26 protein-coding genes and 1 pseudogene (1 of these 27 cut by a window edge) are annotated in these 41386 nt (G+C 42.0%); 13 read left to right on the top strand and 14 right to left on the bottom strand.

Going from position 1 to position 41386, the window contains the following annotated elements:
* From L4C54_RS13305 to L4C54_RS13295, 3 genes are all read left to right on the top strand, one after another.
* On the top strand, positions 1-236 hold a 236-nt coding region (locus L4C54_RS13305; RefSeq protein ID WP_428808573.1), incomplete at its 5' end, for a hypothetical protein.
* A gap of 265 nt (positions 237-501) precedes the next feature.
* On the top strand, positions 502-1392 hold the full coding sequence (locus tag L4C54_RS13300) for an aspartyl/asparaginyl beta-hydroxylase domain-containing protein (protein ID WP_428800183.1): 891 nt from the start codon (positions 502-504) through the stop codon (positions 1390-1392).
* A gap of 23 nt (positions 1393-1415) precedes the next feature.
* Positions 1416-2303 carry a DMT family transporter gene (locus L4C54_RS13295; RefSeq protein ID WP_428800184.1) on the top strand — a complete coding sequence of 296 codons (888 nt, stop codon included), beginning with the start codon at positions 1416-1418 and terminating at the stop codon, positions 2301-2303.
* Positions 2304-2750: 447 nt separating this feature from the next.
* Here the strand turns inward: L4C54_RS13295 and L4C54_RS13290 are convergent, their stop codons facing one another.
* On the bottom strand, positions 2751-3605 hold the full coding sequence (locus L4C54_RS13290) for an HD domain-containing protein (protein WP_428808572.1): 855 nt from the start codon (positions 3603-3605) through the stop codon (positions 2751-2753).
* Positions 3606-3996: 391 nt separating this feature from the next.
* On the opposite strand from L4C54_RS13290, the pseudogene tdh reads away from it, so the two are divergent.
* A pseudogene (gene tdh / locus L4C54_RS13285) lies at positions 3997-4158 on the top strand (L-threonine 3-dehydrogenase); the annotation flags it as partial.
* Between the two features lie 95 nt (positions 4159-4253).
* Complete coding sequence (locus L4C54_RS13280) at positions 4254-4427, top strand: L-threonine 3-dehydrogenase (protein WP_428808571.1); 174 nt, start codon at positions 4254-4256, stop codon at positions 4425-4427.
* A gap of 271 nt (positions 4428-4698) precedes the next feature.
* Here the strand turns inward: L4C54_RS13280 and L4C54_RS13275 are convergent, their stop codons facing one another.
* From L4C54_RS13275 to L4C54_RS13265, 3 genes are all read right to left on the bottom strand, one after another.
* On the bottom strand, positions 4699-5682 hold the full coding sequence (locus L4C54_RS13275; RefSeq protein WP_428808570.1) for a DUF2860 domain-containing protein: 984 nt from the start codon (positions 5680-5682) through the stop codon (positions 4699-4701).
* A gap of 185 nt (positions 5683-5867) precedes the next feature.
* Positions 5868-7133 carry a histidine kinase dimerization/phospho-acceptor domain-containing protein gene (locus L4C54_RS13270; RefSeq protein ID WP_428808569.1) on the bottom strand — a complete coding sequence of 422 codons (1266 nt, stop codon included), beginning with the start codon at positions 7131-7133 and terminating at the stop codon, positions 5868-5870.
* Complete coding sequence (locus L4C54_RS13265) at positions 7133-7813, bottom strand: response regulator transcription factor (RefSeq protein ID WP_428808568.1); 681 nt, start codon at positions 7811-7813, stop codon at positions 7133-7135. Before L4C54_RS13265 ends, L4C54_RS13270 begins: the two co-directional genes overlap by 1 nt.
* A gap of 174 nt (positions 7814-7987) precedes the next feature.
* Here L4C54_RS13265 and L4C54_RS13260 point away from each other — a divergent pair, with 174 nt between their 5' ends.
* Complete coding sequence (locus L4C54_RS13260; RefSeq protein ID WP_428808567.1) at positions 7988-8752, top strand: efflux RND transporter periplasmic adaptor subunit; 765 nt, start codon at positions 7988-7990, stop codon at positions 8750-8752.
* A 10-nt stretch (positions 8753-8762) separates the two neighbouring features.
* Positions 8763-11771: an efflux RND transporter permease subunit gene (locus tag L4C54_RS13255; RefSeq protein WP_428808566.1), complete on the top strand. Its 3009-nt coding sequence runs from the start codon at positions 8763-8765 to the stop codon at positions 11769-11771.
* A 234-nt stretch (positions 11772-12005) separates the two neighbouring features.
* Here L4C54_RS13255 and L4C54_RS13250 read toward each other — a convergent pair whose 3' ends face one another.
* The 7 genes from L4C54_RS13250 to L4C54_RS13220 form a co-directional block, all read right to left on the bottom strand.
* Positions 12006-13109 (bottom strand): ABC transporter ATP-binding protein, encoded by a 1104-nt coding sequence (locus tag L4C54_RS13250; RefSeq protein WP_428808565.1) that lies wholly within the window; start codon positions 13107-13109, stop codon positions 12006-12008.
* Positions 13110-13113: 4 nt separating this feature from the next.
* Positions 13114-13962, bottom strand: coding sequence for a carbohydrate ABC transporter permease (locus L4C54_RS13245; protein ID WP_428800577.1), 849 nt, complete (start codon positions 13960-13962; stop codon positions 13114-13116).
* Positions 13959-14882: a carbohydrate ABC transporter permease gene (locus tag L4C54_RS13240; RefSeq protein WP_428800576.1), complete on the bottom strand. Its 924-nt coding sequence runs from the start codon at positions 14880-14882 to the stop codon at positions 13959-13961. The genes L4C54_RS13245 and L4C54_RS13240 overlap by 4 nt, the downstream gene beginning before the upstream one ends.
* A 66-nt stretch (positions 14883-14948) precedes the next feature.
* Positions 14949-16205 carry an ABC transporter substrate-binding protein gene (locus tag L4C54_RS13235; RefSeq protein ID WP_428808564.1) on the bottom strand — a complete coding sequence of 419 codons (1257 nt, stop codon included), beginning with the start codon at positions 16203-16205 and terminating at the stop codon, positions 14949-14951.
* Positions 16206-16363: 158 nt separating this feature from the next.
* Positions 16364-17770: an ATP-binding protein gene (locus L4C54_RS13230; RefSeq protein WP_428808563.1), complete on the bottom strand. Its 1407-nt coding sequence runs from the start codon at positions 17768-17770 to the stop codon at positions 16364-16366.
* Between the two features lie 90 nt (positions 17771-17860).
* Positions 17861-18634 carry a response regulator gene (locus L4C54_RS13225; RefSeq protein WP_428808562.1) on the bottom strand — a complete coding sequence of 258 codons (774 nt, stop codon included), beginning with the start codon at positions 18632-18634 and terminating at the stop codon, positions 17861-17863.
* A gap of 589 nt (positions 18635-19223) precedes the next feature.
* Positions 19224-20126 carry a hypothetical protein gene (locus L4C54_RS13220; RefSeq protein WP_428808587.1) on the bottom strand — a complete coding sequence of 301 codons (903 nt, stop codon included), beginning with the start codon at positions 20124-20126 and terminating at the stop codon, positions 19224-19226.
* A 937-nt stretch (positions 20127-21063) separates the two neighbouring features.
* On the opposite strand from L4C54_RS13220, the gene L4C54_RS13215 reads away from it, so the two are divergent.
* From L4C54_RS13215 to L4C54_RS13195, 5 genes are all read left to right on the top strand, one after another.
* Positions 21064-31848, top strand: coding sequence for a DUF11 domain-containing protein (locus tag L4C54_RS13215; RefSeq protein WP_428808586.1), 10785 nt, complete (start codon positions 21064-21066; stop codon positions 31846-31848).
* Between the two features lie 68 nt (positions 31849-31916).
* Positions 31917-35396 carry a hypothetical protein gene (locus L4C54_RS13210; RefSeq protein ID WP_428808585.1) on the top strand — a complete coding sequence of 1160 codons (3480 nt, stop codon included), beginning with the start codon at positions 31917-31919 and terminating at the stop codon, positions 35394-35396.
* Positions 35397-35408: 12 nt separating this feature from the next.
* On the top strand, positions 35409-36311 hold the full coding sequence (locus L4C54_RS13205) for an OmpA family protein (protein WP_428808561.1): 903 nt from the start codon (positions 35409-35411) through the stop codon (positions 36309-36311).
* A 90-nt stretch (positions 36312-36401) separates the two neighbouring features.
* Positions 36402-37280, top strand: a complete 879-nt coding sequence (locus L4C54_RS13200) for a mechanosensitive ion channel family protein (RefSeq protein ID WP_428808560.1) — start codon at positions 36402-36404, stop codon at positions 37278-37280.
* Positions 37281-38019: 739 nt separating this feature from the next.
* A complete protein-coding gene (locus L4C54_RS13195; RefSeq protein ID WP_428808559.1) occupies positions 38020-38292 on the top strand; it encodes a hypothetical protein in 273 nt (90 codons plus the stop codon).
* A gap of 36 nt (positions 38293-38328) precedes the next feature.
* On the opposite strand, the gene L4C54_RS13190 is transcribed toward L4C54_RS13195, so the two are convergent.
* Both L4C54_RS13190 and L4C54_RS13185 read right to left on the bottom strand, forming a co-directional pair.
* Entirely contained in the window at positions 38329-38964 is a 636-nt protein-coding gene (locus L4C54_RS13190; RefSeq protein WP_428808558.1) for an esterase/lipase family protein, read from the bottom strand.
* A 227-nt stretch (positions 38965-39191) separates the two neighbouring features.
* Positions 39192-39962 (bottom strand): YMGG-like glycine zipper-containing protein, encoded by a 771-nt coding sequence (locus L4C54_RS13185; RefSeq protein ID WP_428808557.1) that lies wholly within the window; start codon positions 39960-39962, stop codon positions 39192-39194.
* 319 nt (positions 39963-40281) lie between these two features.
* On the opposite strand from L4C54_RS13185, the gene L4C54_RS13180 reads away from it, so the two are divergent.
* The gene (locus L4C54_RS13180) at positions 40282-40440 is read left to right on the top strand and encodes a hypothetical protein (protein ID WP_428808556.1); all 159 of its coding nucleotides are present in this window, start codon (positions 40282-40284) and stop codon (positions 40438-40440) included.
* 100 nt (positions 40441-40540) lie between these two features.
* Here L4C54_RS13180 and L4C54_RS13175 read toward each other — a convergent pair whose 3' ends face one another.
* Positions 40541-41386 carry the 3' portion of a sugar-binding transcriptional regulator gene (locus tag L4C54_RS13175; RefSeq protein WP_428800566.1) on the bottom strand. 129 nt of this gene lie beyond the right edge of the window, so the window shows 846 of its 975 coding nt (coding positions 130-975); the start codon falls outside the window, past its right edge — the gene reads right to left on this strand; the stop codon is at positions 40541-40543.

Here is a 41386-nt window from a genome sequence, read left to right as displayed (position 1 = left end):
ATGAGACCGTATTTATATTTTACAGGGGCATTTTCACTCCAACAATGCAGGCTATAAATGACAAGGTCATAGAGCGTGTTTATCGTACTAGCGCCTCAATGATTGCCAAGAAAAACCATTTATGGCCACTCAGAGTAAAATATAAATTTAGTGATTATCTAGTCGCAACGGTCGAGCTTTCCACTTTAATAGGAAGCCCCTTATCAAGTGAGACAAGAAAGCGAACTACGCTGTAACAGGTGCGTATTCTGAGGAGTTTGCGCAAATAATTTTGCAGCATCACTTTACCTTTACGAAAGCATCCCCTAGTCGGAAAACAACCTTTGTATATGAGTTCGCCCTAATGTTTTTGTTATTTAAATTCGTGTCGAATAAGAAATAAATAACGATTAATAATGTTACGAGTGTAATTCACTGATGTACGTTACTTCACAGTTTTTACGCAGCATCTAATACTTCTGATTTTGGATACTGCAACTACTCTGTGTTAAAGGTAATTATATGAAAAAAGTGATATCGAAAACAAAATTGTTAGGAAAAATAAACTTTAACAATGAAGCGTTAAGGCGTGACTTAGACGTTATTGAGCGCTTTCCAGTGTTTGAAGAAGAGTACAGCGAATTTAGTCAAGGTACATGGATTAATAACTCTTTATGGAATGATAATGGTGATTATCGTAATACTCAGTATAAAGAAAACCCTAATAAAGCTAAGTTGACTGAGTTAGGGCTTCAAACGCATTATATTAATGAAGTTATCCATCAATTTTTTGATGCGGACAATTTAAAGATGGTCAGAACCCGAAACCTTATTAATGGTCAGGTCATCCCACATAAAGACTTCGTAGAGTTCGGCAAACAGAAAGAAAAATATCTTCGAGTACTTATTCCATTAGAAGCACCTATGACGTCATACCATAGCGATGAAGACTTTGGCGTGTTTCGGATGAGAAAGGGGGAAATCTGGATGCTTGACGCGAGTGTGGTGCACGCAGCTTACAACTTTGGTCAAGATAGCCGAGTGATTTTGTGTCTTGATTTCCAATTTGAGGGAGTCGATAAACTCTACCCTGAAATGATTTTCACCGATCGCTCTATCTGCGAGAACTCCCTGCATCCTATGGTGTTTAACCGACAAGCTCTTACCAAGCACGACAAGCAAGACTTCGTAAACGAGCTTGCCCGTTCAATCCACAATTTGGAAGATATTAAAAATGCTGTGTTTAAGCTGTCTTTTGCACACATTCACCACGAGATCCCGATACAAGAAATCTATGACATTCTGATTGAACTGACTCAAAATAAGGGGCTAGACATCCAGAATTATTGTCGAGAAATGAAGCAATATTATATAGGTGAGCGCGGTCTAGGTGAGCGTTTTACGTTAGTTTGAGCACCTTAGCGAAGAGAGCAATAATGAAATACATTGGCTTTGTATTTATCTTACTCTGGTCTTCTGGTTATATTTCTTCGTCAATTGGGTTGATGTACACCAACCCATTGTCGTTTATAACACTGCGAGTGGTCATTGCGTTGTTCGTATTCATTTTGCTCAACTTCTTATTCGCAGAGTCTGGGTCTGTTATGTCGCGGAAAGACATCATAATGTCGTTATGGGTCGGACTGTTTATCCAATTTCTTTACCCTGTTTTATTCTCTTATTCACTGTCTGAGGGTATCAGTCCTGCAATGCTCACTGTGGTGCTAGGGCTACAGCCAGTACTCACACTGATCATCTCACGCGGTTGGACTTCTAAAGTACAAATAGGGGCAATTATAGGTTGTATGCTCGGCACGGTACTATTGTCTGTTGAGAGCTTGAGCTTAGGTGCAAGCAATGAGGTCAACATGCTATATGCTGTGTTGTCTCTATTAGGGATTACGCTCGGCACGGCCATACAGAAACTCTATTGCTCGCATATCCCAATTCAAAAAACGATGGGGCTCCAATGCTTCTCTGCTTTGATAGCGTTAGTGCCGACGACACTGTTATGGAGTGAGTTCACCGTACAAATGACCACGCCGTTTCTTGTGGCATTACTGTGGCAATCGCTAGTGATATCATCGCTAGCGTCTGTCTTGTTGATCCACGCACTCAAATCCGGAACCGTGACGAATGTCTCGACGTATTTCTCCTGTGTCCCTGCATGTACCTCAGTATTATCCTACCTGATTTTGGACTCCGAATTGACCATCACTATGGGAATGGGTATCGGCTTCATTATTGTGTGTACGTATCTAGTTCACAATCCACAGTCCACCCGAATATGGCAAGTTAAACTGAAAAAAATGGGAAAGGATTAAAAGACTGGTGTTAATTGGTTCTAACCAGTGGTGAGTCAGGGCGATCTGCTCTGACTCACCTTTGTCCAAAACCTTCACAGCTAGCACTTCGTAATATTTGTGATAAACATGCACATTGCTCATTGAACAACTATCGAGAAACCCTCAGCAGCTGTAATATAACTAAACTGTGATTAGTTGTATGTTCTCGTAAGACTGAGAAAGTACAGAAAACCAACCTGGAGTAAAGCAATGACAGGCTATGATGAGGTGATGCCGAATACTCGGTTTAAGCGAGAAACAAATCGAGTGTTAAGGATTTGCAGGAAGCAGCCTTATACGGTGCTTGTGACCATTGTAGGGAAGCCATCTCACGTATTTATAGATGCTTCGTCGTATGAGAGCGCGATGAAAGTTCTGGAAAGAGCTTCTAAAGGTTAACTTCAGATAGCGCTGATTTTCAGCCCTTCAAACTGGCGTGCGAAGGAAGCGTCTATTGTTGCATTGGCGAAAGTACCAATGAGCAGGGCAATTTCTGAATTCTTTTTCCGCTACGTTTTTAGCTGCCGACATTTGGTCTGCATTTTTAACGGCCTTGGCAATAACACACTCTGTACTCATGCCCTTAGATGCAGGCTCCCAACATGCCAGCAATGTGTCATACCAGAACTTATTTTGACGATACAACAGTGCCATGGGCTCACTCAATAGGCTGAAGGTAGATAGTTCGTGATTGGTGGGGACATACGTGCATTCATTTGTATACACCGCATGTGCTGTTTTTCCAATGTCGTGAAATAGGGCTGCAATGATAATTAGCTGCTCTATCTCATCAGAAAAATGACAGCTTTTTAGGGTGTCTAACGAAAGGTGTGCGACTTCAATCGAGTGTTGCAACAATCCGTGTCGATAAGCGTGATGATTACTACCGCTCGCTTGAATTGAAACAAACGCATTGAACAAGTTGTTTTTTTGGCAAAGAGTATCTATAAACGATCTTAGGCAGGGAACGGATATTCTTGATGTTATTAAACAAAGCTCTTTGTAATTTTCAGCAAAGATATCGTCTTGCCCAGAGAAAATAATAGTATTTCCAATGGGGAGTAGGGCAGGCAAGGGAATTGCTGTGTGACAGTTTACAAACGGATGTGGGGTGACTGAATATTCGCAATATACGATTTGTCCCTGATGTAACTCAAGAGTGTCACATTGGCGTGAGCTTACGCATAGATGGCGCCCATTAGCTAAAATGGTCGCACTAATTTGTGATTTTTGAGTAGGGACCAATACTACGTTGGATACTATACCAATTGCCTTATACATATAAATCTCCAATTAAGTAAATTTTCGGCCCACTGAGGAAAAGAAGGTATTCGCCTACAGAGCATTGACGTATGACCTTTATGATCAAGAAGCATTTGTGTATTTAAGGCTAGTTTACGATAGGTGTGTTTCGACATTGATCGGAACTCATGAAAACTTGGTTACATTTCTTCCAATGCTAATTTTGTCACATCGTGAGTGCTATACTCCGCTTATAGAGGCTTACGCCTTACCAGCGAAGTTACACATTAAAGCTTTAAAGATGAGTGATAATGAATAGACGGCTATTTTTTACGAAAAATAAAGTTTGATACTTTTAGCCCCAAAATAGCCCCAAGTTTACTAACTGTGTAAATAACCCATTGATATTAAGTATATTTAATGGAGTGTGCGCAAGATGTTTGAAACGTGGTACAAGATGGCTTCACTGATTCAATCTGGTTTGGACCTTACACCGATTATTACTCACCACTACAAAGTGGACGATTTCCAGAAAGGCTTCGACATGATGCGATCTGGCATGTCAGGTAAGGTAATCCTAGACTGGGAATAGATTACTTCCGGTTTTGATTATTAGAAGGCAACAGGTAAAACTGTTGCCTTTTTTGTCGCCAATTTGCCGCCATTTTCGCTATTGGTTTGTCTTAAGTGTCTGAAAGTAATTTGATTTTCTGGTCGATGAATACAATGGCAAGCTTGATTCAATCTGGCCTAGATCTAACGCCAATTATTACTCACCACTTCAAGGTTGATGTCTTCCAAACAGGCTTCGACGCTATGCGTAGCGGGCTTTCTGGCAAGGTTATCCTTGATTGGGAATAGGTAAAAAGGGGAAAGCTAGAGGACTTTTTGTGGTGTTTTTCCCTACTATAACTCATCTGAATTCAGCCCATTTAGGAACTATGCTGCGTAGAGCATTCTAACCTGTCACTGTGATGAGTAACCAGGGTGGTGCTCAGGCTATCTCAGTATGATTGTGAGAATAACGTCATTAGAAGTAACATTGAAAAGTCCAACCTATTTATTAATACATAAAATATTCATAGGCTGTTGCAGATCTTGGCCTGATACGAAATCAGGCCAAGTGATCAAATTAAAATTTGTAATTCACACCAGCAGAAAGCAGGTATTCTGACTCATTGTAGAAATCAATATTTGATGAACTGATTCCATAACCTGCGAACGAGATAAACGAGACATCTTCCCAGCCCATCAATTGGTCATATTCATATGCTGCGAATAGGCTCATTTCATTATCGCTGCGAGTCTCGTTAAACATAGGGTTTGTTCCATCGTAGCTGCGAGTTTCGTAGCCAGCCGTTAGAGCAAACTGATGACGGTCTAAAACTTTGAAGTAGGTAATGTCCGTTGCATAGGCTTTGTATGCCATCGCTTTGCCATCAGCAGAACGTACTTTATAGCTTAAAGATGGAATAAGGCCTGACGTTTGATTGAGCATGTATTTATACTCACCTTTAACGAAGATAACACTGCCATCACGTTGTAATGTTTCTTGTTCAGTCGAGCTCAATTCGGAGCCTGATGCCTCACTTTTGACATCGATGTTCGCGTAAGCCATATCAAGTGTGAAATCACTACCAGCTATAGATTCAAGCTTTAATCGGTATGCGTTACCTGTTTCGTCAGTGACTTCTCTTGTGGAGGTAATGGCGTATGGGTCGCTCCATGTTTCTCCTGATACCACGGTTGGAAGAAATGACGCGTCAATCACCATTCCCGACTCTAGCTCTTGTTTATAGCCAATCTCAAAAGCGAAATCACCAACGGCGATATCTTCACGGGAAGTACCGATGTATACCTGCTTGTCTAACTGTTGTCCGAACGTATAGTTGATTTGTCCTAGTGGCGCGACAAGCATTTCCCCATTGGAGTCGCCTTCAGAATTGAGGTCCGATATTGGATCTTTAACATCTGTATTGAAGTTAGACGATTGAGACATATAGCCAGTATTGAGAGAGATTTCACCACCAAATCCGGCTTCTGGCGCTAGCTCAGCAACTGAAGAATAGCTCACAAAACAGGTTAGAATGGAAAGTGAAAGAATGGTTTTATTCATGATAAACATCTCTGATTAATTAGGACTCAGACTTTACGGGGTTCGATGTCGAAGAAATGTCTATTTAGAATAAGATCGTGAATTATTCTTGTGAGAAGAGTAGTCGAGCCTTGTTTATTGCGTATGCGAGTCCTGAATTGCATTAGAACATTTCAGGACTGAGCATTGTCACTATGAGGTTTTAGCTATCTGCTTTTCTTAACTAAGCTCGCAATGCAGCCCTTTGTATTTATGCTGTCTTTCAACTCGAAGTACCAACCATATACATTGCATAAGCGTCTTACGATTAAAAGCCCCAAGCCATGCTCGGTTTCGTTTTTATCGGATAACCCTGTCCCCGTGTCTTGAACGGAAATATGGTCAGTGGCAACGTGAATGGTAATTGAGCCTTTTTCTGTAAATCGAATTGAATTGTTGACGATGTTTTTCAGAATCATTTTAAGTACAGGCAATGGGAAATTCAGCGTTGTATCCGGTGCAATAACTAGCTCGATTTCAACACCGAGTTTTGCCTTTTTACTGAGCTCCGAAATAGGAATATCTTTTTCACTGACTGTCCATAATTCATCGCTGGACGCTGTATTTTCTTGTTTCACAATATTGAGTAAAATCTCTACTGTTGATTGCATATTATCAACAGCATCAATAATTCTATGGCGCTGCTTAGCCTGAAATTCTACGTCTTCTTCTTTCATGGCTTGTAAGTTTGCCGCTCCTGAAATAATCGCTATTGGCGTTTTCAATTCATGGCTCGCGTATTTTGCGAACATCATTTCTTGTTTCACCACTCTTTCTTTCATTTGTGTATAGCTATTGAGATGATTGGTCAGCTGCTTAATTTCATCAATCGTATTTTCCGATACGGTAAACTTCGATCTCTCCTCGTCTTTTAGCTGTTGGCTCAACTCGACAACCGGTGACATGAGTTCATCAAACATTCGCTTGGTCGACACGCTTAATATCCCAACAAGAAATAGCATCAATAAAGTGGATATACTCAATAATATATCCCAATTATCATCGCCAAAATCGAGCGATCTAGTGTCTATCGTGAGATACAGAGGTATCTCGTTTCCATTCGACAAAAAGGTAGAGTGGTAAACCATGAAGCCATCCTCGGAGTAAGAACGAACTCTTGTTACTTCATCCTTAGCGTATGGCATTTCTAATTTGATATTGTCGGGTAAAAACGCGGAGTCGTAATACGCAGTAATATTCGGACTAACAGCGATACTACTGTTGGGGGCACGTAGATAATATTGTTGAGCAAACCCCTGAAAGGAGTTTAAATAGCGTGCGATTTGGTTGTCTTCTTCCTTCACTAGTTTTAATGAAAACGTTAAGAAAACAACAAAAGACGTTGAAATAGCGATGATTGCAAACCGACGGATCAGGCGCTTTTTTACGTTTTCAATATTGTTTTCAGCGGTTTTCGACTTTGTAAAAAACATCACTTCTCCAAACGAAAGCCAAATTTAGGCACGGTTTTTAGCATCGCCTTTTTAAACGGTTTATCAAGTGTGTTACGCAGCAAATAAATATGGCTGCGAAGTACATCTTTATCTGGAACATCATCGCCCCAAAGCTGATGGATTAGAGCCTCTCGAGTTACAAGATCACCTTGTGCTTTAACGAGTTCAACCAGTATTTGGTACATAACAGGTGTGGTCGCCAGATTGTGTCCTTCACGTTTGATAATCTTCGTTTTCTCATCAATCTCTAATGAACCGAACGATAGAGTCGCAGGAGCAACTTGACCTCGAAACCGTTTAATCAATGCAGACAAACGAACTTCTAGTTCGGGAAACTGGAAGGGTTTACTAACAAAATCATCGACACCATTATCGAAGCCATTAATTAAATCTTCCTGACCATTTAATGCTGTCAGCATAAGGATGGGCGTTGTACATCCATTTTCTCTTAGTTCCTTCGCGACCTGCATACCATCTTTTTTGGGCATCATGACATCGAGAATGATGGCATCAAATTCATTTTCTAAGGCCAGCTTTAATCCAAGCTCTCCGTTGTCAGCGAAATCGGTCTCTGCGCCTTTTACTTCTAAGAAGTCGGCTAAGATCCCTTGTAGCTCTTCATTGTCTTCGACGATTAGAATTCGACTGTTCTCAAGCATGGCGTGTTCTCTAAGTGTCCAAATATAAGGTTTCCATCATATCAATTTTATGTCGAAATTATGTGAAAACGCACTCGTTTGTCTGGTTAAGTAAAATCCACTTTCACAAAAACTCGACATTCATGACTTTAGGGTACCCCTATTACATTTTGGGAACTACATATTGAGAAAGCCATGATGAACAAACAATTATTACCCTGCTTGATTAGCGCAATGGTATTTGCACCTTATAGCAATGCCGCTGACCTTATTGGTAAAACAACCAGTAAAGCCCCTTTAAACGTTGTATCTGAAGTCAGTGGCGTTATCGAACACGTTAATTGGCAAACCGGAGATATAGTCACGCAAGGCCAAAAGCTAGCCACTATTAAAGATCAAGATTTCAAACTTGAGGTGCGTAAGCAAAAAGCCAACCTTGCTTTAGTCAAAGCTGATTTGGATATTAAACAGTCGGTTTACGTTCGCTATCAAGAACTACGCTCGAAAAAAAGTCTATCTCAGAACGAGCTTGATATAGCAAAAGCAGACTTTTCTGCCGCAAAAGCGAACTTATCATTGGCCCAAATAGAGTTGGAAAAAGCGCAGTTAGATCTTGCTAATACTCAGGTGGACGTGGCGATAAATGGTTATGTAGTAGAGCGTTCGGTTGATGATGGCGCTTGGGTCAATCAAGGGGACTTACTGTACAAACTCACTAATATTGATCAACTGAACGTTCGCTTACTCGCAAGCGAGTTTGATCTACAAGACCTATCCGTGGGTCAACCGATTCAAGTTTGGTCAGAGGCTCAGCCAGCACAGCGTATTCACGCAAAAATTCATCGTATTGCTGTCGAATTAGACCCTACAACTTTTGCCTATTTTGTTGATGTTGAAATCAGCAATGAGCAACACCTTTTCAAACCGGGTATGTCCATTCACGCAACGACAGATAAATAGGGCATAAACCATGAATAACTTTCTTGCTTACTTCGCAGAACGTAGCTTTTTGGCTCGCATTATCACCATCATGGTACTGCTGATTGGCGTTGGTTCGATGAGTATTCTAAAGCTTCAAGAATTGCCTGATATTGCATTTGCTGAAGTCGAAATTACAACCCAATATCCTGGTGCATCGGCGCAGGATATTGAGTTGAACATTACCAATCGAATTGAAAAAGAACTGAAGTCGGTACAAGGGCTGACAAAGTACAACTCTCAATCATTCGATGGCCAATCTTACATCAACATTGAATTGGACGAAGGGTACGATATTCAGCAAACCGTTCGTGATATACAACAGGCCGTTGATAGGGTGCAAGGGTTACCTAAAGACATATCAAACCCACCGCTTGTGGCGCAGAAAAGTACCTCTTCGTTTGAAGTGATGACGTTTGGTGTAATAACAGCGCTTGATAATTCTGAGCTGCAAAATTACGTTCGTGACTTAGAGAAGAAAGTACGCAGTGTTGCAGGCGTTGGCACGGTTTCAATGTCTGGTTTTACCGAGCGTGAATTTTGGATTGAAGTTGATCCGTCCAAAATATCCCGCTACCAACTGGCTTTGGCTGATGTTACATCAGCGATCAATACACGTAATCTTTCACTCTCTGGCGGTGTGGTCGAGTCTTGGAACAGCGAACAACGCATTGTAACGCTCACTCAAATTCATTCTGTTGAAGAGTTATCAAACACCATCATTAAGGTGCTTCCTACTGGGGAAACCGTTCGTTTAGGGGATGTGGCGTACGTTTCTGACTCGTTTGAAAAAGCGATGGAGTTAGGCATGGTGAATGGCGAAAGGGCTATTGTGTTTACCGTGGCGAAGAGCGCTAACGCCGATATCATCTCGACCATCGACAGAGTAAAAGCGTTGCTTGAAAAAGAAGATCAGCGCCTTAACGGCCAATTCTCTTTTCCTATCTCTTTGAACCTTGCGGATGATATGAGTGATAAGTTCTCTATCGTCACGACCAACGGCGGTGTTGGCCTTGTTCTGGTTCTTATCGTATTAAGCATGATTTTAAAACGCGCGGTCGCTTTTTGGGTGGCTGTTTCTATCCCATTTTGTGTACTTGGCGTAATGGCGGTACTGCCTGCGCTTGGTATGAATTTAGACAGTATTACACTTGCGGCAATGCTATTGGTGATCGGTATTATTGTCGATGATTCGGTCATCGTCGCCGAGAGTATTTACCAAGAGCGTGAAAATGGAAAAGCGCCGTTAGACGCTGCAAAATCGGGTGTGCAGAACGTTATTCGTCCTATTATTGCGAGCTTAACTACCACGGCACTCGTGTTCATCCCAATGTTCTTTATTCCAGGAACAATGGGGAAGGCAATCATGGTGATTCCAATTACGGTTATCGCGGCTCTTCTGTTCTCGTTGATTGAATGTACTTTTACGTTACCTGCACACCTTGCAAATTCGTTAAAGAAAGGTGAGAAGAAAAAGCAAAAAGAAGATCGTTTCAACGGTGCGATCAAACAATACCAGTCTCTATTAGCTCGTTGTTTGGCATGGAAAAAATCTGTACTGCTGGTCGCTGTGTTCGCGCTTGCGGGGAGTGGAGCACTATTAACGACACTTAAGCTGGATATCTTCCCAAGCGAAACGGCTAAATACATTGAAATTTACACAGAAGTTGCGCCGGGGGCATCGCTAAAACAGGTTCGCAAAGCCCATTCCGTGTTTGAAGAGACAATTGCACAGCTTGGTGAGAGTGAACTGGTTTCCTACAGTATGACTTATGGCAGCCCAGCAAGTAATGGCTTACTGACGCTTACCAACTTTGAGCAGCGTGATAGAACGGCCAATCAGATAGCCGACAGTTTAAACGAGAAATTGAAAGACGTTCCTGCGATTAATTTTGTGAAATTCACGGTCGACGCAGGTGGTCCCCCTCCGGGCGAGCCTATTGAGATTCGTGTTATCAGTAACAACGAAGCAGAGCGTAATCATGCGGTTGGTCTCGTCATGGCTTGGATGAAAGAGCAAACAAGCTTGGATAAAGTGACGAATAACGAACAACTGACTGATCCACAACTGCAAATCTTGCCACAATATGAATGGCTAGCTCGTTACAACCTGACGGTTCAAGACCTTGCGACAACGCTGCGTATCGCTTTCGATGGTGAGAGTGTCTCCTCAACTTGGATTGGCGACCAAGAAGTGAACTTGCGAGTTTTATCAGATGAGGAATATCGCAATATTGAACGTCTGAAAACGACGAAGATCACGACTCCAAGTGGAGTTAAAGTGCCTCTGAACCGTCTTGCAAAAGTACAAGAGGTACAGGCTCCACGTGAACTCTTACATTACAACGGCGACCGTCAGGTGTTGGTGAGTGCACAAATAGTTGACGAAGCTTTAGGATCAAGTGAGCTAAGCCAGCAACTTTCAGATGCATTAGCACAGCAAGTTGGTAAAAGTGTGCAACTAGATATTGGTGGTGAAGCCGAGAATACCAGTGACACTATGTCTGGCTTTCTTGTCGCTTTCCCCGCAGCTATGGTCGGTATCTATTTTGTGCTCGCGATTATGTTTAGCTCTTTATTGCAGCCACTGCTGATTATGGCGGTAATCCCATTTTCGGTTGTAGCAGCGCTGATGTCACTATTCGTTCACATGCAGCCATTGTCATTGTTCGCACTGATTGGCGTACTAGGTATGACAGGGGTGGTAGTCAATAATTCCTTGGTATTGATAAATCGAATTAACGAGCTTAGAGCTGGAGGTTTAGAGGTGATGGACGCTGTTATTAAAGCCGCCGCCAGTCGACTTAGACCAATACTATTAACGTCAATCACCACGGTTGTTGGGTTGTTACCGCTTGCCTATGGAGTTGGGGGTACTGACGTGTACATGGGACCAATGTCTCTAACATTAGGTTACGGACTATTGTTCTCACTGCCTGTTGTGCTAATTGTTATTCCTTGCCTGTATACCCTTTGCTTTGGTCATAAAAATACAAAGTGAGGTTTGTGATCTTAGTGGTTGATTTTAGTTAGGAGAACTTATCCAAAACCCTCGATTAGCTGAGGGTTTTGTGACTCAAACCAGTCCAGTAACGTGTTAAGAAAGGGTGCTAAACCATGTAACAATCATGGTGAACACCCCGAACCTCATCGTAACCAGTAGCATATAGGTACACCACACGGTATATCACTTATGTACCAAACAGAGCAGGTTCCATTCATCAAAAGATAGCGCCTAAATGATCCTTTCTTCCGTCTCAGGGTCAAACAGAATCGCTTTACTCAGGTCAACACTTAATGTAACGACATCGCCATGAGAAAGTGTGTTACTTGGGTGAACTCTTGCCGTCACTTCCTTTTCGTTCCAATTGGTTAAAATCAATGTATCAGCTCCTGTTGGTTCAACCACCTCTATTCTAGATTTCAAAATGAGTGAGCTGTCATTGGAGTCAGCCAGAGTGATTTGCTCTGGACGTAAACCCAGAACAACTGTTTTGTTGAGATATTTGCTTAGATTACTTTCGTCTTTCATTGGTAATACGTACGTCTGTCCAGCATTGGTTTGGACTTCTAGTCCATACTCCAATGTGTCTTTACGGATTAAAGTACAACGTAGAAAATTCATGGCTGGCGAGCCCATAAACCCGGCGACAAAAAGATTCACAGGATTATTGTAAATTTCATCGGGAGAACCTAATTGTAGGAGTTTTCCATCTTTGATCACTGCAATTCGATCTGCCAATGTCATTGCTTCAATTTGATCATGAGTGACATAAACAATCGTACTATTGACTCGTTGATGGAGCTTTTTAATTTCAGTTCTCATTTGAACTCGTAATTTGGCATCAAGATTACTCAATGGTTCGTCGAACAAAAATATTTTTGGTTCGCGAGCTAAAGCACGCCCCATCGCAACACGTTGACGTTGACCGCCTGAGAGCGCGGCGGGCTTTCTGTCTAACAGGTGCTCTATTTTTAACATGTTTGATACACGGTGGACTTCTTTGTTTATTTGTTGTTTTGGCACCTTTCGAATTTCCAAGGCAAACGCAATGTTTTGATAGACCGTCATGCTTGGATATAGAGCGTAAGATTGGAAAACCATGGCTATATCGCGATCTTTTGGCGGTAGGTTAGTGACATCCCGACCTCCTATTTCAATATGCCCTTGAGAAATGTCGTCAAGCCCAGCGATACTGTTCATCAAAGTCGATTTGCCACAACCCGATGGACCAATTAGAACGAGAAACTCACCGCTGTTTATTTTAATGTTGATATCTTGCAAGGCCTGAAAGCTGCCGTAATTTTTTGAAACGCCATTGATGTGTAATTCAGACATGTGTTTATCCCTTAACTGCGCCCGCGACTAAGCCGCGTAAAAAGTATTTTCCTGAGACGATATAGACAATGATTGTGGGTAACGCGGCGATCATGGCGGCTGCCATGTCTACATTGTATTCCTTCACTCCTGTACTCGTGTTTACCAAGTTGTTCAATGCAACCGTGATGGGTTGAGAAGTGGGTCCGGAATAAATAACGCCGAACAAAAAGTCATTCCAAATATTCGTGAACTCCCAAATGACCGTGACAATAATTATTGGAGCCGAAATAGGCAGAACAATTCTATAAAAAGTTTGAAAAAAACCTGCGCCATCCAGCTTAGCTGCTGAGATCAGCTCTGTTGGAATACCGACGTAGTAGTTTCTATAGAACAGGGTGGTGAAAGGTACGCCATAAACAGTGTGTACTAGTATTAATCCCGGTAAAGAGTTAGCCAGCCCTAAAAATCCCAATGTTTGCGCCATCGGTAATAGTACGGCCTGAAAGGGGATAAAACAGCCCAGTAGCATGAAAGCAAAGAAAACCTCACTGCCTCTAAATCGCCATTTCGCTAAAATATAACCGTTGATTGCACCAATTGCCGACGCCAAAAACACGGCGGGAACGGTGATTAAGAACGAGTTGATGAAATAACTTTTTACTCCTTCACAGTTTAATCCGGTACACGCTTCCCCCCATGCTTTTATCCAAGGTTCAATCGTTGGTGACTCGGGTGGCATGATTAAGTTACCTGAGCGTATCTCACCAAGATCCTTGAAAGATGAAAACAGCATGACGATCAGTGGAAGTAAGAAATAGACGGCAAACAAAACAAGCACTGAATATATAACGACTCGATGAAACTGTTTCATTTTTTACTCCTTAGCTCACTGTAGAGATATGGAATTAACAAAGCTAAAAAGCCCATTAGAGTAATAATGGCGCTCGCTGTACCAACACCTATTTGGCTGCGTGCGAATGTGTAGGTGTACATGAATGTGGCAGGTAAGTCGCTTGAATAGCCGGGGCCGCCAGACGTCAGTGCCATCACTAAATCAAAGCTCTTAATGGCTAGGTGCGAAAGAATAATAAAGCTACTAAAAAAAATTGGGCGCATTAACGGCATAATGATCTTCCAATATATCGTGGGTAGATTTGCTCCATCTATTTGAGCGGCCTTGATAATGGAACTATCGACACTTCTAAGCCCAGCAAGCATAAGCGCCATAACAAACCCTGCTGATTGCCAGACCGCAGCAATGACGACGGTATAAATCACCAAATCTGGGTTGGTAAGCCAACTAAACTCAAAACTGGTGAATCCGAGTGATTGTACAATCGATTCAATACCAACCTCTGGGTTCAATATCCACTTCCAAGCCGTACCGGTCACGATTAAAGATAACGCCATCGGGTACAGGTAGATGGTTCTCAATACCCCTTCCATTCTGATTTTTTGGTCGAGAAAGATAGCCAGCAGCGTGCCGACTACGATGGCGATTACGATAAACATGACGCCAAAAATGATGAGGTTTTGATAGGCCGTTTGCCAACGGTCTAGCCCAAATAGTTTTTCATAGTTATCGAAACCGACAAAGTCATACCGTGGTAACATTTTTGACTTTGTAAATGACAGCACGGCTGTCCAAATGATAAAGCCATAAACAAATACAACGGTGAGTAAAACGGAAGGTGCGAGTAGCAACTTGGGTAAAAGAATCTGCAGTTTGTCTGTAAATGAAGGTTTTAAGTTTTCACGAGACGACACCGCTTGATTGGAAAAAGCGTCCATGTTTGCTCCAGAACTAAAGAGAGGTAGTTAGATATGGGCTCTTACACCCATATCTAGCTTGTGTTTCTATGGTGCGGATTTAATTGCACTTGCAAGCTTGGTGGTCGCCTGTTTGGCAGACATACTATCCTCGTTGAAGAAACGCGTGACGACATCATAAACGGCGCCGCTAACATCAGGGGTCATCGCCATTGCGTGGGCAAAACTTGGGACTAAGTTTCCTGAACTTGACGAGTCTTTGAAGTCCTTCATCGATAGTTTTGCACAGCTATCAAAGCGTTCAATATTGACATCAGGGCGAACAGGGATTGACCCTTTTTTGAGGTTAAACTCCTCTTGGAATGTTTTTGAAACAAGTAGCTTTGAGAGGGTTTTTTGAGCTTCACTGTTTTTTGGATTTTGGTTGTTGAACATCATAAATGCATCAACGTTAAAGGTGAAAGAATCGACAGTTCCTGGCACCGCTGCGCAAATGTAATCTTTACCCGGCTGTTTTCCTGCAGCGGTAAATTCGCCTTTCGCCCAGTCTCCCATGATTTGAACAGCGGCTTTACCTTCAATTATTTGAGCTGTTGCCAGATTCCAATCACGACCTGGCATGCCTTTGTCCATGTAGGATTTTAGCTGACGGAAACGTTCAAATGTCTTGGTCATTTCAGGAGAGTTGATTGCAGAATCATCAAGTTCGACAAAGGCTTTCTTATACCATTTGGCCCCTCCTGTTCCTAACGCGATTTGTTCAAATACCGTTGCGTCTTGCCAGTCTTGGCCACCGTGCGAGAACCCAATATATCCTGCGCTACTAGCATTATCTAGAAATGCGATGAAATCATCCCAATTGGTTGGCACTTCGCCTTTATTGACTTCGTCTAGAATGCTCTTGTTGATCCACATCCAGTTAATTCGGTGAACATTGACTGGTGCAGCGACATAATGGCCATTGTATTTATGAATGTCTGCGACATTTTTTGGTAGCAAGTTGTCCCAATTTTCTGCTTTGGCAACAGAGTCCATATTCTCCAATACATCAAGTTCACCCCATTGCTGAATTTCTGGACCAGCAATCATGGAAGACGTTGGAGGGTTACCTGAAATCGCTCTAGACTTGAGTACGGTCATTGCTGTTTCACCACCACCACCTGCAACCGCAAAATCAGTCCAAGAGTGTCCCTCTTCATCCATCATCTCTTGAAGGACTTTTAATGCAGCGGCTTCACCACCAGATGTCCAATAGTGCAGGACTTCAACGTTACCGGCATAGGCAGTCGAACAAAGCGTAGAGAGTAGGGTGAGTTTTATTACATTTTTCTTTAATTTAGACACGGCTTTTCTCCTTATTATGGGAAAGCTGAGACTATAGATTGTGTAACAACACAATAGAACAACTGTCAGCGGGTATCCCTTCGTGTAGGTTCCTTTTGTTTCGCCTCTACTTTGGTGTCTAATCACTCAATAGTCATGTTAAATAAAGTAACGTTTTCTTAACTTTCCTTAACAATTGGTTGCAGTCGGTTTTGAATGGCTTTCTTGTCGAGGTAGATTGTGGCCACTAAACCTTGTTCTTCATGGTTTCGCAATCTTAGCTCCCCACCTAAACTTCTAATGGCATTTCGCGCAATCCCTAACCCTAAACCTGTTCCACCTGTATTGTTGTTGCGAGAGGTTTCTAAGCGTACAAATGCGGTAAAAATCCTCTCTAGCTGATGATCGGGTATGCCTTGGCCAAAATCTCTAACACTGATAATAGCGGCATCATCGGTGTCTTTTATCGATATTTCACACCTTTTCCCATAAAAAATAGCGTTTTCAACGATGTTTGATAGCGCTCTTTTTAGAGTAAGAGGGCGAGTATCGATGGCCACGCTGGCGACGTTAAGTTGAATGAAATCTTTCGATTGTTGTAAATCACTACAAATATCATTCAACAATAATTGCAAATCTATACACTGAACGGGTTCGTGATTATTTCCTTTTTTTAGTGCTTCGATTGAGTGCAGAACCATCTGTTCAATTGCTTCAATGTCTTTGAATAAACGGTGCTTATGATGTTCTTCACTGAGCATTTCTGAACGTAGCTTTAATCGGGTAATTGGGGTTTTTAGATCATGTGAAAGAGCCCTTACAAGTTGCTCGCGTTCATCAATATGCTCTTGTATTTTTTCTTGCATACTATTGAAAGCGGTGGCGGTTGCCTTAAATTCCAATGAGCCTTTGATTGGAATAGGGGAGTGATGCATATCTTGGCTTAACCCTAATGCTGCTTGTTTGAGATATTTGAGCGGAAGGGTTTGTTGCCGAACGACAAAGTAGCCAATGACAATAACGCCCAGTAACATCATAGACAGGTAAGTGATCTCGTGGGTACTTAGAAATGGCCGCTCTTGCATGAAGTTCGCTACAGGCAGGTTCGTAGCGATGTAGAGCCATTCATGCTGGTTTAAGTGAATTTGAGCGATGACCACGGGGGGAGAAAGCGGCTCCATCAATAGCCGCCCAGACCATCGTTTTGGCAAGTCTGATAATAACGTATCTTGTGTGTGTACTTTTAGGTCACTAGGTCTAGAAAATTGGATTCGAGTGTCGTAATTGGGTAGTTCACGATTCAATACGGAACTGAAGTTTACTTCTGCGACACGCTTATCAGCATTTTCTTCTGTTATATTTTGTTCAATAAACTCTCGGTTCAGACTTACGTAGAACCGTGTACCGCCCATGTCACGCAGTTGGTCTAATACAATATGTCGATACCCTTTGGGCAAGGAGACAAAAAACCTTGCTGTCGAAACCATCTGGTACGCAATGTTTTTAGATACTTTATCAATGAGTTGAATGTGATCTTGATTTTCTTGAGATTTCCAAACCAGATAACTGGTGGCCTGAGTAAACATAATGCCAACGATCAGAGTTAATAATATTTTGCTCTGATGTGATTGAAAAAAGTGTATACGCCTAAAGCAAGTGAAGAGAGTCATTCGATGTTAACTCATGGTTGAGAGCAAAAAATCTCGTGCTCCAGTCTCTACATTTGCCGTAAATATATACCCGACACCTCGAATTGTTTTTATGTAGATAGGGTTTTTAGGGTTAGGCTCAATCCGATTTCTTAATCTGGAGATATGGACATCAAGGCTTCTATCTAAAGGTGAATGCTCGCGACCTTTCGTCGCATCATATAAGACATCTCTAGATAACTCTGCGTTTGGGTTTTTTAGAAACATGGAGAGTAGCGTGAAATCGTAACTTGTCATCGGATGCACTGTGCCTAGCTCATCAACCAACTCTCGAGCTTCCTGATCGAGTATCCAATTTCCGAATTTCAAGGCGTACAGTGTTGATGGTAGAGGTAGGTTTTGTTCCGTATGGTTTGCTTGCGCTGTTTTATTGTAACGACGCAAAATGGCTTTAATTCTTGCGAGGAGTTCTCGTGGGTTAAACGGTTTGGATACGTAATCATCAGCCCCCATTTCTAAACCGATGATTCGATTAATGTCATCACCTGTTGCTGTGAGCATCAAAATTGGAATATCACTATTCACCGTTAACCTGCGACAAATCGAAAACCCATCTTCTCCAGGTAACATTAGATCGAGGATGACCAGGTCAATCGCTTGATATTGAAGGATTTGATCAAGCTTTGTCGAATCTTCCGCTGTTTTAACGTTGTAGCCATTATCACCTAGATAATCAGTTAAAAGCCCGCGAATATCAGCATCATCGTCAACGACGACAATTGTGTGATTTTTGCTTTCCATAGCGACTGTCCCTTGTACAACTTTTTTTATGCTTTAAGAAATGAGTTGTCCAATTCCTAGCAAAGCAATTTCCAATGTTGAGTGAGTCTAAAATTCATTGCGTTACTTATCATTGAAGCACAACACATTTCTACTTTAGTCGTACATTAAAAAACAACGCAATTGCATCTTTGAGAATTAGTCGAGGCAAGTTCTGCTACGTTAGTGTATTAATTGGCAATAGATCTAATCCAAAAATCTGTAAATTCTCTGCAATTATCTAATACGTCGTGTGACTTAGAATTGCGGACCATAGTTTTAGGGAGCTTAACTATTTCGCAGTAGCAAACGTTAACTGAAATCTATCCATCGGCTAAAACTCGTTTTCTCTAGAACTGTTGCGGTCGGTACTATATGGCACGAAAGTGTTTTGCTTTGTGTTGGCGAGATCACTGCAGGGAATTTATTGTCCAACTTCGATTAAGAACCAAGGCTGAATCGTTCCTGTTCCAAAAATGGCGAATATTTCTTCGCCATTTTCAATTTCATATACGGATAACTGTTTTACCGCTACAGCTCATATTTAGAAACTCTTAATGCCCATAGGTAGCTAGATATTTTGAAAAAGAACCTCTAAACGCAGAGTGAATTTTGCTTCTTCGTAGCGTTCAATCTCTTCTTCCTTGAACCAATTATATTCGGGTTTCAACTCGTAGAACAGCCATGGTCGTAAAAAGCTCTGTCGATATGTGGCTGACAGGTGAGTGTTGCTAATGTAGTGATAAGGTCGGTTCGTTCCGGTCGTACTAGCTTGATAGCTCATCGCTTGATCATCGGAGATAAATTGGTACAGCGTTACGCCACTGCCAAGCTCCCATCCTTTTATATCATCTTCATAAATAGCAAAATTTGACCAACGAAATAGATATTTTTTGCTTATTGAATGGTCAATATCAATCTCGGTTTTTTCGCCAGTGATGCGTTTTTTTTGATAAATCCGCTGAGTTAGTGTTGCGGTGGTATCTATCGTTATAGGGTATGTGTAACGAAAGCGGGCTTCTATTCCTGGTTTTGCTGTAAGTTTGATATTAAAGCTCTGCCTCGTCTTTTGTATCCAGTCGTATCGTAGACCTAGTGTACTTTCGGCATCTTCTTTTGTATTTGGAAATAGTTCAAATACATCACCTTCTTCGTCAGTTTCGAAGACAAGTTTCAATCGATGCGTTACTTGAGGCAGGTGTAGTCGTGCTTTAAAACGAGTTTTAAATTGGTAACCCTCATTTTCAACCCAAGAGAAATCGTTGTACCAACGTACAATGGTTCCTGCTCTTGCATCCCCATCTGTACGCTCATCGACAAAGAAATCATCGAACCACACAGCAGGTTGGCATAACTTTGTGTTGAGATAGTCGAAGGTTCGATCGAGTATTAGGGCGCTGTTTTGATTGCTATTACATGTGGAAGAGACTGTGTTTTCTACAGTAGTTTCAACAGCTTCAGAGGCTTGAGTGATTTCTGCAATAGGTGTGGCGCCATTTTTTACAGATGAGTGCGATTCTTCGCTACGTAAACTAGAAGAAAATAGAGAGCTGATTAGAGCAATGAATAGTATCAGATTTTGATTCGTGGACAGCAAGTAACAACCCTGTTAACAACCACTTATATCGTTAAGTGTAACAGTATTTGTAATAATTATGAATTAGCTCAATTGATAAGTGGTTTGTTCTAAGAATGAGAATCTACCGCACTAAAGTCGGCTGATTTGATTAAAGTGACAGCACTTAAAGGAACTGTTCGCTTGACACTGGCGTTTGTTGTTATCTTTGTTGCAAAAAGTAAGTGCTACAGCTGTTAAATAATTGATTTAGCGTTATGATTTGCAAATCATTATCTGCATTCTATTGGTCGTAGTTATGTGCTGCGTGGTAATTTAATGTTGCTTTACATGTTGAAATATTTTGACACACTTGTGACATTGGAATGAGGATGGAGAGCATAATGGCGCGTTTTGATTCTGTTCTACGAGTGAGCACGGGTGTTTCTTCAAACTAAAGCGACCCATCACTGTGAATCTATTACATGTTTTAGTTCAATTTAGTTGGATAGTTAAGGTTATATTGTTAATGAACTCAATTAGAAATCATCTTTCGGCATTCATTTTTCTTCTTTTTAGTGCTCTCTCTTTTCAAGCTCTAGCCGCTAGTCATGATATCGATGTTACCGTTTCGCCACTGTCAGGTGAATATGAAAATGGCCAGACGATCTCCTATGACATCAAAGTCAAAAATAAAACCCAAAAGACCATTAGCGCGGTTTCAATTCAAGAAGCAATTTGGGATACGGTTAGTACAACTCTAAGTGGTACGAGTAAAGCGTTCACTCAAGTTAGCATTACCGATTCTCATTCGTGGGGATCGAATGCTGGCAGCTACACAAGCAATAACAGTAATTTGGTCGTTAGCGATGCCAAATTATTCCCTTTAGGGAGGCTTACCTATCACGTTGACGCAACGGTTGCTGACGACATTGTTGGTGATATCGAGACCGGAAAAACGATCGTTGAGGCATCAATCGACGGTACTAACGAAGTATTCACTCCTGTAACTGGGGCTACCTTCAAACCAGTACCTTATCAATACGATTTAGAACTGAGTGTTGATAAATCAGAGTATCTAATTAATAAAACTCTAACCTATACGTTAAAACTCACTAATACCGGGAACCATAAGGTTCAGCACTTAAATATTGAGCAGCCCTTTGCTTCATTGAAGGCGTTAAGTCTTTCTGGAAGCTCGATCAATGCGTTCAGTTCTGTTGCTATCTCTGACAGTACGTCAGGCGAGGGAAGTAATGCTGGTAATTACTCGCAATCTGGGGATCTACAAGTCAATGACGCTGCAATTGGCAAGAGCGGATCTATTACCTATACAATTGTCGCGAAAGTTGCTGATGGGTTAGTCGGGGATATTGTTACCCAAGCGACGTCAAATACTAAAGAGGGTGATGTATCCAGTGTCGAGCTGACAACACCTCCGGCCAAGCCGCATTTAGAGATCACCCATGAAATCAATTCAAACAACCCATACCTTGTTAATCAAGATCGCGTATTTACGGTTGTCGCTCGTAATAGTGGTCAAGGTATCGCTCATGATTATCATGTAAAACAGAACGTTGCGCAGTTAATTACAAATAATGGCCTAGCGAATGATTTGCAAGCTCACTTTGATCACAGCGATCTTTCTGGGCAACCATTTAGCTCATGGAAAGTAAAAGTTAGTTCAATAGGAGCTAACTCATTATCACAATATAGAGATCTTGGTGAACAAGCTGACGTTGATGTTAATGATGGTGTCTCCATTTATCCGGGCGAATCGATAACCTATGAAATAACCGCTACATTGTCTCCTGTCACTATTGGCGATTTGAATGGTTTTAATGCAGCTATAGAAGATGCATCAGGAAGCGTGGTGGTCGACGCGCAAATCAGTGAGTCGTTGATTGCAGAACAAGTGCTCTATTTTCCTGATCCAAATATAAAAGTCACTAAAACAACCAAAGCCTCTGAGTACATCCCTGGTCAAACGGTTGAATATGACATCAAAGTTAAGAATAGTTCAGCAAAGTATTTTGCCAATAACTTGCAGATTATTGACGATTTAACCTGTGTTCAAACCGAGCAAGCGGCAGGAGCAGGGCTTGGGCAAGCGTTTTCACAGTGGAAGTTGGAAGTAGTTAGTGGTGAGGATGATCAAGGTACTGATCCAGGACTGTTTAATTACAATAATTGGATGACCTCATCGGTGACGTTGTCACCTGATGTTGCGCCGGGTAAAGAGGTGCACTACAAATTAACGGCACAAGTGAATGAATCCAGCGTTGGCTTGATTGTCGATAACCGCCCATCTTGTAATGATGATATTGGCGAAGACGGTTCTGGCGTTCAAATGCCAGAAGATAACTTAAGAGCAAGTAAGATAGTTGATTCACGTTACTACTCTTCCGGCCAAACCCTCACTTATACGATCCAAATTAATAACGATGGTGACGGTTTTGCCGATCAAGTTTCAGTATTAGATGATTTAAAAACTGTAAAGACGCAAGGTGTGAGCGGGAAAGAAGTTGACGCCTTCAGTAGCTGGGAAATAACAGCTGTAGCAAAGCAAGATGATGGTAGTGTTTCAACTGCTTCTAACACGGGTATCTCCGGTTCAATTAGTAGCCCAGACATTCTCGACGTGAAAGCAACCATCGCCCCACATTCTTATCTTATATACACCATAGTGGCGCAAACAAACCCACTTGCTAATGGGCATATCAAAAATAGCGTCACTGTAGATGATACCGTGTACGCAGACACAGGCTCCGACCCGTATGACTTTGATATTGAATTAGATAAACAAGTTAAAGTTGGATCCTCGGGTAGCTTCCATCATGACGGCAGCCGTTACTCGAAGTTAGACGATAGCGTCATGTATAAAATCAATGTGGTTAATCGAGCGGGTAATGGTTACGCAACCAATGTTCACATTAAAGATGAAATTGCATCAATTGAAGCCGATCTGTTAGAGCCAAACAACAAATCAAAGCGTGTATTCAGTTCGTGGACCATAACTGCCGAGATTGTTTCGGATAACCCAGATCTCAATGGTAACGACAAATTTACAGATGTAGGTACGTTTAGTGATAATGCCGACTTAGATACCACGGCTCAAATTCCTCCGAATGTGAAGGTTGTTTATACCATTGTCGGCCAATTAGATCGTTCGGTGAGTAATGAAATACTCTATAACTCGTTTACCAATACTGTAGATGTACGGACCCCAGATTCAGACAGCCAAACCTCAGTGACAGATAGCGTTACGGTTTCACCGAAAGATCCAGATGTTGTTGTCGTCAAAACCTCGAAAGAGGATAAATTTGTACCGGGGCAACACGTGACGTTTGACATCATGGTCTATAACCGTGGTGCAGGGTATGCCAATGAAGTAAAAGTAAAAGATGACATCGTTGGCATGAATGCTTTCGAGAGTTGGACGATCACGCCTAAAACAGACAGTAATAACACGACTTACAAAACAGGCAGCTATGCTGGGAATTCGTCAGGCTACCCTAGCAATGGGAATATCAATGCTAGTATTGATATTGACCCTAAAACTAGTGACGGTTTAGGCTATGTAGGCTTTACGATTAATGGTTTAGTGAAGAATGATTACGTTAAAGATGAAATATCTAATACGGTTGAGATCCATGATCCCGTAAACAACCTTGATCAATCCTCGACGGCTGAGATTGGTGATAGTAGCGGTTCGAAATTAAATGTATCTATCTTAAAAACAGCCGACAGAACTCGTTTTACACCGGGCGATGAAGTCACCTATTTCATTACTCTATTGAACAATAGTTCAGTAAGAGCAGACAGCTTGAATGTATTTGATCCGCTCAATGAAATTGACGCCACTTTGGCTAACCCAAAAGATAACCACTTTGCTGATTACCCGGATCAATCTCCGTTTGAAAGTTGGCAGTTCGATTATGGAGATGGTAATTGGCATGACGGCAATGGTAAGGACTTTGTATTTCCGTTAGCAAGGGCCGGTGGTTCGTTTAGTTTAGAACCCAATGAAGAACGCACCTTTAAGATCAAAGCCAAGATCAAAGACAATGTTGTTTCACATATCTTAGCGAACGATGCTTATGTCTATCGCGATAAAGGTCTGGCAACCCAAGAAGACCATGTTTCTCATCATGAAATGGAGCGAGTTGGTTCTGGATCATCTGCCGTTAGAAAGCTGTATGTAAACGGTACTGAGTCACAAAAATATGCACCGGGAGATACGTTAAAATATACTGTTAAAGTCTCCTCTCAAGTCGGGTATTTCAATAACCACGCTGTATCTGAAAATATTAAAGGTATTAGTGTTCTTTTGATGGATGGAACTAACGCGAACCCATTCGATAATACGTTTACTGTCGATGTCATGAAAGAGGATGACAATGGCGGAGACGGGACAACAGACGGCACGCTAGATGGTGTGGTAGCAGATAATGAAAACATCAATACCATCATTGATGTAGCGGGTGGCGATTACGTTCTTTATACCGTTGAAGGTGTCGTTAGAGATGATGCCGTAGGTGATATCAACATTGGTGGTATTGTTGTCAAGCCGTTTGATTATCACCTAACGTTCACAAAAACCGTCGATCAGAAAAACTATGAGCCGGGTCAGCCATTGACTTATAAGCTTACAATTAAAAATGATGCTAAGGGTAACGCCTACAATATTCCAATTGTTGATGAGCTATCGAAAATTACCGTTGATCTTCTCGATGGAAATAAAGGGCCTGCGTTTGATACTGGTTGGACGATTTCAACGGAAGTTGTTGGTGGAAATACCGCTGCGGAAATAGATCTCGACGGTACACTCGCAGACAATAAAGACATCAATACTCACTTCTCTATACCGGGTAAAGAGACGATTGTTTATACCGTGACGGGCAATGTTAACCCGCAAGCGGTAGGTAACGTTACTAACCTACTACTGGTTGATGGCAATACGGTCAGTGCCGAGTCGAAGCCAAATACCGAAAAATTCACTTTTGAAAAACATGTCACACGCTATTTTGATCAAGATGGTGTCACTGAACTGACAGGCGGCTATACACCGGGCGGCTATATCGAGTATCAAATTGATCTGGTCAATAAGAACAATGTTCACCTTAAAGATGTACGGATTGTTGATGCGATTGATAAGTTAGAAACGGACTATTTTGATGGTACTAAAGGTGCTGCTTTTTCTGAGTGGACAATAGAGACACAGACTGACAGTAGTGGCTACAGTGATGCTGGCACAGTAAAGCCAAATACGAGGATAAATACTGAATTTGATCTCTCTGCACCATCGTTCACAACCGATGGCAATGCCTACGTTCGCTACATCATTAAAGCGAAAATAGCTGAGCAAGCGGTTGGTGAAATTAAGAATACGGCCTTGGTGAATGATCGTCATACCTTGGTGTCAGAACGTTCTAGAATGTTTCAACCAGAGGTTAAGTTCTCACACCATGCATACACGAATGCGCTGAAGACCGACATTAAATCGTCTTATAATCATACGCCAAGCGAACAACCCGTTGTTTATCGAATTCGCATTGATAACAAAGGTATGGGGACAGAGTATTCAGCGTCGTTGACTGATGAATTATCGAAGTTAAAAGTGAAACTCGCGCAGCAAGCCTTGGGCGATTCTGATAGTAATAAAGCAGCTGTTTACGAGCCAAAAACTTGGAATATAGCAGTAACTAAATCTAGTGAACTTGTTACTCAGGTCGGCGGATTCACCGGAGGGATGAATACTGATATCAATATTCCAGAGTTATCTATTGCAGCTGGTGGTTGGATTGAGCTGACCGTTGATACAGAAATACGTAATGACAGTCTAACTAACATCAAATCTACGGCAACATACAAAGGTTCAATTTCTCCTAAAGGGGAAGCGAAGATTGTCGTCGAACCTTCCAAATTGAAGGTAACCAAAGAGATTGTTTCGATAGGTGGACGAGCTTACTCATCTGGTGATACATACAAGCCAGGTGAAGAGGTAATCTATCGACTAACGGTTAATAACACTGAACCTGTTTGGTATGACAATGCCCTAATTACCGATAAGCTATCTGATATTAAAGTAGAAGTACTTGGTGGTGGTCAAGAGACTGCGTTTACTTCTACAGAGATCACTCATGTTCTTTCTGGCGGTTTGGGTGCTGATTTTATTACCTATATTCCAAACTATTCACCTTTAGGTGATCTTAATATCCACCTAGATATGGCACCGAAAGCGAAGATTGTATTCACTATTAAAGGCCAAATCAGACCTGACGCACTAGGTACTATTGATGCCAACTTCGCCACTGGTGGGCATTATTATGATGAGACTAATGTTATTCCTCCTGTTGAGCCTAACTTAGTGTTTGAAAAATGGGTAACCAACACCACAGCAGACAGTAGTAAGTGCCGATTCCCTTCTACCAGCGGTAATGGTTGTCAATACAACCCCAATGGTGAGGTTACCTACAATATTCTGGTTAAAAACACCGGTGAAGGCATTGCGAATGATGCAAATATTGTCGATAAACTCACCAGTATAAATACGTCTAACGGTGAACGTGCATTTACCTCAAATACGACGTCTATATTACAGCAGCCACCGTCAGATCGTTTTTCTATATCAGGTAACTATCAAGGAACGAAACCGCTCGATGCGACTTTTGATTTAATGCCAAATGACGAAGTACTGTTCCAACTAAGCGGAACGGTCAATGGGGATGCTGCTGGAACAATCACTAACGTTGCTAAATTGAAAATCGAAGGCTTTACTGATCAACAGTCAAATGAAGTCATACTAGGCCAAGGTGATGCGGGTATTCTAGCCGCTAAAACAACAGATACGCCTACCTATGTTCCAGGTGGAGAGGTTCGCTACACCCTGTATATTGCCAACAAATCAGATTCAAATGCTGATGTATTGATTGAAGATGCAATCTCTAAGTTCATGGTCGAAACCGCTGATGGCTCAATGCAAACCGCACTAGAAAGTTGGACGGTAACATCTGAGTTTATTTCTAATGCTGGCGCAGCACATAATGACATTACTGCCATTCAAACAACGGGTGATATTAATGCAACTGTGGGTATCGGCGCCGCTGAAGCTGAGCCTACGGTATTGGAGATATTGATTGTTGGTAAAGTGCGTGCAGATGCTGTTGGTAAGTTTGGCAATACCATGTATGTCGATAAGAAGCAGTTCGACCTTAAAGAGCACTTTATCTATCCAGAACAAGGAGAACTAACGCTTACTAAGTCAGCATCGCTATCACCAAATACTTATGCTCCGGGTGATGTCATTGGCTTTGACATTGAAGTGAAAAATGAAGGATTAGGTTACGTTCAAAATGTCACTATTTCCGATATTGCTAAAGAGATTACAGCTGAAATAGTCGGTGGTGGTACGGGCCAAGTATTCAACAATTGGGAGGCAGCAACCAGCAGCGTATCGATTGTGGACTCAGGCAGTAGTCAAACTTACATGAACAGTGAAACAGCGCTAGATGCAGCTGATGGTTTTGTTGGGAGCTACACCATTGCCCCGAGCAGTTCAGTTAAAATACACCTAGAAGGGAAAGTTGCACCGAACGTTATTGGTGTTATTGAAAATACCGCCACGCTTGAAGCGACAAATAATGAAAAGCTAACAGCCAATGCGATATACGATCCAATTGATGCTGATGTAACGCTTTCTAAAGTGGTTGATATCACCGAGTACAATGCTGGCGATACGCTGACTTACACCCTGACCATCGCCAATACAACACGTGCTTGGGCGTCTGATGTGCATGTTCAAGATTTTGTGTCGCAAATAGAAGCAGAATCAATCTCTGGCTCAACCATTACAGTGTTTGAATCAGGCTCTATTGATATCACGGCATTATCTTCAACGGGGGATTCGATTCTTCCTACCTCAGTTGGCGATAACATTGATTCACTTATCCAAATTGCACCAGAGGATGTCATCACCGTGACTATCTCTGGTAAGTTAAAAGCAGAGATCATTGGCGATGTTATCAATAAAGCGACGCTAGAGTTTGATGGCAAACCGATAGAAGCTGAAGCGATCAGTGTTGCAGTTATTCCAAAAATAGAGATCACCAAAAACTACATTGAAGAGTATTACAAACTAGGTAGACCTGCGGGTTATACCATAACAGTCAGCAACCAAAGTGGCGCATTTGCTAATGATATTCAGCTAGTCGATATGATTTCAACATTGATGGTAGAAACAACAGAAGCAGCTTCCGATAAAGCTTTTTCTACTTGGTCTGTTGCTTACAAAGCGAATGATAAACTGACGGTTGTTGATGCGCCGAAGCTGACTCATAACAAAGACATCGATACAAATATCGATTTAGCGCCTCACAGTAAGGTGAGATTTGTGGTGGAAGGTCGCCTCAACCCACTGGCTATTGGTGAGATAGAGAACACCGCCACTGTAAGTTTTGATGGGCGTGACAAAGAGAGCAGTGCAGTACTTAAGCCGAGCGATCCAGAAATTAGCGTCACCAAAGTTGCTGATAGGGAGTTCTATCAAGCGGGGGATGTTGCACGCTTTACTGTTACCGTTAGTAATAATGGCGATGGATTTGCAAACGATGTGGCGGTGAAAGATCTGCTTAATGATATGCAGGTGGAACTGGTTGACGGCACACGAGTGACAGCGTTTGAACAGTGGCGAGTGACTACTACGCCGTCCGATTCTCTAAGCTCGATAGCCACGCTGCCATCTGGCACAAACCCAGATATTGATACACTTGTGGATCTTGCGCCACACAGTACGGTTGAATTCCTAATCGAGGGCAGAGTACAACCTTTAGCAAGCAGCGATATATTTAACAAAGTGAAGGTGGGTTATGGCACTCAACCAGAGCTAGTTGCTGATGCGATCATTAAGAACAAACCCGTCTCATTAACCCTAGAGAAGTTTGTTGGCGAGAGCGGCACTGATACTGAAATGATGTACGAACCCGGTAAGCCTGCTACTTACAGAGTGGTTCTGAAAAACCAAAATGAGTCGTTTGTTGGTGGTATTGGGCTAAAAGACATTGTCTCAGGGCTGAAGGTCACCACGGTGAATGGTACTCAAGAGAAGGCGTTCAGTGCTTGGGATATAAAGGTTAATAAGGGAAACAGCTTAACAACGGTGACTCCTGACCCAAGTGGCCTAAACAAAGACGTTGATGCGATTGTAAATCTCGCGCCAAATGACACTCTAGAGCTTGTTATTACAGGTATGGTTAATGAGTACGCAAACGGGCAAATTGATAATAAAGCCAGCATGACGGTAAACACTCGCTCGCAACACGTAACCGCAACGGCAAGCCTATTGCCTGAACCTGATAACGTCGTGATCACCAAAACTGCCGATAGCCCAATCTATGTCGCTGGTGAAGAGGCTACCTTTAGAATCAAACTGTTTAACGACAGCAAGGGCTTTGCGAATGATATCGTCGTGAAAGACGTAATGTCGCAAATCAAAGTACCAACTAGACCAAACGATATCTCTGGCGAACGTGAAGTAATTCAAGCCTTTACTAGTTGGACCGTAGAAGCTAAAAGCGGCGACCCACGAACTCAAATGGACGCACACAGCTATGGCGCTAATCAAGATATAGAAATTGGCGTTGATATCGCACCAAATGATACTGCAGAGCTGATCATTACTGGTGTTGTTGATCCTCGTGCAATGGGTGAAATCGTTAATACAGCCTATAAATTTGATGAAGTAGCTAAACAAAGTAATGCAAGCCCTTCAACAAACAAAGCCAAATCGACCTCAAGTGCATCACCACAAGGAGCGTCTGTTGAAGTAGTCAGTGCGATGATTGTCCCAGAAGCGGTTATGTTCAATATTGATAAGACCACAACCAAAGGTGAGAACGCACAATACACCAATGATGATGAAGAGCTGACTTACGTACTAAACGTTGGAAACGAGGGTTCGGCGTTGATTTCTGGAGTTAGCATGGTGGATGAAATCACCAAGTTAACGGGTGCTAATGGAAACATGCTATTCACTGAGTGGACGATTGAAATCAGAGAGTTCCCGAGCAATGTTGTGACTAAATTAGACCCGAGTAAAGACCTATTGCTGCCAGGTTCCGGTTTGTCTTTTGATTTGCAACCGTACCTAGGAAATCGTTATGAAATCACCATCAATGGTAAGCTAAACAAAGGGCTAGATGATGACATTACCAATATCTTCACAGTAACTGATCCAGCGACTGGTCAGTCAGCGTCTGATGACGTCACGATTCATGTGAAGAAATTTTCTGATAACGAAGGAGATCTGATTGTCACCAAGCAAGCGTTGAAAGAAGAAGCGCAAGTGGGTGATGTGATTGAGTACGAGGTCATTATTCAAAACAATAATGAGTCCGAATTTAAAGGCGTCAAGCTCGTCGATCGTTACCCTGCAGGCTTTGAATACGTTGAAGGCTCTACAGAAATGACGAAAAGTGGACTTGATGGAGAGTTCGATACTGGTGATGATGACTTATCAACTAGTGATCCTGCAGTGACCAACGACTTAGTCTTCAATGTGGGCGAAATGCAAGTTGACCTTAAGGGCGAGCAGATCGTCCAAGAGCAAGTACGCATTCGATACTTGCTTCGAGTGAGTGTGGGGGCAACATTTGGCAAGTATGTGAATACCGCCGTAGCTAAGTCTCCTCCTGAAGGGGAAAGCACCGGAGTACTACAAGTACGCTCGGCAACGGCGAGTGCCATTGTTGAAATCACACCAGATAAAGTCTTCGATACCGCTTCTATCATCGGTAAGGTTTTTGAAGATCACAATGAAGATGGTTTCCAAGCAGACGCTACGGCTTATGACATAAAAGTAATCGCTAATATTGATGACGATAACTATATTGCGGGTACAACAACGGTTACTCAAAAAGAAGAAAAGTCGGTATCTGATGTTACTCATCATGTAGAGGTAGCTGTTTATGGGCATTATGACCAAGACAAAGATAACTATCAGTACATGCCGGGAATTGGCGATAAGAGTCAAGATTCGCGAACGAGCAAAATATCAAGAAAACCAACTGATGTTAAAGCGTCGAAATTGACTGAAGGTATTGAAATATCGAAATTGTTTGGTATTTCAAACAACCGAACGTTACCAGAAGGCAATACCGTTTCTATCCAATTCCAGACTAAGACTAAAGCAGGTATTTCTTTCACGGTCGAAACCGATGAAGGGACGTTCATTGAGTTTGATACTGAAGGTAATGTCGTTACGCACAATACATCAGATAAAGCTAAGGGTCTGTCTGCTGAGAACTTGGATGTCACAAGAAATCTCTTTAAAGATGGCGAGGCGTATCTATGGGAAATATTGATTGAGAATAAAGGTCTCTATGAAGATGGTATTCCGGGCGTTCGATTATTAACCGTTGAAGGTATTATCATCGAAACCGACCAATATGGTCGTTATCATGTTCCGGATCAGTGGGTATTGAATAAAAAAGGGAAGCAATTCTTAGTGAAAGTCGACACGGATTCATTGCCAACAGGCATGAAGGTCATCAGTGAAAATCCATTAGTTAAACGTGTTTCACCAAATGCACTGACTAAGTTTAATTTCAGTATTCACACTGAGCACAAGGATGAGGAGCAATGATGATTCTAACTAAGAAGACGTCGATTAAAAAGAGTCACCTCGCTCTGTGTATTCTTAGTGCGATTCCTATGCTTGTTACGGCTAAGGACACCAGTGGATTAGAAGTTATCGATTCAGACTCTATGGAGATAGAGGTCGTGGCTCATGAGCAAGAGGATAGCTCACGTATCTATCTTGAAGAGGGTGCTATTTGGGCAAGCCGTGATATCACTCGTTTTAATCCCGTGCTCGATGTCAGCATTGGTGACGAACTGGAAGTGGAAGAAGGAAAGCTGCTTGATGAAGTAAGCTTTACTATCACGACCAACTACAGCTACTACATTTCAAAATACCAGATTGAAGTTTTCCGAGGTCAAGATCGAAGCCTCTCAGAGCCACTTGCTGTATTAGAGGGTGAAGAGCTTGCAAATGATTTCGATGTTAGTTGGGATGGTGAAACCAATGTGAATTATGAATTTAATGTTGGTCAGCAATTGCAGTTTCGCTTAAAGGTTTGGGACAAAGATGGAAACCTAGACGTCACAACGGTTGGTGTTATGGACCTTGTGCGACCTGATTCTGAAGTGAGCATTGATAAAAACGTTGGTGAAGAAGAACAGGGCAGACACCTAGGTCGCGCCCAGTTAATGCGTCACAATATTCCGACCGATTCAGGTCTGGCAAAGTTCATGGGAACCGGGCTTAAAGGCGTCGATAAAGTTATTATTGGTGAAGATGAGTTCGATATCGAAGATGGCGAGTTGTACGCCGAACAGTTCTTACCTGCAGATGCCTACCTTTTCCCAACCAAAGTCATTTTTGATAATGGCGATGAGCGTCGTTACCAGCTTTACGTACGAATTCCTGACACTTACTATGCCCAAGCGGGCTTAGCCGATTTCTACGTGGGTAAAAATCGAGTCACTGGTAATACAGGGGCTTTAGGCGTTGATGATCAGTACCATGAAGATATCTATAACCAAGGTCGTATTGCCTATTTTGGGCAAGGTAAATTTGGCGATAAACTAAGAGTAACGACTCACTTTGATAGTAAAGAGGGTCAAGTAAAAGATCTCTTTAAACACCCATTTGCATCAGACAGTTCGACAGTATTTGATATCGTCGAGGATGATGATGAGCTTTACTATGGCGATTATGGGGATGGCGCGAATATACACAAAGAGGTAAACACCAAGGGTAAGGTTTACTTCGATCTGGAATACGACAAGTCTCAAGTATTGTGGGGTAACTACAATACTGGGCTGACAGGAACAGATAACAACGATTACAACCGAAGCCTTTACGGATTTAAAGCCGATTACCGCACCCGAGCAACAACTAAATATGGTGAAGATCGTCTAAATATTGTTGGATTCACCTCAGAAGCTGACACCTTATATTCCCATGATGAGTTTCTAGGTACAGGTGGTTCACTTTACTTCCTACGCCATGGTGAAGTCGTTCCCGGTAGTGACAAGGTCTTTATCAGCGTTCGTAATAAGAACAGTGGCATTGTAGAAAAAGAAGTACCTCTACAATCTGGGCGTGACTATGAGATAGATCCTTATCAAGGCCGAATCATCTTAACCAAGCCGCTCAATAACATCATTTCAGACAACTTTGGTAGTGTCATCGATGACTCACCAAGTGACGGCTACGACAACTTTTTAGCGGTAGATTACGAATACGTACCTCAAGGGAAAGACGCACGAGATGCACTCGCTTACGGTGGACGAGTCAAAGGTTGGGCGAACGATTATATTGGCCTCGGAGCATCTTACACCACTGAAGAGAAAGATAATCAAGACTACGAAGCGTACGGTACTGACATTACGCTTCGTGCTACCGAAGGCACTTACATCAAGGCCGAGTTTGCTACCAGTAAAGGTCAGCAAACTGACTCCAATTTTGTCTCCTTTGATGGCGGTTTAACGTTTGATCCAATTGGTTCAGGGCCAAATGAAGAGCGGGAAGGTGATTCAGTTCAAGTTAAAGCGGTCGCGAACCTCTACGATCTTGCACCAAATATCTTTTCTGTTGTCGGCAACGATGTAAAAGCTTGGTATAAAAATAAAGATGCAGGCTATAGCTATGCAAGCCAAAGCGACAATTTAGAGCAGGAGTCGTATGGTACAGAACTACGTTTACAAGCGACTGACCGAGTGAGTATTGCCACGCGCTATACCTCAATGTTTGAACAAGATACTGATGGCGAAGTGCAAACTGATAGTGAACAAATTGAACTAGAAGGGCAGTTTAAACTCACTGAAAATATTAAGCTCTCAGCTGCAGGTAAACAGGTTGAAGAACTTAATAATGAAGATGAAAAAGGTAAAGGTTCACTATTCGGTCTGCGGGCTGATTATGTCTGGGACAATGACACCAATGTGTACATCAAAGGGCAAACCACAGTCGATCAAACCCAAGAGTATGATGATAACGACAGTGTAAGTGTCGGTGGTGAAGTTCGTGTATTGGAAGACTTCAAACTGGGCGCGGAATACACCTCTGGCGATCGCGGAACCGCTGCTGAAGCGACAGCAACCTATGACGTGACAGACGATTATTCCACCTATGTGACGTACCTTGATGATAACTATGAAGGCAAAAACAACGTCATCGTTGGTCAACGCGCTGACTTAACGTCAAGTGTCGATTTCTATCAAGAAAATCAATTTGTTGACGAGAACAACGGTAAAGGACGGATTGACTCGTTCGGCTTTGGTTACGATATGACCGACGATGTCGATTTCGGTATCGGCTACCAACAGGGCGAAATAGAACAGCCAAGTGATGAAAATCCAGCAATTAAAGAGATTACTTATCGTCGAGCTGTATCATTTAATGCAGGCATCGACATTGACGATATAAGCCTAAAACATAAAATTGAATACCGTGTCGATAAAGGCAATGAAAACGTCGATACCGATAAGAAACGTATCGACCAAATCGTTACCACTAACCGTTATAATCAGCATTTGACGGAAGAGTACACGCTGTTTGGTAAGTACAATTACTCCAAATCACAGAATAAAGAGACTTCGGAAACACTGGCTCGCTTTATTGAAGCGTCAGTCGGTATGGCATATCGCCCAATTTATAACGATAGACTTAACCTCCTAACTCGTTACACCTATATCGTCGATTATGATCAGTTGAATCGTGACGTAGAATATTCTGATGAACAGAGTCACATCATTGAAGCTGAGGGTATTTACTCCATTGACGCACACTGGGATGTCGGGGCTAAATACGCGCATAAAGATAAAACGGAGGCGTTTGAACGAGCATCTGGTTACGAGTTGGTTGAAAGCAACATCAACCTCTATGGATTAAGTGCTTCTTACCACATTATGAAAGAGTGGGATGTAACAGGTGAATACCACTGGAAGACCGACACCTTGAACGATGAAATGGAGCACGGCGCACTACTATCATTCAATAAACACCTTTCTGATAACTTTAAAGTCGGTGTTGGTTATAACTTCTCAGGCTTTGATAGCAATTTAGCGAACGATGACGATTATGACGCGACAGGCTTCTTCTTAAACTTAGTCGGCAAGATATAAGGACATAATGCAATGAGTATAAAACCGATATTTCTAGGGTTAAGTGTTGCGGCTATTGTTTTGGCTTCAGGTTGTTCGAGCGATACATACGTGAGCAAGGAGAATATGGACAAGTTTGGCGATCCGAACGTCGAGAAGTTCTTGATCCGTGAATGTATCGTCCCTGAACGAGATATTCGTATCGCGATTGCAGAGCATTTTGATTTTGATAAGTCTGAGTTTAAACAAGAAGACCACGCAGCGATTGATCAGCTGATCGGCAGTATTAAGCACCTTCATGGGCAAATCGCTATTGTCGCGCATACCGATTATCAAGGCAGTTCTGATTACAATGAAAAGCTTTCAATGCGCCGAGCAGAAGCGGTTCAGGCGTATATGCAAACGAAATTGGATGGCACGCGCTACGATTGGGAGCTAAAACACTACGGCGAAAACAAGCCGATTGCCGAAGGTCAGACACTGGAAGCTAATGCACAAAATAGACGTGCTTATATTGTATTTGAACAGACTCAAACCCAAGAAGAAAATGCTTTCTGTGCGCCTCCAGAACCAGAGCGTAAAGTCTTTGTCGCGATGACCTCGCACTTTGACTTTGACAAATATGAGTTAAAAGAGACAGACAAAACGTCTTTAGATGAGTTCGTAGGTAACCTAACAGACTTGAATGGTCGAATTTTAGTCGCAGGGCATACGGATGCACAAGGTTCATTGAGTTATAACGAAAAACTAGCAGAGAAACGTGCCCAAGCTGTATTAGAATACTTGCAGACTCAGTTAGACCCAAGCCAGTTTGTCTGGGAAGTGAAGGCATTTGGTGAGCTTAACTTAGTCACACAAGAACAAACATTAGAAGCGAACGCGTTAAATCGTCGTGCACTGGTTGTATTCAAACAAGGTGATCTACCCTCCGAATAAGTAAGAATTATGCAGTGGTAGGTAAATTGAAAGCAGAGTAATGATACTCTGCTTTTTGTCATTTATAAATTGCTTGATAAGGAGTAGTGGGTGGAGCAGTTTTACCTCGTAATTGATTTTTTAGCAGAGCACAAGGGCTTAACCAGTGCTTTGATCTTCTTGACCATTATTATGATCCGCAGGCTTGTCTTGTCGGGCATTCGCGGTGAAGAGCTATTTCTGACAGAAGACCAACGAAAGTGGATGTCGCGCACTAAGAACGGAGCGTTTGGCATTCTGGTTATCTCCATTTTTATGCTGTGGCAATCTGAGATTGCCGAGTTTGCACTTTCAGTAACGGCGATTGCGGTGGCTATTGTTGTTGCTTCCAAAGAGATCATCCTCTGTTTTACAGGTTCAATCCAACGGGCAAGTTCACGCTCTTTTCGAATTGGCGACTGGATTGAAGTGGGTAAGATCAGCGGTGAAGTCATAGAGCACAACCTCATGGCAACGGTCATTCAAGAGATTGATTTGTACCATGGTCAATACCACTATACTGGAAAGACCGCCACACTCCCCAACAGCATGTTCTTTACCTACCCAGTAAAGAACCTCAACTTCATGAAGCGTTACGTTTATCACAGCTTTGAAATTGTGGTGAAAGACTTTGTTAACCTCTACCCAATGCTCGATGGGTTAATCTTGAAGATTGATAAACACTGTGAAGAGTTTATTGAAGTCGCTCGTCGTTACAACATCGTGATAGAAAAACATGCTGGTGTGGATTTACCAGGCTCTGAGCCGCACATACATATCACCAGTTTGCCAACAGGAGAGCAGTCTGTGCATTACATGATTTTTTGCCCAACTGAACAAGCTTCGCATTTAGAGCAGCAGATCCGTGAAGACTTCATGATTGAATATCATGCTCGCTTTAAAGATGAACGAAAAATCGAAGGTATAGAACCAACAGAGAGCAAGAGTTAATAAGTACTTAAATACGATCTGAAAACTCAGAACGGATATAAAAGGCTGCCTTTAGGTAGCCTTTTATCGTATTGGTGCTTGTAAAAGGTGTAGCAAACATTATAATCATACGGTCTGGCATTCTGTATACTGGTGTGGGAATTTAATAGATACAAAATATTTGAATACATTAGGGTTGTGGGAGATATACAAAGCGCACAGTCTTAACGATATGTGTTCAACGTCGGAGCAAATCGTTTAATGCGGCCTTCTATCTAAGGGTAGGGGTTTTCAGAATTACCTTATATTGATAACAAGGTACTTCATGAAAACCGGCTGATTCATGGATGAGTTAGTAAGTTGGCGCTTAGGGTTTTACCGTCTTGTGTCCATGCAAGACGGGTTTTCCTATTCTATTTAATCTATGTCGTGAGAAGCAAATGAACATCATTTCTCTGTTACTGGTTACAACACTGATCACATCCGTTTTTGCTGCTTTTATTCAGCTAATTTTGGAGCATCTTACTTGGATAAATCTGTAGTGACGTTCTTTATGGTTATCCCATTCATTCACAAGATTCTTTCTGTCGTTCACCGATAACGTTTTGTATTCGTGTGCTACGTATAAGATAACCGAAATCAATCGCTTGTAATGGCATTGCATATATCTATAATACGATTCGAAAATATTGATCTATTATCAAAATACGTTACCTTACTGTTGTCGTTGTTGCATATATATATGCAATAGAGGGGAAAAATGAAAAAAATTATTGTTTCAGCTTATCTATTGGTCTCTTTCTCAGCAGTGGCACAAACTACCCATGTGCTTCAGCAAGCATTTGGAGTGACTCCTCCTAAGGTTGCTTATGGCTTTAAAGAGTGCTCGACAAACCAGTATTCGAAAGGTGACTGTTATGTCGTTAGTAAAGGGGTTTTGTTTGTCTACAACGATGAGCTATCACCTTCTGCAATTAAGAAAGTGGATTTGAAAGATGGTTTCTATAGTGCTGAATACATTGATAAGTTGTAACGACTAGCTCTTATATCCCCTTTAATAACTGCCAGTTTAACTTACATCAGCTTTATCTGATTGTTTAAAGCAGTTGAACTGAATAAAGTGATCAATCTGATTCGGTATAAAATTACTGTATAGCAAGCTGGTATGGTTGCTGTTCATCGTTAAATGATCTGCCATACCCACTATTTTTGTCTCCTCGACCGTCACTGTTCCATCCGATAACATCTCTCCTCCCAGCAATATTGGTCTTAAACCAATTGAAAGTGTTCCTGCAATGCAGCCCAGTTTTTGTGGAAACTCCCATTTGTCTTCATGTTTCTCAAGACCATGCTCGGTAGAATTTCCCAAAAACGCACCAAAGCCTAAATCGGTTAGCTTTTCAGCTATGGACGCTCCTTGAATCGGAGAGCCAATCGCAATTACATGAGATATTTTTGCTCTACAGGGCGTTCGGCTAGCAAGATAATGTTTGATCATCAATCCACCAAGGCTATGACCAACTAACACATTGGTTTCGAAAGGGTCTAATAGCGTGTCAATCTGCTTGAAAACGTGTTCAGAATTGATGTTTACAGTGTTATAGCTGAGTACGTCAGTGTGGTAACCCAGTTTATCGAGGCGCTGGCTCAAAGGGAGTAGGGCAACACCATGCATGTAGAGACCATGCAGGAAAATAATCTTCATAGAGAACTCCTTACGCTAATGATCCCTCTAAGAAAAATTAGAGGCTTAGAGCTTTTATTAATTTATCAAAGAACGAGATACGGTGCGTAGCAATTTTTATATTGAATGGGCAAATAGTGTACTGAGTTCAAATCGTTACGGAGTAGGGGCGTGATTTTAGATAAAAAAAAATGCGACCTTATTTAAAGGTCGCATTTTTAACTGTTCGTGTGGGTAACTAATTCGAGTTAGTTTACTTTGTTAAAACGGAAAGTTTGAACCTTCTTTTCGTTGCCGTCGATGTAGGCATAAGTGTCCATCATCCAAACATTTGTGCCAGCGAAGCCTAGTTCAAAACGGATATCACCAGAATCGACGCCCTCGTAAATCACATCATTGATGTTAGTTGGATAGAATTGGTAACGATTAGACTGAGGTTGAAACTCACCAGCAAAGCTTACTGTTACGTTTTTCGCGTTATTAGTGAAGTGGAACTGGTAACCTTGATCTGCCGTGTAAGAGAACTGAGCAATAAGGTCAACACCTTCAGCATTAGTAAGGGTAACATCAGCTTGAGTTGTTTTAACCAGTTTGCCGGCTGCTGTAATTGCATCAATTTCGATAGCATTTTCAGTGTGGTTACGAATACTTACGTTCCAGTCACCAACGAAGTTGTTTAGCTCGTCCCAGCTCTGATTTTGTGTAGTGCCTTGGTTACCGTTTCCTGCAGCAATGTTTGCAATTGCTTCATCACGGCTGTCATGGCGAATGTTTTCACGGTTGTTCTGCATATCAGCCGCTGAACCTGCAACGCCACCTGCAACACCGCCTGCAATTGCGCCTTTAACAGCCAGTTCTGGTTCGCCAGTTAGCGCACCCAGAGTTAAACCGAGTAGCGCTCCACCTGCAGCGCCTTGTTTAGTTGCCGCATTTGGATCATCTTCACCAGGAGTTACACAACCAGTAAGAAGAGGTAAAGACAAAGCAGCGATTAAAGAAGTTTTTAATAAAGTTTTCATGGTTGACTCTCAAGTAATCTTTCTAATAAAACGGTGTTTTTTTAACTTGGTTTGGATTATACATCCTCGGTTTAACAGTTCTAGTTATATCGCTGATAATCACCAGTTATCAGGTAACAAAATGTGAACGCTCGAATTTATGTAATTTTAAAACGAAAATAGAATGAAAATTAGGTGATAAAGAGCTGGGTAGCGTATGGGTGCTTAAATAACCCGCATAAAATGTAATTTAATTACACTGTGATCTGGATCTCATTTGAGATTAAGTGCATAATGTAACCACTTAATTGAATTGATGAATAAACAGAGAGAGAATTTTATGAATAACTCACTAGTATTAGAAACAAACGTACTTGATAGCAAAGAACAGGTTAGTAAAGTACTGAGCCGTCATGTAAAAGAGGTTCTCGCCATTGTTGGAATGTACTCAGTTACTGCACTAATCGTGTTAGCAACAAGCCTAACCTGGACCGTATAAATGAAGAAGCTAAAGATTAAGACAAAATAAAGGCGCTGATGATAGCGCCTTTATTATATCTATTGTAATTTAACCAATCATCAATGCTCGATAAATGCCGTTACTTTTGAGCTTCTAGATTCAAAATGGTAATAGCATTCGCAACGCTGGTTGCGAGAACGTCGATTGCACCTGTTCGAAGTGCGCCAAGAATGGCGAGTGGCTTACTGCTCTCAGAGGCTATAGCAATAACCTGAGGGATTTTTTGATAATCACTGATCGTTAACCCCACGACACGATTACTCATCTTCGTATCTTGCACTTCGCCCTTAATATCATAGAAATCATAACCACCCACTTCTCCAACAACACCTTGCTGAATACGCGCTTCTACCATCTCTTGTACTGAGAACCAACCTAAGTTAACCATATAGGTACTTTCATTAAGATCACCGATACCGACTAAAGCAACATCTGACTTCTTGGCCATGTCCATAGTTTGTTGAACGGTTTCATCTTCCAAAATAGCGGCACGAAGCTCAGGGTTGCGAATGTGAGCAGGGGCATAGAGTGTTTCGCTCACGCCACCGAATGTCTTAGCGAAACGACGAGAGATATGGTCTGCGTTAAGCATGCCTCCACGAGGGTGAATACCGCCAATACTGGAAACAAAGGTACACTTCTTTGGATTTACCACGCCGATATGCTCAGAAACAGCAGAAACGTTACGTCCTTGACCAATAGAAATGATCATCCCGTCTTTTAAGGTAGAGGATAGATAGGTCGACACAACACCGGCCAATAAAACACGTTGTTCATCTTCTGTCGGCTGATCAAGGGCAATGAGTGCTCGCTTAAGACCAAACTTTTCTTTAAGTTGCTCTTCGAGTTTCGCACCAAATACAGGGTGATACTTCACTTTGATTTCGACGATACCTTTGTCTCTTGCTCGCTTTAGCAGTCGACC

Origin of the sequence: Vibrio lamellibrachiae, from assembly GCF_050337265.1 — a bacterium.
In the GTDB taxonomy this organism is placed as follows: Bacteria; Pseudomonadota; Gammaproteobacteria; order Enterobacterales; family Vibrionaceae; genus Vibrio; species Vibrio kyushuensis.
Note: the sequence above shows the minus strand (reverse complement) of the source record. Positions and strands in the feature narration are given on the sequence as shown.

Bases quoted from the DNA above. Each gene is read 5' to 3' on its own strand.
- L4C54_RS13300 (WP_428800183.1), top strand. From the start codon at position 502: ATGAAAAAAGTGATATCGAAAACAAAATTGTTAGGAAAAATAAACTTT.
- L4C54_RS13295 (WP_428800184.1), top strand. From the start codon at position 1,416: ATGAAATACATTGGCTTTGTATTTATCTTACTCTGGTCTTCTGGTTAT.
- L4C54_RS13290 (WP_428808572.1), bottom strand. From the start codon at position 3,605: ATGTATAAGGCAATTGGTATAGTATCCAACGTAGTATTGGTCCCTACT.
- L4C54_RS13275 (WP_428808570.1), bottom strand. From the start codon at position 5,682: ATGAATAAAACCATTCTTTCACTTTCCATTCTAACCTGTTTTGTGAGC.
- L4C54_RS13270 (WP_428808569.1), bottom strand. From the start codon at position 7,133: ATGTTTTTTACAAAGTCGAAAACCGCTGAAAACAATATTGAAAACGTA.
- L4C54_RS13265 (WP_428808568.1), bottom strand. From the start codon at position 7,813: ATGCTTGAGAACAGTCGAATTCTAATCGTCGAAGACAATGAAGAGCTA.
- L4C54_RS13260 (WP_428808567.1), top strand. From the start codon at position 7,988: ATGATGAACAAACAATTATTACCCTGCTTGATTAGCGCAATGGTATTT.
- L4C54_RS13255 (WP_428808566.1), top strand. From the start codon at position 8,763: ATGAATAACTTTCTTGCTTACTTCGCAGAACGTAGCTTTTTGGCTCGC.
- L4C54_RS13250 (WP_428808565.1), bottom strand. From the start codon at position 13,109: ATGTCTGAATTACACATCAATGGCGTTTCAAAAAATTACGGCAGCTTT.
- L4C54_RS13245 (WP_428800577.1), bottom strand. From the start codon at position 13,962: ATGAAACAGTTTCATCGAGTCGTTATATATTCAGTGCTTGTTTTGTTT.
- L4C54_RS13240 (WP_428800576.1), bottom strand. From the start codon at position 14,882: ATGGACGCTTTTTCCAATCAAGCGGTGTCGTCTCGTGAAAACTTAAAA.
- L4C54_RS13230 (WP_428808563.1), bottom strand. From the start codon at position 17,770: ATGTTTACTCAGGCCACCAGTTATCTGGTTTGGAAATCTCAAGAAAAT.
- L4C54_RS13225 (WP_428808562.1), bottom strand. From the start codon at position 18,634: ATGGAAAGCAAAAATCACACAATTGTCGTCGTTGACGATGATGCTGAT.
- L4C54_RS13210 (WP_428808585.1), top strand. From the start codon at position 31,917: ATGCTTGTTACGGCTAAGGACACCAGTGGATTAGAAGTTATCGATTCA.
- L4C54_RS13205 (WP_428808561.1), top strand. From the start codon at position 35,409: ATGAGTATAAAACCGATATTTCTAGGGTTAAGTGTTGCGGCTATTGTT.
- L4C54_RS13195 (WP_428808559.1), top strand. From the start codon at position 38,020: ATGAAAAAAATTATTGTTTCAGCTTATCTATTGGTCTCTTTCTCAGCA.
- L4C54_RS13190 (WP_428808558.1), bottom strand. From the start codon at position 38,964: ATGAAGATTATTTTCCTGCATGGTCTCTACATGCATGGTGTTGCCCTA.
- L4C54_RS13185 (WP_428808557.1), bottom strand. From the start codon at position 39,962: ATGAAAACTTTATTAAAAACTTCTTTAATCGCTGCTTTGTCTTTACCT.
- L4C54_RS13180 (WP_428808556.1), top strand. From the start codon at position 40,282: ATGAATAACTCACTAGTATTAGAAACAAACGTACTTGATAGCAAAGAA.